This window comes from Scatolibacter rhodanostii (genome assembly GCF_900197595.1).
Taxonomy (GTDB): domain Bacteria; phylum Bacillota; class Clostridia; order Oscillospirales; family Acutalibacteraceae; genus Scatolibacter; species Scatolibacter rhodanostii.
Genome location: NZ_FZLO01000006.1, coordinates 1 through 57671, shown reverse-complemented (window position 1 = coordinate 57671; position 57671 = coordinate 1). Strand labels below are relative to the sequence as shown.

Here is a 57671-nt window from a genome sequence, read left to right as displayed (position 1 = left end):
ATTGTTTTATGATACAACCAAATTTTAGTTGCAGAGAGGGAGAATATGCTTGATAAAACCATTCCTTATAAGAATATAATTATGGAAGCAAATCAAAAGCAAGCGTTAGCTAATTTCTTTCCAGAGGGATATCGAATTAAAGGATTTGAGCCGGGAGACGAAAAGCACTGGGCTGAGATTGTGACGGCAGTGGGTGAATTTGAAACAGAAAAGGAAGCCTACGACTACTTTATTTCTCATTATTCATCACAGATGAAACTGTTGGCGGAGCGGTGTCTATTTATACTCAATGAGGAAGAGCAATATGCAGGAACGTGCATGGCGTGGTTTGACAACAAAGATGAGAATAGGGTAGGCTCTCTGCATTGGCTGGCGGTTCACCCTGATTTTCAAAGAAAAGGTTTAGCCAAAGTGTTGATAGAGAAAGTCATGACTATATTCGAAAAAGAAAATTTATTTCCTGTTTATCTGCATACCCAAACGTGGAGCTATAAAGCAGTTTTACTGTATTCCCGTTTTGGCTTTCATATGCTGAAAACGCAGACCTTTTCTCATTATAAGAATGAATATCAAGACGCTATACCAATTTTGGAGGATGTTCTCTCTGTCAATGACCTTGAAATGTTGAAAAGAATGGCACGTTGAAGAGTTTAGTTGTGAGAGATAGGAAATTTTACCACTATAGATTATTGCTTTTTAAAGGCAGTAAAGCACGTAATAAGATATTTTAATTGCAAAACCCCACCAGAATTTGGTGGGGTTTTGTGTATTTATAGCATTATTTTCTTGACGCTGTTTTTGAACAATCTCAATCAAATATCAAAACAGAGGTTTTTACTCAGAAGTATCCAATGTATAAATATGATGGAGATAGTCGTCCCCTCTAAAGTTCTCTATTTCAGTAGCACCTTGAAAAGTAAAGCCAAGTTTTTTGGCAATGGCAAGAGAAGCTTCATTTTTCACATAGATATGGGCGTGGATGTGTTGAATTTTCATCTTTTGGACAGCAAAGTCAATGATAGCACGCAGCGCTTCTGTCATAAAACCCTGATTCCAATAGGCTTTTTGCAGGTCATAGCCGATATCAACAGAATGGGTTTCTTTATCCCAACAATGAAAACCACAAGTACCGATTTTTTCACCAGTTTCTTTTAAGATAAGAATCCATCTGTGTTGGATTCTTGGTTCTGGCTGCAAATAGAAATTGATGATTTCATTTGTCTGCTCTAATGTACTCAAGGGCTCTGCATCATACAAAAAGCGGTTCACGTCATCATTGGAAAATTGTTCAAGCATGAAGGTGTTGTCATCTTCGCTTATGTTTTTTAAGATAAGTCGGTCGGTTGTCAGTGGTGTGTAAAACATACTTTCCTCACATTTCTGAGGACTAAAGACAAGAAGTCCTCCATTTAGTTTTTTTCATTTTGGTATAATCTCCTTTCCTCAGAATTAAGTTACAATTTAAGTGTGATCAATGAACATGAATTGGCCTAGCGGATAATAGAAAGCATAAAATACGGTTGCAATCCACTATTTTGATAAAACTGAAATATCTAAGCAATCCGAATAATCTTTGAGGAAATCAGCTAGATGAGAAAGAATGAGAGAGGTACCTCCCACTTGATTGCTTTCAATATTCAGCGGCATAATGGGGTCATGCACGCTCAAGCGAAGCAAAAACCAGCCGTCACCATTTTCTTTATCAAATGAAATGCGAATCCCCTCTCGGCTGTCAGGGGCAATAAACCAGGACTGCTGTTTTGCATAGTTCTCCAAATCCGCAATAACTTTTTCACCAATTGACTTGAAATCTTCAGTCAAAATAGAGAGACGAATCTCTTTTTCTTCGACAGCTTCTTCTAAATGGGTTAACAGGTTATCAATTGTTTTTCCCTCTTTTTTCAACTGTGCCATTTTAATAATAATTTTAGTGACAAGATAAGCACCGTCATCTAAGAAATAATTTTCACGCATAGCCGCATGACCGCTGGTTTCAATGGCCAGAGGACATTCTTGCCCAGCTTTATTTAAGCGGAGAGCTTCATTGATAACATTTTTATAGCCCCGTTTAAAACGATGATGAATACCACCTAGCTCTTGTTCAATAAAGATTTTTAAACCATCAGAGGTAATCGAATCTGTTACAATTGTGCCGCCCGGTACATTTTCAAGAGCAATAGCGGCGGCTAGAGCCACCAGCCGGTTGCGGCTAATTTCAGTTCCGTTTGCGTCAACAGCTGCACCACGGTCTACGTCGGTGTCAAAGATAACCCCTAAATCTGCTTTTGATTTTAAAACAGCAGAAGAAATTGCTTTCATCGCTTCAGCGTTTTCCGGATTTGGCACATGATTGGGAAACATGCCGTCTGGCTCTAGAAAACAACTACCGTCAATGTTTGCACCAAGCGGTTCTAGAACATCAGAAGCGTAAAATCCGCCGGCACCGTTCCCTGCATCAACAACAATATGAAAACCATCTAGTGGCTTTTCGTAATTATCAGAGGATACTTCGTGCTTAATTTTTGTCCGTAGAATTTCGGCATATCGCTTCATAAAAGAGCAGGGTTCTACTTTACCGCTATTTGACAACACAGGAGCTTTTGTCTCTTGTACATAGCTCAAGATTTCGCTGATATCTGTGCTTTCAAGGCCACCATTTTTCCCAGAGAAAAACTTTAGTCCATTACGGTTAAAAGGGTGGTGACTAGCTGTAATTTCAACCGAACAGTCACAGGGAATCTCCAAAATAGCCATAAACATAGAGGGGGTAGAGGCAAGGCCACAGTTCAGTACATGACAGCCATGACGCAAAAAAACACGCTCTAAGGCAGCGTAGATACGGTCGGCAGAAATACGGGAATCATGACCGACAGCGATCTTTAATTCAGAGGCCGGTTTTTCAAGATGATTTTCGCACCAAAGTAGAAATCCTGCGGCAATGTTCTCGATTACATCGTCCGTAAGATTAATTTCTTGTCCGTTCACACCTTCACTAGCAACACCGCGAATATCGGTTCCGCTTTTAAGAGATAGATAATTCATAGAGAACTCCTTTATTCAGTTAATCTGATTTGTAGTCAATAGTTGGCGGGTTCGTAGTATTCAATAAATCATGCAAGCTCTGCCGCCGTTATTTTTTGTTTTAAAAAATCCAAAGCATCCTGTTCTAAAAGCTGGGTGCCTTTTGATGGAGTATTCTTCACAAGTTCTTCTAGTTTGGGAAGATTGTCTCTGGCTTTTTCTTTCTCGCCTAATACAAAATAGTCATAAGCCAGTTGGGTGCGAAAAATACTGGGAAGGGGCATTTTGAGAAACTTAGAAAACTTTTTGGTTTGATAAAGTTCTTTTGCTTTTTCATAATCAGGGTTGTGAATAATGTAATAGTACAGATAATCAGCCCGCACGGCGTTGGCATAAAAGGCAGGTAGCTTTTTTAAATCAAGACGATCATAAATTTTAATCATTTTATCATGTTCGCCTAAATCTTCGAATCGCCCGGCAGCATAAACAGCCAAGCTGTAAACAAAATCGTTTGTAAAGTCATCATCATCGCATAGAGTAAAATCAGTTTCATTATAATCTCTTAAACGCTTGCCTTCTGCCATTTCTGCGTTTACTTTTAAAAGTATGTACATACCGTGCTTGGCTCGTTTAGACTGCAAAGCTTTTAAAATATTGCGTCCATCATTGATGGTAAACGGAATGATATTCATTAGTCCAACCACCAAATTCATGACAAGTAAAGAAAGAAAAGGCATGTTCCAGATATCCTTAGGTCGAACCATTAAAACAAAAAGGGAGATGGCAGACAAAAGAAAATTTATTAAAACACCACCAAGATTGTAGAGGACAAACTTAAACTCTTTTTCATTTTCAGGAGGCACCATCAAGCATTGACCGCCGATAAAAGAAGCGGTAGGGGATTTTTGAAAATGGATTTTTCCGTCTTGATACGTCCAAACCCAGCTAAAAATACGAAAGGAACTAAAACGATAACCAGTAAGCAAACCGCAAAGTAAATGTCCGGCTTCATGAAAAGGAACAGTCAATACATAAGCAACCACGCAACAAATGACGTAGAAAATCATTTCTCCAGTATCCAAAAAAATCACTCCGATTTATCCATAATTAATAAATAGGATAACAGAAAAAGGAGAAATTTTCAATGGGACAAAAAAGTATACTTCAATGTATAGCAGAGCCAATAACACAAAGGCGTATATGCAGCGACGGTAAAAAACACAGGAGAATAGGTAGTTTTGTGGTTCTAAAAATAAATATGAAAGATATCTATATGAAAAAAAGAGATAAAACATAAGCCGTTTTATCTCTTTGGTAAAAAAATTAAATTTTATTTTGCATTCAGTGCAGCCATGGTAATGTAGTTATAAGGCTGATTAAAGTGGGGAAGGAAGAAGATATCTAAAAGTGCTAACTTGTCAATGGTGAGCTGCTGTTCAATGGCAAGCGAGAACATGTGGATTCCCATGGAAATATCTTGGTAAGATTCCATTTGAGCGCCTAAAACGCGGCGTGTTTCTTTGTCATAGACAATACGAATTTTTACCTTGTAGTTGTTGTTCTCAATAAAACCAGGTTTTTGTAGATCTTCATATTCTGTATATAGCGGGTCAAACCCAGCTTTTTTAGCAGCGGCCAGATTTAGCCCGGTTGAAACCATGTTCAAACCATAAATACTGATACCGTTTGAGCCTTGTACGCCAGAGGATTCCAAAGCTGTGCCACAAGCGTTGTGGGCAGCAACAATGCCGCTTCTAACAGCATTGGTAGCAAGAGCGATGTAATCCTGTTTGCCGGTTGCATTGTTCCATACGGTGGCAGAGTCGCCGATGGCATACACATCAGGGTCACTCGTCTGCTGATGTTTGTCAACCAAAATAGCACCATTTCTGAATTTCTCCAGTGAATCTCCAATAAGAGAGGTGTTAGGAACAAAACCGATTGCCAAAAGAACTAAATCAGCCGGATATTCACCCTTTGTTGTTTTAACAGATTCAACCTTGCCATCACCGCAAATTTCTGTAATGGTTTCTCCAAAACGAAGTTTTACACCATGATCTTGCAAGTTTTCGTCCATATCTTTGGTGAACCAAGGGTCATAATAGCTAGAAAGGCTTGTGTCAGCGGATTCAAATAAAAATGTATTTTTACCGCGGCGTTGGGCAGCCTCAGCAATTTCAACACCGATATAGCCGGCACCCACGACAATAACATTTTTCACGTCGTCTGATTCCAAAGCTTCGTTAATGGCCTGACCGTCTTGAAAGAGTTTTACATGGCGAACATTTTCAAGGTCGATTCCTGGAATTCTAGGGTGAATGGGAACAGAACCACTGGCAATAATAAGTTTATCATAGCTCTCTGTAATTTCTTCTCCGCTTTTGGTTAGAGCTTTAACTGTTTTGCCTGCAAAGTCGATATTCTTAACTTCCGTTTCGGCCAAGATATCAGCTCCTTTTGCCCTCAAGGCTTCAGGAGAAGAATAAAAAAGTCCCTCTGTGCTGTGAATTTGCTTGCCAATCCAAAGAGCAGTTCCGCAGCCAAGATAGCTGATATTGGAGTTGCGGTCAAATATTTTTAGTTTATAGTCGGGATATTGGTCTAGAATCGTATTAGCAGCCGCAGTACCGGCATGGTTTGCTCCAATTAAAACAATTTTTTTCATAAGAATAGCCTCACTTTTTGGTTATTTTTAGTTGGTTTTTATTTTATAGTATCGCTTCATTAGCCTATTGTCAACGAGATTCATGGAGAAAGTAGGAAGAAAAATAAAAGTTTATGCAAGGCTATAAAGCGGGAACTGTACCTACTCGGTATTATACAACAAAGTTAAAAAAATAACAATCATTATTTTTTTATAAAAAGAAACTTTTTTCAGGATTGTATTTGTGGTAAAATAGAATTCAACAAGTTGATTCATTGGGAAGTTGCTCTTGCACTTTGTGCTTGCTGCTGCAAGCGGCAACTCGAATTGCAGAGCTGATTTTGTTTTAAAATAATTTTAATTTAGTTTAAAAATAAATATAGAATTGGATAAGTGAAAATTCTGAAATAGAGAGGAAATCAAGATTACATGAAAATTTCTGTCATTGGCTGCGGACGTTGGGGCAGTTTCATTGCGTGGTATTTGAATAGAACAGGTCATGAAGTAATGCTTTATGGCAGGCAAGACTCGAGCCGTATGAAGCAATTTCAGCAGACCAGAGAGAATGGGATTATCCGCTTAGATAACGAAATTGAGCTGGTGACTGATATGAAACAGGCTCTTTTATCAGAAGTCATTGTGATTTCCATTCCCTCACAAGGGCTTCGTGCTTTGGCGGCTGAAATTAATCAATTAGCCCCAGAAAACAAGACTTTTGTGCTTTGTATGAAAGGTTTGGAAGCGGAAACGGGAAAACGTCTAACTGAAATTGTGGAAGAAACTTTGTTAATTCCTCATGAAACAGCGGTTTGGCTTGGTCCCGGTCATGTGCAGGAGTTTTATGCAGGCACGCCAAACTGCATGGTCATAGACAGCAAAAGTGAAGCCGTAAAAGCCAAACTGGTCGATAGTTTTTCTAGTGATTTAATTCGTTTCTATTATGGGCAAGATTTAATTGGGAATGAAATCGGTGCAGCAGCAAAGAATGTAATTGGCATTGCAGCCGGTATGTTAGACGGCTTAGGGCTTTCCTCTCTCAAAGGAGCGCTCATGTCTCGAGGAACTCGTGAAATTGCTCGGTTAATTAAAGCAATGGGCGGCAATGAGCTTTCGGCCTACGGCCTTTGTCATTTGGGAGACTATGAAGCCACTGTATTCTCAAAGTTCAGTCATAACCGAATGTTTGGCGAAAAGTTTGTAAAAGGCGAACCTTACACGCAATTGGCAGAGGGTGCTTTTGCCGTGAAAGGAATTCTTCTATTGGCGGAGAAAAGCTATTGTGCGCTACCAATTTGTTCAGCGGTGTATGACGTGGTCTATGAAAAGCAAGAGGCGAAGACAATTATCAATAAATTGTTTTCTCGCAGCATTAAAAATGAATTCTGAATGCCAACAACTTCTATGGGGGACACTATGCAGGGATATTCTTTTGAGGGAAAAAACAGTGAAGCTGTTTTAGCAGAACTGCTGTCTTATGTGATAGGAGAAACAAAAACGTCTCGTGTTGCCAAGAGCTTATTAAATCGGCTGGGTTCATTTTCGAATGTGCTTGAGGCACCTGCCCAAGAAATTGCTGCCATAAAAGGCATGACACCAGAAGCCGCCGAATTTTTGAAAAAATTAAAATACACAACAGAGTACTATTTGGAAGATAAAGTATCGGGCATGCAGCGTGTTTACGATACAGAATCTGCTGTTGAGATATTACGACCAAAATTTATTGATAAAAACAGAGAAATTGTTGCACTTTTGCTATTGGATGGGCGGGGTAGAATCCTGTATAATGGAATCGTGAACGAAGGTTCGGTTTCAGAAGTGCCGATTTATATTCGTCGTTTAGTTGAGTTGTGCTTGCGGTATGATACCTATACGGCTATCATTGCACATAACCATCCCAGTGGCAATCCACTTCCATCACGCAATGATATTAATGCTACCCGTGATTTAGAATTTGCTCTCAACGGAATTGATGTGGAGTTGACAGATCATCTTATCTTTGCAGGTATGGATTATACCTCCATGAAATCGAGTGAATGGTTGGATCAAATTAAAGAAGAAGTGGAACAATATAAAAATGCACTGAAAAAAGAAACCATGGAGCAAGAGGAAGCATTGTTTGCCAATCGCAAACGCGTGAAAAAAGAAAGGCAATAGAATGGATTTTAAACTGGTTTCAAAATTTAAGCCAACGGGAGATCAGCCTCAGGCAATTGAAAAGCTTGTCGAGGGGATTGAAAGAGGAGAGCGTGAACAAACTTTGCTGGGTGTCACGGGTTCGGGTAAAACCTTTACCATGGCAAACATCATCGAAAAAATGAATCGTCCTACGTTGGTGTTGGCCCACAATAAAACGTTGGCAGCACAGCTTTGCTCTGAGTTTCGTGAGTTTTTTCCTGAAAATTCAGTAGAATATTTTGTTTCTTATTATGATTATTATCAGCCGGAGGCCTATATTGCCACGACCGATACCTATATAGAAAAAGATTCTGCAATCAATGATGAAATCGACAAGCTGCGCCACAGTGCCACTTCAGCGCTTTCTGAACGGCGGGATGTTATTATCGTGGCAAGTGTTTCGTGTATCTATAGCTTGGGTAACCCGATTGATTATCGGACCATGGTTATTTCTTTGCGCCCCGGCATGGAGAAAAATCGAGACGAACTGCTGAACAAATTGGTTGAGCTGCAATATGAGAGAAATGATATCAATTTTATTCGTAATAAGTTTCGTGTGCGGGGCGATGTGGTAGAAATTTTCCCTGCACAATCAGGTGAAAACGCAATACGCGTTGAATTTTTTGGCGATGAAATTGACAGAATCAGCGAATTTGTTCCCTTGACAGGTACCGTTATATCAGACTTAAAACATGTGGCTATTTATCCGGCTTCGCACTATATTGTGCCAAGAGAAAAAATGGAAAAAGCCCTGAATGAAATTGGTTCTGAAATGGTTGATCGTGTAGAATGGTTTAAATCACAGAATAAATTGATTGAAGCGCAACGAATTGAACAGCGAACTAAATATGATATGGAAATGCTTAGAGAGATAGGTTTTTGCAAAGGAATTGAGAACTACTCTCGTGTTATGGCAGACCGTGAACCTGGCAGTGCTCCGTTTACATTGATTGACTATTTTCCTGATGATTTTCTGCTGTTTGTTGACGAGTCTCATGTTATGTTGCCACAGGTTAGAGCGATGTATGCAGGCGACCGAGCAAGAAAAGAACAGCTGATTGAATTTGGATTTCGTTTGCCGTCTGCCTACGATAACCGTCCGATGAACTTTGATGAGTTTTATGAAAAAGTGAACCAGGCAATTTTTGTCAGCGCAACACCGGGTGATTTTGAGTTGCAGCGTTCATCTGATGTGGTGGAGCAGGTGATTCGCCCAACAGGGCTTTTAGACCCCAAAATTGTTGTGAAACCCACAGATGGGCAGATTGATGACTTGATTTCTGAAATCAACCTACGTGTTGATAAAAAGGAGAGAGTACTTGTTACTACCCTAACCAAGAAAATGGCAGAAGATTTAACCGATTATTTTGAGGGATATGGGATAAAAGTTCGGTATATGCACTATGACATTGACACCGTAGAGCGTATGGAAATTCTACGCGATTTGCGTTTGGGTGAGTTCGACGTTTTGGTCGGCATAAACTTGCTGCGTGAAGGTCTTGATATCCCTGAAGTGTCGCTTGTCGCTATTTTAGATGCCGATAAAGAAGGTTTTCTGCGTAGCGAGCGCAGCTTAATTCAGACCATTGGGCGTGCCGCAAGAAATGCAGAGGGTACGGTTATCATGTATGCCGACAGCGTAACACCCTCAATGGAGAGGGCAATCGGTGAAACCGAACGTCGTCGTGCGATACAGGAAAAATATAACGAAGAGCATGGCATTATTCCCACAACAATTATTAAGGATGTAGCGGATATCCTTGAAATCTCAAGTCATAAGGACGAGAAAAAGCCCAAACGAAAACTATCTGCCCTTGAAAAACGAATGGAAATTGAGAAGCTTTCAAAAGAGATGAAAGCGGCTGCTAAATTACTTGAGTTTGAACATGCTGCTTTTTTGCGTGATAAAATTAAGCAGCTCCAAAAATAAAAATAGGCAAGAAAATTTTTATGATGGATAGGAAAAGAGTAGAAAAGACATAGGCAGTTGTGATAGAATGGTTTCTGCTAAAATGAAAATGACAGCTTATTTGCAGATTATGAGGGATAGCAAGAAACAGAAGAGTCTTGCTATCCACTAATTTTGCTATTATTCATTATGGCAGTTGTCATTGAAAACAGACATTGGCAAATATTAGAGGAGTAGACAAACAGATGAAAGTAAATATTAGACGGGCAAATGAGTGGGATGCTCCTGCTGTTTTGAAGATATATGCTCCTTTTGCGGGTAAGCTTTCTGCTCCTGATGCAGAATGCCCCCTTTTGCTTGAAATGATAGAGAGAATTGACCGCTATACATATGGATATGGGTGGCTGGTTTGCGAGATTGATGGTGTTCCGGCCGGTTTTTGTTATGTAACAGAACATAAAAATGAGCCTAAAAATCCGTTTAAATTAGATTTATACATTTTTGTTAAAGAGGAGTTTCAGCACCGATGTGTTGGAAAAGGTCTGTTTTGCTTGCTGTCTCGTATTTTAGAATATGGAAATCGACGCCAAATTTTTGTACACCTTGCGCAAGAAGATAAACAAGCGTTTACTTTTTTTCACCGCCTAGGATTTGAGGAAATAGAAACAACAGCTGAAGTGATTTTAATGAAATATGAACTGTGCCCCGATAATGCCATGGCAGATTGTATCACCAAGCCCTACTTAATTGATAATAAGGCTTATGAAGATAATAGAGAGCATGCACAAAATTTAGTAAAATCTTGAATTGGAGATTTACAAAGAAAATAGATTGTGATAAAATAAAAATATTGAGATATTCGTTTTTGTAGAATTCCGTAGTTTCTATTTGCATGAAACCGCGAGATTTTTTGAAACAATTCTTGATATTTGGGCCCGTAGCTCAGCTGGGAGAGCGCCGCGTTCGCAATGCGGAGGTCAAGAGTTCGATCCTCTCCGGGTCCACCAAAATAAAGTCATGTATGAGGATTTGGTATCATACATGACTTTATTGCTTTTTCGTGATAGGATAGAGAATAATTATTTTGCATTTAACAGTAAAATAACTATTAAATAGATGAAGAATGGAGGCTTGCTATGTTTCGAAAGATGAGGAGAATAAAACAGCAAATATCAGAACAGGAATGTGTAGAGGTTTTGACAAATGCACCCAGAGGCGTATTGGCTGTGCACGGAGAAGACGGCTATCCCTACGCTATTCCGATGAATCATATTTATCGAGAGGGAAAGATATATTTTCACGGTGCCAAGGTGGGGCATAAGTTAGATGCGTTAGCGGTTGACGACAAGGTTTCGTTTTGTGTGATGGATGAAGGTTTTCGTAAAGACGGAGAGTGGGCATTGAACATAAAAAGTGTTGTGATTTTTGGCCGCATAAAGAAAGTAGAAGTCGGTCCGGAAGCAACCGAAATTCTGCGCCAAATTGGTCTGAAGCATTATCCTACTGCGGAGAGTGTAGAGGAAGAAATCCGTAAAGCAGGCGCACATGTGCAAATCTTAGAACTATCGATTGATCATATGACAGGAAAATTGGTAAACGAGTCATGAACTGCATAAGTGGGATTATATAACCAATATTTCAATTTCATCGCAGAGAAAGATAACAAGTTGTTTTTATTAAAAGGCCCCTTTAAAACATATAGTTTTAAAGGGGCCTTTTTTTCTAATTAATCATATCAAAGCGAAAAAAAAGTATGTGTCAATAAATTTTAATAGATTTCATGACAACTTCATCTCTTGCAGAGGTTATATGAACAATTAATTTTTTTGCAGCATTTTCTATGCTTTTTGTGAGAGGATTTTGTCCTTCAAAAGGATCGCGCAACTTGCAAATTTGACGGTTTCCGATTGTAGTTCCTTGATAGAAGGGGTAACGGCTGCCATCTTCAGTTTCAGCTTCAATTTGAAAGCTCTCAACACGTTGTCCTTGTGAGATGTCTTCTTCCAAAACAATGTATTTAAAATCAGCTCGCGTATTTTCAAACACAATCGAATACTTAGGCTGTGTCGGATATTGGGAATCAACTTTTTCAATTGAGGAAGGAATTTCGTTACCGAATTCTTGTTCAAGAAGTTTGCCGAGTTCTTGCAAACGACTGACGTCACGCTCATCAATTTTACCTGACGTTGTAGGGGGTAGATTCAAATGAAAACACGAGTTTGCGCCTACAGAAGTCAGATAAGTGTGAAAAAGTTTTTCTAAGGAGTGGGGTTCTTCTTCAGGGTGCCAAAACCAACCCGGACGAATAGACATATTAATTTCAGCAGGAGTAAATGTCAATCCCTTTGAATAAAGAATATTTTCCATAGTGCCTAAGTTTTGATTGGTATTATAAAGGTATGATAAATCTCCCTGTTTGGCAAGAGGTCCTTCACCTGTTTGCACGTCACTGTAAAAGCAAAGTTCACGGGGAATGACAGCCCATTCAGAATGTCTTGAGATACCTGCTTCATTGCCGCACCAGCGCACGTCAGGGCCAAAGTCATTGAAAATCACGGCATTCGGTTGATATTTTCGAATCAATTCAATATATCTGGGGAAATCATATTCTTGTTTTTTGCCGTTTGGACCTTCTCCGCAAGCATTGTCAAACCACACATAAAAAACATCACCGTATTCCGTCAGCAGTTCTGTTAGTTGATTACAAAAATAGTCATTATATTCCGGTGTTCCATAGAGCTTTGAATTTCTGTCCCACGGTGAAAGATAAAAACCAAACTGAATGCCCCCTTTGCGACAAGCTTCAGCAGCGGCCTTAACAACGTCTATCTGGCAAGGCGAGTTTTTGACGCTGTGTTCTGTATACTTTGAAGGCCAAAGGCAGAATCCATCATGGTGCTTTGCTGTCAGTACCATGCCCTTCATGCCGGCGCTTTTAATCGCTTCGATCCATTGGTCGCAATCCAATTCGGTAGGATTAAAAATGTCCTCCGATTCCGTTCCGTCGCCCCATTCACGATTTGTGAAGGTGTTTGGCCCAAAATGGATAAATGCATAAGATTTTAGGGCAAACCAATCTAGCTGTCTTTTGCTCGGCTTAACTTTTGCCGCTTCTTTTAAAAATGATATCATTTTTTCCTCCCAAAATAACATTCCATTCTTTTCTAAAATAAAGAATTCAAAGACATTATGGCACATTATTTTTCGAGTGTCAAAGTAATTTAGTTATATTTTTAGGGTTAGAGTATGAAAATTTGAATTTATACTCCATTTTTCCATATAAAAAGGCAAAATAAAACAAGCCTTTAGATGAGTTAGACTAGGCCTTTCTCGGATAAGGCTTGTTTTTAAAGAATATATCGTGTGAAGTCTATTTTAGAGTGAGTTATTCCAATTCAAAAGCGCCTGTATACAGTTGATAGTATTTCCCTTTTTCTGCAACAAGCTGATCATGACTGCCGCGTTCAATAATTCTTCCATGCTCCAAAACCATAATAACATCTGAGTTTTGTACAGTAGAAAGTCTGTGAGCGATGACAAAAACGGTGCGGCCTTTCATCAGAGCATCCATACCTTTTTGCACAATGGCCTCTGTTCGGGTATCGATAGAAGAAGTAGCTTCATCCAAAATCATAACGGGTGGGTCAGCAACCGCTGCACGGGCGATCGAGATAAGCTGACGCTGCCCTTGTGAAAGTCCGCTTCCGTCACCTTCTAGCACAGTTTGATATCCATCAGGCAGCATGCGGATAAACCCATCTGCATTGGCAAGCTTAGCAGCAGCAATACATTCTTCATCAGTTGCATCTAATTTACCATAGCGAATGTTATCGAGGACAGTTCCGGTAAAGAGGTTAACATCTTGTAAAACAATTCCCAATGAACGGCGCAAATCATTCTTACGGATTTTATTGATATTGATATCGTCATAGCGGATTTTACCGTCTGCAATATCATAGAAACGATTGATTAGGTTGGTAATGGTTGTTTTTCCGGCGCCCGTGGCACCAACAAAAGCTACTTTTTCACCTGGATGGGCATAAAGCGTAATGTTTTTCAGGACAGGTTTGTCTTCTTTATAACCAAAATCAACATCATAGAAACGAATTTCTCCGCGTAGAGGAGTATAGGTAATACTGCCGTCACTGTGCGGATGTTTCCATGCCCATAAGTGAGTTCTTTTTTCGCATTCAATCAGCTTGCCGTTTTCTTCTTTCACATTCACAAGAGTGACATAGCCTTCATCTTCTTCGCTTTTTTCATCCATCAATTCAAAGATACGAGAAGCTCCTGCCAGAGCCATAATGACCATGTTGAACTGCATGGAAATTTGTCCAATTGGATTGATAAAGCTGCGAGATAAGGTTAAGAAGGAGATGATAGTACCAATTGTTAAGGTGTTCATACCAGCTAGGCTTAAGTTTGGCATTTCTGCAATACCGGCGGCACCGCCCACAATGGCCAAAAGAACATAAAGCAAATAGCCTAGATTGCCAATGACAGGCATAGTGATATTTCCGTATTTGCCGGCTGCGGTAGCACTTTGACAGAGAGCTTCGTTTTTCTCGTCAAAGTCTTTCTTTGCCTCTTCTTCATGGCAAAATACTTTTACGACCTTTTGTCCATGGCTAATTTCTTCTACAAAAGCATTGACCGTACCTAAATCGACCTGTTGTTTAATAAAGAATCGGCTGCTGTGAGTAACGATATATTTGACAACTACCATAAGGAGAAAGGCAAAAAAGGCGACAAATAAAGTCAAATTGACACTGAGATAAAGCATAGAAACAAAAGCAGATACCACCGTAACAATAGAAGAAAGCATCTGAGGGAAGCTTTGTGAAATTGCCTGACGAAGAGCATCTGTGTCATTGGTATAATGACTCATGACATCTCCGTGAGCGTGGGTATCAAAGTATTTAATAGGCAAGCTTTGCATATGTCGGAACATATCGTCTCTGACTTTTTTTAGCGTACCTTGCTCAATGTCAACCATAATGCGATTATAGGCGTAGTTTGATAAAAGTCCAACTAAATAGACGGAGCCAATGGTGAAAATGGCATTTGCCAAATCGCTTAAATCTGGATTTGTTTGGGAGAGCAAAGGCAAGATGTAGCTATCAATTAATTCTCTCATAAAGAGAGCAGAGGCAGCACCAGCGGCAGCACTGAGAATAATAAAAATAATGACCAAAATCAAGCGTACTCTAAATTTTGCCATATAAGACAAAAGTCTTTTGAGAGTGCCGGGTTTAAAATGTTGTACAGGAGGTCTTCCTGATTTACTACCTTTTTTCATCTTATCCATGGAGGACACCTCCGTTGTTCTGAGATTCATAAACTTCACGATAAATAGAGCTGTTTTGCATAAGTTCGTCATGTGTGCCGACAGCATTCACAATACCATCATCCAAGACAATAATCTTGTCAGCGTCTTGTACGGAGGAAACACGCTGTGCAATGATAATCTTAGTTACTTCAGGGATATATTCACGGAAAGACTGACGAATTAAGGTATCGGTTTTCGTGTCGACGGCGCTAGTAGAGTCATCTAAAATCAAGATTTTAGGGTTCTTCAGCAGGGCGCGCGCAATACAAAGGCGCTGCCGTTGACCACCTGAAACATTGGAACCGCCCTGCTCAATATAAGTATCATATTTCTCAGGAAATTCTTCAATAAAGTCAGCCGCTTGAGCCAGTTTGCACACTTGAATAATTTCTTCATCAGTGGCATGCTCATTACCCCAGCGCAGGTTTTCTTTAATTGTGCCAGAGAATAAGATGTTTTTTTGCAAAACCATGGCTACACTGTCGCGTAGTGTTTTTAAATCATATTGTTTTACGTTAATGCCGCCAACAGATAGGGTTCCGTGTTCTACATCATAAAGTCGGGGAATCAGCTGAACCAAACTGGATTTAGAAGAACCTGTGCCGCCGATAATACCGACAGTCTCGCCAGAAGCAATAGAAATCTCGATATCGTTCAGCACCGGCTTGTCAGCTCGCCTGTTATAAGAAAAAGTAACGTGATCAAAGTGAATAGAGCCGTCTGTCAGGGAGAAAATGGGATTTTCTCCATTTTGCAAGTCGCTTTCTTCATCCAAAACTTCTACAATTCTTTCTGCGGAAGCACGAGCAATGATAATCATAACAAAAACCATAGAAAGCATCATTAAGCTCATCAAGATTTGCATCGCATAAGTAATTAAAGTAGCGAGCTCACCAGTAGAAAGACCGATGGCTGCATTGTTCCCACTGAATAAGATTTCTTTGGCACCAAACCACGAAAGCAAGAGCATACTGGCATAGAGACAAAACTGCATGATAGGCATATTCAGTGAATTTATTTTGCCTGCTTTTGTAAAATCGTTAAAAATGGAGGTAGAAATTTCTTCAAATTTGTTTTCTTCAAAGTCTTCACGTGTGTAGGATTTTACAACACGAATACCGTGTAGATTTTCTTGGACAATATTGTTTAGGGTATCATATTTGCGAAATACACGGACAAAAAGGGGATGAACCTTTGTGATGATAAGATAAAGACTTACTCCTAAAATAGGGATAACTCCCAGAAAGATAAGAGATAGTTTTGCATCAATCCGAAAGGAAAAGATTAGCGCAAAAATAATCATTGCCGGCGCACGTACCGCTAAACGCGTAATCATCTGAAAAGCATTTTGTACGTTTGAAACGTCGGTGGTCAAACGTGTAATAATACTTGACGGTGAAAATTTGTCAATATTAGAGAAAGAAAAATTCTGTACATTATAGAACATGTCCTGCCTTAGATTTTTGGCAAATCCGCAGCCAGACACAGCACTGCTTTGTGCGGATAAAACACCAAAAAGCAGAGAAAGACCAGCAAAAATCACTAACAAAACCCCAATTTTCAAGACATAAGACATATCTTTTTTAGCGATTCCATTATCAATTAAAAAGGCCATTAATGTGGGAATAATGATTTCAAGAACCGACTCTAACAATACATATACAGGTGTGAGAATGGTACTCTTTTTATACTCTCTCACACTTCCTAAAAGTTTTTTAATCATAGAAACCTCACTCAATTTATTGCATACTAGAAATATTATTTTTCATTTTGTCTAAAAAGAAAAGAAGTGTTTTGACGTCATCTTCGGAAAAGTCTTTTAAAAGAAGCTCTTCCATTTTACGGGAGTCTTCTCGCATAAGACCACAAATTTCCCATGCCTTGTCAGTAAGCACTATTTTTTTAAGACGAGCGTCTTGCGCAACAGAGTGGCGCTCAATTAACCCTTTTTGTTCCATGAGGGTAAGGACTTTTGAAGCAGTTGAACGAGTAATCGTGAAATAATCTTCAATATCTCTTTGAAAAATATCCTTTTGAGAATTATCAGCGAGATAGCTAATAATCCAACCGTTATTTCCTGTTACTGTGTCAACCTCATTCTTATGAGAAGAAAATTCAAAATAGCGTCGAATCAAGTTGTTTAAAGAGCGTAGCTCGCGTCCTACTTTTTTTGTTGTCATACCCCATTTCCTTCCGTATTGTTGTATATCGAATTGTTGGACATAGAACTATTATAGCAACTATATTTTGACTCGTCAATTTCTTTATTGACTGTATTTTCGAAAAAAATTAAATGGAATTTTTGGTTAATGTGACGGAATAATAGGAGCAACCCCTTGTCTGTTTGTAATATGAAGCAATATTTTTATTCTAAAATCTTGCACCTAATTGTTTTTATCTGTAGAATTGATTATACTGGGGGTAATAGCTTGGTAAAATATAAACTACAATGATAGTTTGACAGATAAGGCATGAACAAGAGATTTGGGCAATAGGAGTGGAAACTGTTATGGGCAGTTATTATGAAAGAGTACAGCCGGATTTTGGTATACCAGCACGCATTCATGCAGAAGAAAAAGCACATATGAGATACCACTATCCTTTGCATTGGCATGAATATATAGAGTTTGATTTAGTAACAGATGGGGTGTTAAAAGGGAAGATAAACGGAGAAGAGGTACTGGTATATCCCGGGGATTTTTTCTTTGCCAACAGCGGTGAACTGCATGAAACCGACCGCCAGGGAGAGGAAAAAATGCGTGCTTTTTCCCTCTTGCTTTCTTATGATTTAGTGAAGCAATATTGTCCCGATGCAGACTCATATCGATTTAGTTTTGAAGGCAAAGCAGAAATTAAGAAAGAAGTGGCGGCGTTAATCGCTGAATGTATTGAAATTCGCCGCAAAAAAGAAGAGCTTTATCAGCTCAAGCTTTCGGTAATCTTGCATCAAATTTGCTATATTTTACTGAAAGAGTGTCGCCAAATCAAAGATGAATCGAATAAAAACAAAAACAGTGACCAAAAGAAAACGGAATATGCAAAAAAAATTATTCGCTATTTAGAAGAACACTATACACAAAATTTGACCTTGCAAAGCGTAGCCGATGAGGTGGGCATGGCACCTACTTATTTTTCGCGGTTTATCCGGAAAACTACAGGGGATAGTTTTTATGGCTACTTAACCCGTATTCGCCTTTATCATGCCTATGCAGAATTAATGGGCACCGAAGATTCTATTACAGAAATTGCACTTAACAATGGTTTTGCCAATGTAAAATCTTTTATTGAAGCTTTTCGAAGAACATATGAGACCACTCCTGCCAAATATCGTGCGCTCAAAAAAGATACAAATTGACAATAAGGAGTTAGCAATTCGCTATATTTTCGATTTTTCACGTGTTAAAATAGCTTCAGCAAGTTAAAGCATTGGAAAATGAACTGTCAGTGTGGAACACCCCCCCTGCTGCAAGCGATACTGTTCATTTTCATAGCAGATAACGGGTTCAAATAACTTTAATAGGTTGAGTGATACGTGTGAGAAATCAAGAAGGGCGGCGGGTAATTTGCATAAAGATTTAGATAGAGCATTTGAACGATTGGTTGACATTCTCAAAAAAGACGAGCGCTGCAAGGGTGGGTGGCATTATGGTTCTATCAGTCGTGCGCAACAAGACATCTATTCTGACTATGACCCAGTTTTTTTAGTGTCAGGAAAAGATTTTGAGGCATTTGCAGCTGATGTACCTCAAATGTTTGTAAAAGCAGCAGATGAACTGCTTATTTTTTGGGGCGAAGATTTTAACGATGAGAATTTCAAAAATTATTGCACGGTTATTCGGGTGGGTGAAAATTTACACCAGTTAGATTTTTTTATCATCAATCAAGATGCACCCGATGCGTGGATGTGCCGCCAACACTGTAAAGGCTGTACAAAAGATCACATTATTTTTGATTGCAGTGGTGAAGTAGAAGCCTTTCTTAGCCAAGGATATCGAACCGATAATACAATACCTGACACTATGCGCGCTATCGACACGTTTTGGTTTCATACAGAAATGCTGATTAAATATTTCAAGCGCAATGACATTTTTAAGCTGATTAAAAATGTAGATATTATTTTTCAGTCACACGTAGATTTGCTGTTAAGCGGTTATGATACACTTGACTGGGGTTCGTGGGAAAGTAAAATTAAACATTGTGTGCCAAAGGAAAAACAAGAACATCTTTTAGTTTACCGAACTTCTCCCATTTTGGCAGAGATAGAAATAGCTGTAAAAAAATCAATGTTACTTTTTGAAGAGGATGCTAAATTGATTTGTCAGCAAAAAGGTTTGATGTATCCAGAGCATGCAGCGACTCAAATTCGAGAATATTTTTATAAGCGATTAGCCTGTGAAAATTGGGAAGTATAAAATTACAAACAGTCATACATAAGATTGGTTTGCTTCTATTAAGGGCAAACCAATTTGTGTTTATATTTTGGAAAGCAAAATAACTAAAAAATAAAATAAATTATCCTTATTGTTTTTAGATAAAAACAATAAAATAAATTGGACAATTGACTTTTTCCTTGGTATAATAATATAAATCAGAAATAAGTAAAAAGACCAATATGGGGAAGTATAGATGAAAAAGCGTAGTATAAAGAAAAAAATTCAAGGATATAGAGCAGTTGATGGTGCAGGAGTAAGCATGGTTCGTGTGCTAAACGATGCTACCATGAAAGAGTTTGATCCGTTTTTAATGCTAGATACATTTGATTCGACTGATCCTCATGATTATCTGGCAGGTTTTCCTACTCATCCTCATAGAGGGATGGAAACCGTGACGTATTTGATTCAAGGAGAAATTGAACACAAAGACAGCCTTGGTAATAAAGGAACCATTCATTCTGGTGAGAGCCAATGGATGACCGCCGGAAGCGGTATTATGCATCAAGAAATGCCTCAAGCAGCGGATAGAATGCTAGGTTTCCAGCTATGGCTCAACATGCCTAAAAAAGATAAAATGGCAGAGCCGGCCTATCTTGAAATCACACAAAAAATGATGCCTGTGGCAGAAAAAGAAAAGGCAAAAGTACGGATTTTGTCAGGGGATTTTGATGGTCTGACTGGCGTGAAACCTCGGCATATTCCGGCTAATATCTATGACATTTCAATTTTGGCTGGTGGACAAATCGATATTCCTACAAAGCCAAATGAAAATGTCTTTGTCTTCTTAATAGAAGGTGATGCTGTCATTGATGGACAAGATATTGCTTGTAAAACAGCTGTTTTGTTTGGTGAAGGCGATTTTATTACCATAGCATCTAAACCCGATGCAGAGGTAAGAGTTATTTTCTTTTCAGCAGAACCGCTGCACGAGTCGATTGCATGGGGAGGACCCATTGTTATGAATACGAATGACGAGCTCCGAAAAGCCTTTCTTGAATTAAATCAAGGCACGTTTATCAAACATCGCCCTATCTAACAAATTCTGATGGAATAGTTCTTATGTAATGAAAGTAATGGGAAAATGAATTGCCGGTTTAAGGCGCATTTTCAATGAAATCATGAAGTTCACGTTTAAACAGATTTATACAATCATATATAAAGGAGTTATGTAAAATGAAAAAAATAGTAGCAGTTGTAGGTTCTTTTAGAGAGAATTCTTTTAATAAGCAGTTGGCTTTAAAGGTGAAAGAAATGATGAAGGGTGAGGCAGAGCTTGAAGTTTTAGAGTATAGCGATGTTCCTTTGTTCAATGAAGATATTGAATTTCCCGCACCAAAAGAAGTTAGCCGCGTTAGAGAGAAAATTAAGGCAGCAGATGGCGTATGGTTCTTTACACCGGAGTACAATCACTCTTATCCGGGTGTGTTAAAGAATTTGTTGGACTGGCTTTCTCGCCCTGTTAGCCAAGAAGAGCCCCAAGTGCTGTTTGGCAAAGCGGCTGCAATGAGTGGTGCAGCATATGGCATGCCCGGCACAGCAACAGCGCAAGAATATTTAATTCCTCTTCTTTTCTTTTTCAACATGAGACTAATGAATTCTCCCCGCGTTACGGTTGGCAATATCGGTGAACAATTGGATCAGAATGGAAAAGTTCAATTGTCCCCCAATAGCGCAAAGTTTTTAGAAGATCAGGTAAAAGCATTTTTAGCTTTCACAGACTAAGGCTTTTAAGAAATTAAAAACAGCAGAACGACTTCCTTTTTAAGAAGTTGTTCTGCTGTTTTATTTTTATTACTATGCTTATCAAGCGAAGTTTCTTGTTTTATAGAGTACAAATAACCAAGAAAATGTTATTGCATAACAAAGCCGCCGTTAGGAGAAAGAACTTGTCCAGTTACATAAGAAGCTTTCAAGATATATTCCATAGCGCCTGCAATATCTTCAACATCTCCAATTTTCCCCAAAGGAATGGTAGAAGCCAAAGCGTTTAGTTCGTCTTGGTTTACGCCGCGGAGCATGTCTGTCATAATCATGCCTGGAGCAATAACGTTGACTCTTACTTTACGAGAAGAGAATTCTACAGCTAAAGCACGGCTAAGACCGATTACGCCGCTTTTTGTAGCGCAATAGTCAGCTTGATTAGTAACACCGACAAGTCCGCCGACAGAAGAAATATTGATAATATTAGCTTCATTATCTAGCATATGAGGTAGAGCCAAGTGGCACATATGCAGAAGGCTGATTAAGTTTACGTTAATGACATTTTCATATTGCTCTCTTGTAATGTCGATGAAGTTAGAGTTATTGGTGATACCAGCGTTGTTAATCAAAACATCAATTTTACCGCCAAATTTTTCTACAGCTGCTTTAACAAGAGTTTCACAATCTTCATATTTGCCCACATCAGCGCGAACAACCAATGTTTCTGCACCATATTTTTCTGTAATTTCTTTAGCCAAATCATCAGATAGTGCTTTAGAACTGTCGCTTCTATAGTTGATAACGACATTATAGCCCATTTCGCCTAGTTTTAGTGCCATGCCACGTCCGATGCCACGTGATCCGCCGGTGATAATTGCTGTTTTTGCCATAATAAATTCCTCCCAAAATGTTGTAAGCAGAGACAATACTCTTTGCTGATTTAGATAGCTATATAGATAATAGCATATCGGTATAATCGTGTCAATCAGACACTTTTTTTAAATTGTCCCATTTTTAAGAAAATAAAATAGGGTAACCTCCTTGTCATTTTCAAAAAAACAGATAGACAAATATGGTGTTTTTATCTCCGTTGTTACAATGGATTAATAGGAATTTTAAAATTTCTTTGATGACTATAGAGCCAGTGAGACAGGCTTATAAAAAATAAAAACAACAAAAATACTTTATACAGAGCTGTGCGATAAAAGTGAACCACCGTGCATATCTTTAAAAATAAACAATAAAATAATAGTTTGGAGGATTGCACATGAATGACTACTCAAATTTGTGGACTAAACTGAAGATCGATTTACCATATCCGTCAGTGACGCTGACAAAAAGTGATTGTCAGTATGTGGCGATGTTATCAGATGCCTATGCCGGAAAAGGTTCAGAGAGCACTTCGTCCAATCAATATTTAGTACACAGATTTTATTTGCAAGCGTTCCCTGAAATTGAGGAGGCCTACCAAATTCTTGCTTCTACAGAGAGAACTCATCAAAAACTATTGGGAAATCTTATTTTTGAGTTAGGCTCGCCACCAAACCTGTTTTCTCAAACAACAAATTGTTATTGGAGTGGAGGCTTTGTACATAAGCGAAACCGCCTGATTCCTATTTTTGAATCGGATGCACAGGAGGAGAGAGCCGCAATTGCTCACTATAAAGTAATGATTCAAACAGTTACCAATAAAAGTATGCAAGATTTATTCAAGCGGATTATTATGGACGAGGAGCTGCACCTCGCTTACCTCGAATCATTGATAGCCGAATTCAAAAAAGCTTCTCCCTCAACATAATTTTTCTAAATTGTAATGGCAGAGAAATTTAAGTGCAATGATTATGTTGAAGTTTATTCGTTATTTTGCTATACTAAACAAATATATGTACTTAGATTTTACTAGACTAGAAAATAAAAGTTGATTTGTAAATAAGACATATGTAAAAAGATAAATGAGGTGTAAAATGGGTGCTGAAAAGGAATTTCTTTCGGGATTGTCTACGCAGGCAATTAAAAGATTGCCTTATTATTTGCAATATTTGCGAACACTATCAGATGATGGTGTAAAAAATGTGTCAGCGCCCATGATTGCAGCGCATTTTCAATATACAGAGATTCAAGTGCGCAAAGATTTTGCTGCCGTTAGTTCTGTAAAAGGAAAGCCAAAATCGGGCTTTCCCATTCAAGATTTAATAGGCAGTATGGAGCGTATTTTAGGCTATCATAATGTTGACCAAGCCGTTTTGGTTGGTACAGGTTTATTGGGAAAAGCGTTGCTTTCTTATCGGCAATTTGAAGAATATGGTTTGCAAATCGTGATGGCCTTTGATCGCAACAAAAATAACATCGGCAAAACAATCAATGGCAAAAAGATAGTTTCGCAAGAAAAAATAGCAGATTTGTGTAGCCGAATGAAAGTGTCTATTGGGATTATCACAGTTCCCGAGGATCAAGCACAAATTGTGTGTGACCAGCTGATTGCAGGCGGAGTGAAGGCCATTTGGAACTTTGCCCCCGTACATTTAATGGTTGATTCTCACATTTTGGTGCAGAATGAAAATATGGCTGCATCGCTGGCTCTTCTGTCAAAACACTTGCAAGAGCAAATGGAGCATGATGCCCGGGAGGAATAAATGAATACGATTTTTTTTAAATATGTTATCGAAGTAGAACGCACACGTTCGATTACACAGGCGGCAGAAAATCTTTTCATGGCACAACCTAACTTGAGCAAAGCAATTAAAGAAATAGAAGAATCACTGGGTTTTGCCATTTTTAAGAGAACCTCCAAAGGGGTTATCCCCACACCCAAAGGGAACGAGTTCTTAGACTATGCGAGAAACATTGCGTCCCAGCTTGACAAGATTGATTCATTGTCAAAACCGAAAGAGGCGGGCAGTCAGTCTTTCAATATTTCAATTCCCCGAGGCAGTTATATCTCCCATGCATTTATTCATTTTGTTGAAGAATTGAACCGCGAAGAAGAGATTAACCTTAACTTGCAAGAAACAAATGCGATGACTACCATTGACAATGTAGCTACGGGACGTTTTGATCTGGGCGTTATTCGCTATCAAACAGCGTATGAACGATATTTTTTGGATTTTTTAAAGGACAAGCAGCTTTGCCATGAATCAATTTGGGAATTTGAATATCTTGTGCTGATGTCTAAAGATAGTTTGTTGGCAAAAGAACCGCAGGTAGAGCATCCGTACTTAGATAAATTAACAGAAATCATTCATGGAGACAATGTGATTCCCTATCTATCAGCCAATGGAGAAAGTTTGCCGCAACATTCTGGCGCTGGCAAGAAAAAGATTTATCTCTATGAACGCTGCAATCAGTTTGAATTGCTCTCCGCTATTCCTGACACGTATATGTGGGTTTCGCCAATTCCCAAAGACTATTTGATGCGCTATAGATTGATTCAACGTCCGTGCAGTGTACAGGGCAACCAATATCGAGATATACTGGTTTATGCAAAGGGATATCAATTTACAGATTTAGACCGCAAATTTATTGATAAACTTTATCAAACAAAAGATGAAGTGGCAAAAATGCAAGAGTAATAATGATAGTGATAATCTAAGAATACGATATCTGCATATCGATATATATATATCGATATGCAGATATCGTATTTCATTTTTAAAGAAAAGATTGATAAAATATAAACAACCACTAGAGTTACGTATGTGAATAGGAGGCAATATAGTTATGGCAAGATTTACATTACCGAGAGATTTATATCACGGAAAAGGTTCAATTGACGCATTAAAAGGATTGACAGGCAAGCGTGCTATCGTTGTGGTTGGCGGCGGCAGCATGAAACGCTTTGGTTTCCTAGATAAAATTGTGAACAACTTAAAAGAAGCTGGTATGGAAGTAGAGCTTTTTGAAAACGTTGAGCCAGACCCATCAGTAGAAACAGTTATGAAGGGTGCCGCTGCCATGACAGCGTTCCAACCTGACTGGATTGTATCTGTTGGCGGCGGTTCTCCCATTGATGCTGCAAAAGCAATGTGGGCTTTCTATGAATATCCTGATGTTACTTTTGATTCTCTTTGCATTCCGTTTAACTTCCCAACTTTGCGCACAAAAGCTAAATTCTGTGCCATTCCATCTACTTCAGGAACAGCAACAGAAGTAACCGCTTTCTCAGTTATTACTGATTATCAAAAAGGCATTAAGTACCCATTGGCTGACTTCAATATCACACCTGATGTTGCTATTGTTGACCCTGATTTGGCAGAAACCATGCCTAAGAAACTCACAGCTCATACGGGTATGGATGCAATGACTCATGCTATTGAAGCTTATGTTTCTACCTTGAACTCTGATTATACTGACCCGCTTGCTTTGCATGCGATTAAAATGGTTAGCGAAAACTTGATTGCTTCTTACAATGGCGACATGGAAGCTCGTGCTAAAATGCACAATGCACAGTGCCTTGCTGGCATGGCTTTCTCTAACGCATTGTTGGGTATTGTTCACTCCATGGCTCATAAAACCGGTGCGGCTTATTCCGGCGGACATATCGTACATGGCTGTGCAAACGCTATGTATCTGCCCAAGGTTATCAAATTTAATGCAAAAGAACCTGCCGCAGCAAAACGCTATGAAGAAATTGCTGTGTCACTAGGTCTTGAAGCTTCTGTTGATGCTTTGATTCAGCACATTCAGAAGATGAACAAAGAACTCGATATCCCAACCTGCATTAAGGACTATGAAGGCGGAATCATCGACGAAAAAGAATTCTTGGAGAAACTGCCTCAGGTTGCAGAACTGGCTGTTGGCGATGCTTGCACAGGTTCAAACCCAAGAACCATTACACCAGCTGAGATGGAAAAACTTCTTAAATGCTGCTATTTTGATGAAGAAGTCGACTTCTAATTCTTGCGCAAAGGCATTTTGAGAAAATTAAATCATGAAAAAATGGTTGTTACTTTAGTAGAGCAGCAACCATTTTTTTAGATAAAAATGACTTGAGGACTTTAAAATGGAGAATCGATATACGCTAAACAAAGGAGAATGAATTTTGGATAACGTAAGGCCCATTTCAAAACAAACGCTGAAGCGCCTGCCCGTTTATCTAAACTATCTTAAATCTTTAACCCAAGAGAAAACGGCTACTACATCAGCAACACAAATAGCACAGGCTTTGGGATTTCATGATGTACAGGTACGTAAAGATTTAGCGGCAGTGAGCAGCGGCGGCAAGCCGAGAGTGGGATATGTTATCAGGGATTTGGTGTATGAACTGGAAGATTATTTAGGATATAACAATACAGATTGTGCTGTGTTGGTAGGAACGGGTAAACTGGGGAAAGTTCTGATGGAATATCAGGGCTTCAGTCAATATAATATCGAAATTGTAGCAGGGTTTGATGTGGACTGCCGCGTTGTCGGTACCAGTGTTGGCGGCAAGAAGATTCTGTCTGCAGAAAAGCTCAAAAGCTTATGCAATCGGTTAAATATTAAGCTTGGTATTATAGCAGTACCTGAAGAAGAAGCACAGCAGGTCTGTGAGCAAATGATTGAAAGTGGAATTATTGCCATTTGGAATTTTGCTCAGTTGAATTTGTGTGTGCCGGATGGTGTACTTGTGCAAAACGAAAATATAGGAAGCTCACTGGCCGTTCTAACGAAATATCTTTCAGAAAAAGTAAGCTGGTAAGCAAAGAAAGCGGAGGATACCTGTGAAAATTACAGTTTGTATTGGCAGCTCCTGCTATTTGAAAGGCTCTAAATCAGTCATCAAAGAACTGCAAAGATTATTGGAGGAGAACAATCTTCAAAATCAAGTGGAGCTTTGCGGTGCTTTTTGTATGGGAAGATGCACAGAAGGCGTTTGTGTTACAGTGGGAGAAAATCTGTTTTCGCTTAGACCGGATAACACACAAGATTTTTTTGAAAGTGAAATTCAGAAAAATTTCCTGTAAAGAAAACAAAAATAAGAAGAGGAGTGAGAATCAGTGCCAGAACATTTGCAATTTAAAAAATCAAACTGCAAAAATTGCTATCGTTGTATTCGGGTTTGCCCTGTCAAATCGATTCGTTTTTCTGACGACCAAGCTAATATTATTGCTGAAAGCTGCATTTTGTGTGGAAACTGCTTTCGAAACTGTCCTCAAAATGCAAAAGAAATCCGCAATGATGTCGAAAAAGCAAAAGCTTTTATTCGAAGCGGGGCACCGGTTTATGTTAGCTTAGCACCTTCTTTTGTTGCAAACTATAGCGGTGTAACACGCCCTGCCATGGAAAAGGCACTCAAGCAACTGGGCTTTGCAGGCGCAGAAGAAACAGCCATTGGGGCGACCATTGTCAAAAGGCAGTATGAGACATTGACAAAGTCTGGAGAAAATAAAGTGATTATTTCTTCTTGCTGCCATACTGTGAACCTATTGATTGAAAAATACTATCCTGATGCGTTGCCGTATCTCGCCAAAGTAATCACGCCGATGGATGCTCATGCTATGGACATCAAGAGGAGAATACCAGAGGCAAAGACCGTATTTATCGGACCGTGTCTGTCTAAAAAGGCAGAGGCAGAAATAGAGGGTCATCATACCGATTGCGTTTTGACTTTTGAAGAACTGACTACTTGGCTGGCAGAAGAAAATATTGTTTTTGAATCGCTTTCAGATTTATCTGAAAAGGGAAGAGCCAGATTTTTCCCTACAGCGGGTGGGATTTTAAAAACAATGAATGAAAAAAGCCCCGAATATGATTACATTGCTATTGATGGCTTAGAGAACTGCATGCAAGCAATTGACGATATTCTTCATGAACGGCTTGAAAACTGTTTTATCGAGATGTCAGCCTGTTCAGGAAGTTGTATCGGAGGGCCTGCCATGGACAAAGGCCATCACTCTCCGGTAAAAGACTTTATAGAAGTTAGTCGATATGCCAGAGAAGATGATTTTGAAATATCTGATTACAATGAAACCGTTCTCACCAGAGAATATAAGGACTTGGCAGTTCGGCAGATGATGCCCGGAGAAGCTGCGATTGAAGAAATTCTTCGTAAAATTGGAAAAACCAAACCCGAAGATGAGCTCAACTGCGGCAGCTGTGGCTATAATACCTGTCGAGATAAGGCAAGAGCTGTCTTACAAGGCAAGGCCAACATCAACATGTGTTTGCCCTTTTTGAAAGAAAAGGCCGAATCGTTTTCAGACAATATCATTCAAAATACACCGAATGCCATTTTAGTGTTGAGTGAAGAGCTTGAAATACAGCAAATTAATGATGCAGCTTGCTTGTTTTTGAAAGTAGGGGATAGAGCAAATGTGCTGGGTGAACACGTAGTACGCCTTTTAGATCCCACACCATTTATCAATGCCTATGAGCAGCAAGAAAATGTCTATGACAAGCAAGTTTATTTGGCAGATTATCAAAAATATGCCGAGCAAACAGTTATCTATGACAGGAATTTCCGTATTTTGATTTGTATTATGCGTGATGTGACAGAAGAAACGATTGAACGAGAGAAGAAAGAAAAAATACGCAAAAAGACGATGGAAATTACCGACAATGTTATCGTCAAGCAGATGTTGGCCGTGCAAGAGATTGCTTCTTTGTTGGGTGAAACAACAGCTGAAACCAAGGTGGCTCTGACCAAGCTAAAGGAGTCTTTGCGTGATGAATAACCTTTGCGCCGATGTCGGCTATGTCAGCCTAAACAAGTTTGGTGAACAGCTTTGCGGAGATCATATTGAAACCGTCCTCAAAGACGACATGACAGTGATTGTACTGGCAGATGGCTTGGGCAGCGGTGTCAAGGCAAATATCTTATCCACACTCACGGCTAAAATTATTTCGACGATGATGGCAAATGATTTGAGCGTAGAAGAATGTGTGTCTGCTATTGCGGCTACGCTGCCAATCTGCAAAGTGCGTGAAATTGCCTATTCAACCTTCACCATCTTACGGGTCGTGGAGAATGAAGAGATTGAAATCATTCAGTATGACAATCCGCACGTTATTTTGCTGAGAGAAGGCAAAAACTACGATTACAGCAAAACATCCGAAGAAATTGACGGAAAGACCATCTATAAATCAAAAATTAGGCTGCAAGAGGACGATACCTTTCTCATGATTAGCGACGGCGCTGTACATGCCGGTGTGGGACGTGACCTAAACTTTGGGTGGCTGAGAAAAGATATCATTCAATTTATGGAGGCTGTCTATCGAGAAGAATATACGGCCAAAACACTTAGTTCGATTTTGATTGAACAGTGCCGTGTTCTCTATGCAGAGGAACCTGGCGATGATACAACAGTGTGCGCATTAAAGATTAGAGAACGCAAACCGATGAATTTGCTGATTGGTCCTCCGGCAGACCCGCAGGATGTCAGTAAGATGATGTCCCTGTTTTTTGCTAGACAAGGGCAACATATTGTTTGCGGTGGAACCACTTCGGCGCTGGCGGCTGAATATCTGCAAAAACCACTTTTAGTGGGAGATCTAACGGGTCTCGAGTCTGATATTCCGCCCATGGCCGCGATAGAAGGTGCTGATTTAGTGACAGAGGGCATCATTACAGTCAATCGCGTGCTGGAATACGCCAAAGACTATTTGCAGGAAAACAAACGTTATCATGAATGGGGTCGTAACCAAGACGGAGCTTCACGCATTGCAAGGATGCTATTTGAAGAAGCCACCGACATCAATTTTTTTGTAGGAAAAGCCGTTAATCCAGCGCATCAGAATCCCAATTTACCCATTGGGTTCAATATAAAGATGAAGCTTATCGATGAGCTTGCCGAATGCCTAAAGCAGATGGGCAAGAAAATCAGGGTAAGTTATTTCTAAGGCTTGCCTGATAAGCTTAGAAGGTGGATGGGAGATAGAATCAAAATCAGCAAAAGATTTACTGACGACCATGTAACGGAAAGAAGTAAGTCTTCCCCCAATTGTTTTAATTTGACAGACCAAACTTTAACCATGGAGGAAATGAAAATATGAGCCAAGCATCTCTTTACGCAGTAGTTGACAGTATTTTAGAAGAGATTGGGAACAGGGAAAGAAATTTGATTGCCGTATTGCAAAGCATTCAAGAGCATTTTCGCTATTTGCCAAAAGAAATCTTTCCGTACCTTTCCAAAAAGATAGGAATTAGTGAAGCTAAAATTTATAGTGTGGCAACTTTTTATGAAAACTTTTCTTTAGAGCCAAAGGGCAAATTTGTTATTAAAGTTTGTGACGGAACGGCTTGCCACGTTAGAAAATCTATTCCGATTTTGGAAAGACTTCGCAAAGATTTAACTCTTTCTGCCAGCAAATCTACGACCGATGATCTCAATTTTACGGTAGAAACCGTATCTTGTCTGGGTGCCTGCGGGCTTGCTCCGGTTATTACGGTCAACGACAAGGTTTATCCTGCTATGACGCCTGATAAAGCGACAGAACTGGTAAACCAATTGAAAGGAGAACTGTAATATGCCGCTGACAACCAGAGAAGAACTGAGAGAACTGCGTGGTAAATATGAGCAATCTCTCACAGCTGAAAAGAAAAAAATTCTTGTTTGTGCCGGAACAGGCTGTATCTCAAGTGGTTCCCTTGAAATTTACGACCGATTGATTGCCTTAATGAAAGAACAAAACATTGATTGTGCGGTTGAATTGGAAGAAGAACCACATGAGCAAACTGTCGGCATGAAAAAGAGCGGCTGTCATGGTTTTTGTGAAATGGGCCCCCTTTTGCGTGTAGAACCGCAAGGCTGGCTCTATACTAAAGTGAAACTGGAAGATTGCGAAGATATCATTGAAAAGACCATTGCCAAAGGCGAGCACATCGAACGCCTTGCTTACCAAAAGGGCGGCACTGTGAGCAAAAAACAAGATGAAATTCCTTTTTATCAGAAGCAAACTCGCTTGGTACTGGAGCATTGCGGTCACATTGATGCGACTTCAATTAAAGAATATTTTGGAATCGGTGGTTATCAAGCGTTTGAAAAAGCATTGTTTGATATGTCAGCTGATGATATTATTGCTGAAATTTCGGACTCTAACCTTCGTGGACGAGGCGGCGGTGGTTTCCCTGCTGGCCGCAAATGGAAACAGGTTAAAAGTCAGCAAACAGAAGAAAAATACATTGTCTGCAATGGTGACGAGGGTGATCCCGGTGCTTTCATGGACAGAAGTATCATGGAAGGCGACCCGCATAGATTGCTTGAGGGCATGATGATTGCTGCTCTGGCTTGCGGTTCAAAAGAGGGGTATATCTACGTTCGTGCTGAATATCCGATGGCCGTCAGCCGATTGAAAACCGCTATTGCGCAAGCAATGGAATACGGTCTTTTGGGCGACAATATTTTAGGCAGCAATTTTAGCTTTCATCTGCATATCAATCGTGGAGCAGGTGCTTTTGTCTGTGGTGAAGGTAGCGCTTTAACAGCTTCTATTGAGGGTAAAAGGGGTATGCCCCGTGTAAAACCGCCTAGAACGGTGGAACAGGGCTTATTTGACAAGCCTACTGTACTCAATAACGTAGAAACCTTTGCAAACGTGCCACTCATCATTACGAACGGGCAAAAGTGGTATAAGAGTATTGGACCCGAAAATAGCCCTGGTACAAAAGCATTTGCACTGACAGGTAACATTGAAAATACGGGCCTGATTGAAGTGCCTATGGGTACAACACTCAGAGAAATTATCTTTGACATCGGCGGCGGTATGCGTGACGGCGGTGAGTTTAAAGCTGTGCAAATCGGTGGGCCGTCCGGCGGCTGTTTGACACAAAAGCACCTTGATTTGCCCCTTGATTTCGACTCGCTCAAAAAAGCGGGAGCCATGATTGGTTCAGGCGGACTTGTGGTCATGGACGATAAAACCTGTATGGTAGAAGTCGCCAGATTTTTCATGAGTTTTACACAGAATGAATCCTGCGGGAAATGTGTGCCTTGCCGTGAGGGTACCAAAAGAATGCTTGAAATTCTGGAGAGAATTGTTGAGGGGAATGGTCAAGACGGCGACATTGAACTCTTGTTAGAGCTTGCCGACACCATTTCTGCTACAGCACTCTGCGGACTCGGTAAAACAGCAGCTTTCCCTGTTGTCAGCACCATTGAAAATTTCCGTGATGAATATGAAGCTCATATCTATGCCAAACGCTGCCCGTCGGGTACTTGCCAAAAATTAAAATCCATTGTGATTATTGCTGACCAGTGCAAGGGCTGTTCCAAATGCTCAAGAGCTTGTCCGGTTAGCGCAATCAGCGGGAAAATTAAAGAACCGTTTGTCATTGATCAAGAAAAATGCATTAAGTGCGGCGCATGTATTTCGACTTGCCCGTTCCACGCGATACAGGAGGGTTAATGGGTTATGAATACAAAACAATTTATGACAATTGATGGCACACCGGTGGAAATAGGTGAAGAGAAGAACCTATTGGAACTGATTCGTAAAGTGGGCATCAAGATGCCGACATTCTGCTATCATACCGAACTTTCTGTTTATGGCGCTTGCCGTATGTGTATGGTCGAAAATGAATGGGGCGGTTTAGATGCTGCTTGTTCCACGCCCCCTAAAGCGGGTGCAGTAATTCAAACCAATACAGCTAAGCTTCGCAAATACCGTAAAAACATCTTGGAACTTCTGCTAGCCAATCATTGCCGTGACTGCACGACCTGCAGCAATAACGGAAAGTGTAAACTGCAAGATTTAGCGATGCGTTTTAATATTCAGGGAGTTCGTTTCCCAAATGGCAAAACCGAACCTAAGCTAGACGATTCTTCTCTTTGCATTACACGTGATACCAATAAGTGCATTCTTTGTGGTGACTGTGTGCGTGTTTGCAATGAGATTCAAGATGTCGGTGCCATTGATTTTGCCCGCCGTGGTTCAAAGATGACCATCAGCACCGCTTTTGATAGACCGATTGCCAATTCTCCTTGTGTTGGCTGCGGACAATGTGCGGCAGTTTGCCCCACGGGTGCGATTGTAGTCAAAGATGATTCCAAAAAAGTTTGGAAAGCGCTTGACGATAAAAACACACGAGTATCCGTTCAAATTGCTCCTGCTGTGCGTGTTGCGCTTGGAAAAGAACTGGGTGTGGATGACGGCGAAAATGCAATGGGCAAAATTGTAGCGGTTTTGCGCCATATGGGCTTTGATGATATTTATGATACTTCAACCGGAGCGGATATGACGGTTTTGGAGGAATCTGCAGAATTTTTGAGACGATTGGATACGGAACAGGAATTTCCTCTTTTCACTTCATGCTGTCCGGCATGGGTGCAATTTTGTGAAAAACATCACCCCGAATTGCTTCCTCATGTTTCTACCTGCCGTTCTCCGATGGAAATGTTTGCTGCTGTTATCAAAGAGCATGCGAAAGATTCTGATAAAAAAATGTTTCACGTGGCTGTTATGCCTTGCACGGCTAAAAAATATGAGGCTGCCCGTGAAGAATTTAAAATAGAAGATATGCCTAATGTAGATGCTGTTATCACGACACAAGAAATGATTCGTATGGTGAAAGAATCAGGAATCATTTTCTCTGACTTTGAGCCAGAAGCCGTGGATATGCCTTTTGGCATGATGTCAGGAGCCGGTGTGATTTTTGGTGTCAGCGGTGGTGTAACCGAAGCGGTTCTACGCCGATTGGCCGCCGATAAATCGAAAACAGGTTTGATATCCATTGCCTATCAAGGTGTTCGTGGTATGGAGGGCGTAAAAGAAACGCAAATCCCTTATGGTGACAAAGTTCTGAAAATAGCCATTGTCAGCGGACTGAAAAATGCGAATAACTTAATTGAAAGTATAAAAAATGGTGAGCACTATGACTTTGTAGAAGTTATGGCTTGCCCCGGTGGCTGCGTTAGTGGTGCCGGTCAACCATATGTGGATTCTGCACTCAGAGCAAGTCGAGGAAAAGGTCTTTATCGTGCCGACAAACAGTGCAATATCAACCGCTCAGAAGAAAACCCGCTGATGACCTCACTTTATGACGGTCTGCTCAAAGGAAAAGTTCATGAACTCTTGCATGTGGACTATCTCAAAAGCGGCAAACACTAATCTGCGCAAAGCAGAACATGAAACAGCTTACAACTTATAATTTGCCATGCTATATATAGCGACAATCCCCTTTCGGTTCTCAACCAAACCGATAGGGGATTGTCGCATTTAGAAAGTATTATTAGAGTAGGAAAAGACAAAACTGACTACTAAAAAAAGAAAAGAGGACAAGTGAATGCCCTGCTTTCTAATTATTTTTACTGGCAGACTAGAAGAAAAATTACGTAAACTAGTTGTTAAAATGCGATTTTAAGCAATGGCAAAGTAGAGCAAGACAATAATGCCAAGCACAATACGGTACCAGCCAAAGGCTTTAAAATCATGTTTCTTAATAAAATTCATTAGGAATTTTATTACCAGAATCGATACAACAAAGGCAACTGCCATGCCGATGACTAATATTAACAGTTCTGTACTTGTAAAAGCAAGACCAAATTTTAAGATTTTAATAGCACTTAGGCCAAACATAACGGGGACAGCCAAGAAAAACGTAAATTCTGCGGCAGCTACACGAGACACGCCAATGAGAAGAGCGCCAATAATGGTTGCGCCCGAACGAGAAGTGCCAGGGATGATGGAAAGCACTTGAAATAGACCAATTAGTAAAGCTGTTTGATAAGTAATATCAGAGAGCTTATTAATACGAGGTGTCCGTTTCTTGTTCCAAGTTTCAACCAGTATAAAGGCTATACCATAAACAATGAGTGCGGCGGCGATTACCACAGGAGTGCGTAGGTGAGCATCAATAAAATCGTCAAATAAAATGGTTACAATGGCTCCGGGGATACAGGCAATAACCACTTTGAGCCAGATAGAAAGAGTTTCTTTTTTAAGCAGAGGTTTGTTAACAGTGACATTAACCCACACAGAATCTGTTTCTTTTTTGACTATCTGCTTGTGCCGATTTTCAAGCTGAAGAGGAAGCATTTTGCGCCAGAATATAACGACGACCGCTAAAATTGCACCCAGCTGAATCACAACAAAAAACATTTCTTTGAAGGCATCACTGGTATTCAGTTGTAAAAACTGATCGACAAGTAGCATATGACCAGTACTGCTGATGGGTAACCACTCGGTAATTCCTTCAACGATTCCCAAAAAAATTACTTTTAAAATCTCTATCAAATTTAGTTCCATTTTCCAAGGTCTCCTTTTTGAAAAGCAAACATTACAAAATTTGCATGTTTTTAAATCATACCACTTCCATACTAATCTGCCAAGATGAACGAGTAAGTCTTTATATAAATGTAAGGTTTTGGTTGTATATAGGTAGATTTGAAACAAAGCGACCGTTGATTTGAGGGTACTATTTTGCAGAGAACTAATTTTTTAGTGGTGTAAAGACGTATTCAAGTTTAAAAACTTTCAGCACCGCTCCAGCAAGATGACAAACTAGAATAGCTAGTAGAAATAAATTCTGGTTATTCTTTGGCGTTCACAGATTGCACAAGTTGATTCAGATGATCATATAAAACCCAATCTTTGTTTTTAGGGGAAGTAAAGGGGGGAATACCGCCCAAAGAATCGAGATAGAGAGTGTTGTTAAGCAACTGTTCTGGCATGTTTTTTTCAATGATTTTTTGGAATGTATTCGGATAAGAGTTGCAGAAGAAAAAGACAGTTTTTTTGGTGAGAAGTGTATCCATATTTTGTTCAATAAAGTTTTTTAAAGGTTTATATATTTTTCCCATTCTCACACCTGAACCTAAAATGACAATATCATAGTTTTTTATAGCCGGTATCTGTTTTGCTATATCACATAGAGTGCAATCTTTAATTTTAGTGGAAATTAATTCTGCACATTCTCGGGTTGCACCCGATTTTGTGGCATATACAATTAATGTTTTCATAAAAGATTATCCTTTCTTTTTTGTTTGAGAAAGAGTGACAAGGCCTAAGCATAAGGTAAGGATAGAAAATAAAACGGCAGATATCCCTGTGTACATATGGAAGTCTAAAGAACTAAGGTCACTTATTTGGTTTGCTCTTATCCATAGACCACAAACCATAGTAGATAGCAGAAGTAGTACGGTGATAATAGCGCTAATGATAGTTGCTGTTTTCATTGTTAAAACCTCCTCTTATGAGTTATCTATTAAATTGTTGATAAGCGTGTCTATAAAAATGGTTCGCTGGTTTTTGTCAGCGAGGTCAATACCGCTATAGCTATAAAAAGAATCGTGGTTAAGACCTGTGACTTGAATGGGATAAAGGATTTGCAAAGCAATTACTTTCAATTCGGTATCATTTTTTTTGTCTCCAAAAATCTGTTTTAGTAGCGGAAGTAAATAAGAGGGAGTTCGCATATTGCCATTCATGATATCGCGGGATAGAATGAAATGCATGATCTTTTCTTTTTTATCGGAAAGGGAATAGAGTTCTTTTAACATGGCCTTAAGAGTCTCTATAGGATTGAAGCTTCCTTCTTTTGTTAGTTGAGAAAAATTTGAAATGATGTCAGACATGGTATCGCCAATAGCAAGACTTAATAAATTATCCTTACTTTTAAAATGATAATTGATTAAACCAATGCCAACATTCGCTTGTTTTGCGATTTGGCGTACAGTTATTTTTTCTATGTCGTCTGTTTCAGTAATCAAAGTTTTAGTTACGCCTATAATTAGCAGTTGTGTAGATTGTTCTTTAGGGGTCATAAATAACGTCTCCAGTTGAATCATTATTGAACATGTTCAATTTAGCAAATAAATCAATTCATGTCAAATGATTTCGTAAAATAAAAATATTTAAAGGGAGAGAATAAGGAAATAAATATGCGATTATTTTCATTTAAATTATCAGCATTAGGGATAATGAATAAATCATGTATAGACAAAATAAAAACCGCTTAAACGAAATGTTTAAGCGGCTAGTCAAAGGAATCTTAAAAAAAGATTATCAATATTTTGCTATAATTTATATCTCTCAAATGCTTTTTCTGCATCAAGGTGAATCTCTTTGAAAACCAAGAACAGCCAAATTAAAAATGAGCCGGCAGCAGCGTATGGAGATACGAAGTAACTCAGAATAGCACCTGCAATAAATAGTATAAACCAAACTAAAAAAGAATTTCTCATGTTATTACTCATTTTTAAACGGTCATACTGTTTTTGTTCTTGTAGAGACAAAGAATTAAATCCACTGATTAATGTAGCTGCTCGTTCTTTCAATAATGCAAAAATAGCAGCCAACATCAAAAATGCTCCAGCCATTAGAAGACAAATAATTAGACCAATGTTCATTAAAATAAACCTCCTACGCTATAATTGAGTTTCTCTCTATAGGGTATCACAAAAACAGAATAAAGTCATGTATAAGTGTAAATTCTAAACATGGTTTTATGCGGGAAAAGAGATTGCGAGGAAAAAGAGAGATTAGAGTTTGAAATATATAGAAGAAAATGTGTACAAAGAAAAAATAAAACTCCACAGACCGCATAAAAGCTAGGCTGTGGAGTTATTTGGTGGAGATGGCGAGAACGGAAACCTCCTTTTATTGCTATTTATTGAAACTTAAAATCATAGAAAAAACGGCTTAAACACTGGATTCTTCTGCATGTAATTTTAATTCTATTTACTAATAAAATAGACGATTTTACATTTATCGTGGGTGAATCGTGGATGGTTTCGGGCGATTTCCATAAACCAAAAAATCCCTGTCACCAATCAAGGCGGCAGGGATTACTCTATGTTTGATTAAATTTTAAGCACCTGACCGGGATAAATCAAATTAGGATTGCTGATACCATTTTTAGCGGCAACGGCTTGATAGGTTGTACCATACTTGCTGGCAATGCCACTGAGCGTATCGCCTGATTTCACCACATAGGTTTGTGCGGTGGGTGCAGAAGCAACACTTCCTGAGACTTTCAAAACCTGACCGGGATAAATAAGATTCGGATTTGCTATGCCGTTGAGATTGGCAAGGTTTTGATACGTTGTGCCGTACCGTGAAGCAATTCCGCTGAGTGTATCACCCGATTGGACGGTGTAAGTATTGCTAGCTGGTTGTGGTGCGGGTGCTGGCGGTGTAACCACGGGTGCGGACGGTGTTGGTGCAATAGGTGTTTTAGTAGCAAACTCCTTGTAGGAATAGTTGCCGTCAAAGCCCTTGCCTCCGATTTGATAGGCATCTGTAAACTGCCAAATGTCACAGTCTTTGCCGTAAGTTAGCGTATTGTTCCATTGGGCTACCCATTTCGGATATTTGTCCAAGCGATTGCTGGATAATTGATTTTTGAACCAAGCCAAGAATGAGTAAATACCAACATAGTACCCTGCCTCTTTGACCGTATCACAGAATGTTTCGCAGATAGAAACCAAATCTGAATTGGCTTGGGTTTTATCCTCAACATCATACCATACACCATAAACAGGATTACTGTTCTTTAAAAGCCGCAAAGCGTGAGCCGCTTCACTTTTAGCCATGTCCGTATTTGTAGCGTAGGAATACAAATAAACACCGTATGGCATTCTGTGTTCTTCACACTTTTTTAAATTAGCGAAATACTGGGCATCATCTTGATGCGCCATATCATTGCCAAAGCCACACCGTAGAATGACAAATTCCACTCCTGCAGATTTCAAAGCATTGAAATCCACATTCCCATTTGCATAAGAAATATCAACACCGAATTTTTTACTCATATTATTTTTCCTCGCTTTCTTTAATTTCCGGCAGTCCTGCTACCGATGTCAACACCGACAATACTCCTGCCAATGCTGATGCACTTGCTACTAGCGGCCAATTAACCTCGCCCATAGCAATAGCGGTGCCAATTGTGGCTACTGCTGTCTGCGCTACTGTTTTTACGGCTCTGATTCCTGCTGCTTTTAACCATTTTTTATTCATGTTAATTCTCCTTTTCTAAGTCACCAATTCGGTGATTTGCCACTTTCATCTGTTCGGCCATTACAGCTTGATTTTGCTCAAGCCTAAAAGTGCGTTCAATTACCGTATTGTGTTTATCTACCTTTTTTTCTAACTGCTCGATACGATAGTTAGTTAGTCTCGCTCCTGCTATTACGCCAATCGCAGAGCCTAACACTGTACCCAAGCATGATACAACCGCTACTATAATATTGCTGTCCAAATTATCCCTCCTAAGCCGTCTTACGCCATCTATAGGCTGTAATGTAAGGTGGCATGTTGTTGTGCGGTGAGTTGTTGCCGACACTCGTTGTCTTTATGTTCCCGTAATAACCTTTTTTTCCGTTTTGATTGACTACGTAATTGTCAGCTATTTCAGCGGCACTGTCGTTAAAATTCGGTACACTGTGATTATGCGATGGCATTTCGGTGGACGTTAGCAAGTGGTTTTTTTCGCCGCCTGTTTTTCCAGCTGCATTAAAATCGGTATCATTAGGATTAACACCAACAACGGTCTGACCTGCGCCAAATGTGACCCATGTACCACCCCAAAATATACCGGGGTTTTCAGTCGTATAAAACTCGGTGATATACCCCACCGGGAGGATATTAGTCATTAATTGTTGTACAGTAATATCCTGCGTACCGTCAAAATCCACTCCTGCAATTTTAACAGGCTTTTTAAGCCCGTCCGCACGTGTAACTGGCACAAAGCTAACCTGTATATCACCCTCGCCGCTGATGGAGATATCTCCAGCAGGGTTGGAGATGTCAATCGGCTCGCCTAAATATTCTGTCGGGGCTGCTAGGTCATAGACCAGAGTAACCGGATTGGCGGCAAGATGGGCTTTCCAGAGATTAATGTCATTTGTGTTATAATTAGCATCATAGATAACCAAATGACCAAATATATTCGTGGATATCCCTTGCGCGCAAGTATAGGTATCATCACGTTTTTTAGCTGCGTATTTGTCACATACAATATTAGCGACCTGCCCACTAGCTAAGGGTTTTATCCCAGTATTACTTAACGATACACATCTGCGGCTATCAAAAGTATCCGCTGTCACCCAGTTTTCAGACCCGTTCAGCACCAATTTTTTCCGCACGTGTTTTTCTCTGCTTTTTGGTACACCGCCGACTAGCACGTTGGTTTCAAGCGTATCTCCCTCGCACAGTGAAGATTGTAAGGTAGGCTGTGTAACCACACCGTTTACCGTGATTTTGCCGCTGTTAGTCTCAATCGGTCTCACGTTATCAGGTGACGGCTCTCCCGTGCCTAGCTGCTTTTCGTATCCAAAAGCCGTGACGGATTGGATGCGGTTTGCGCCGGTTGTCCAATTGATAGTCTGCGCTTTGTCCGATACGGCTGGGATTCCTGCGCCGTCGGCTAGGTCTCTGGTTAATTGAGTAACCTCACCTATCTTTTGCAGTAGTACCGCAAACTCATTGCTGCTCTCTATGCTACTCTCAACATTGTTGCAAAGCACTCTAAATTGTAATCCTGTAAAATAGAGAGTTGCCTCGGTGTCAATGTTATCAGCAACTACTTGTACAGTCGCTCTCACAATGCCGTTAGCTGCTGTGCATTGAGAGGTGAGGGTAACGCTGATTGCGCCCGATGTAGCATTAATAATAACTGCATCAATATAGACGATTGTTTTGTCGGGTTTGGCAAAATGTACTCTCACGGTTTTGCCTGTTAGATTGACAGGCTGGCTATTGTTGTCTACTAGTGTTATATCGACCGTGCGTGACATGACGTCGTTTTGGTTGATGACAATAGGAGCGACATCGTTATTGTCACTCCACGCTTGTAGTTTGATTTGTTTTAAGACCATATGAGCCTCCTTCAGTTAACTAGGCATAATGCCCATGTTGTGCCACCAGCAGCTAAATTTACTTGTTTCCATTGGACTTCACCGCCGCCGCCATTGCCGTATTTCAAATAGATATTTTTTATTGCGTGGAAATCCATTCCGTTCGTGCCTCCTGACACAGATTTTACCTTGGCTAAATCAGCCCCGATATCTGTGCCAATAAAAGACTGGATTTTTGATATATTAATTCCATTGTCAACGCCGACTATTGATTTTGTATTCCAAATAGCCGCCCCTTCGTCCTCGGTTAAAACAAATGGATATGTTGTTCCGTTTGTCCTCGGAATCCATATACTTCTAACGTCGAGAGAGGTTGCATCGATTCTCTGTGTTTTCAGCCATGTAATATATCCGTCTGTTGGATGATTTGTTCCAGCTAGCCACCCCACATTTTGACCGTCTTTTTTTATCCATATGCCGCCACCGGAAGTATCTGCAGTGTAAACTCCATTACTACTGGCTGTCGTCAATATACCGTAGATTTTCGCAAGACCTGTGTCCAGATTGATTTCGGATTTGCCATTAACGGCTTTCAGTATGCCTGTGCGCACCACTTGAGCATCCAGTCCCACAACAGATAGCATTCTCGCCACCATATCACCGTTCATGGTAAATCCGGTTGGATAAGTCTTGCCTCCATCTGTACTAACCGCCCATGCTTCAGTCGTAAATTTCCATATGATCTGTGATTCAGACAACAACTGTTTATTGTGGGCATATCGTATTACCGACCCATTGGGCTGAACAACGTCCGTGCTGTAAAGTCCCGAACCGTTGATAACAATATCGGTAAGGTTTGCGATAGCTTGTTCTCGGCTGTAGGACTCCTGCTTAATTTCGTCCTGTACAACAGACAACGCACTGTCAAGCTGCTTTTTAATATCTTTAACCACGCTGGCTAGTGTCAGCACATTTTTCTGCGGTTCATCGGGGTATTCTTTGTACTCTAGTATTTTGTGATTCATTCTTGTATGACGTGTCCTGTCAATCAACGTCACGACCTTATACATGGAAAAAGCAAAATCACTGTATCGACTGTCCAGCTTGGCAAGATCAATAACATCACAATCATAAGAACGTTCGGGCGCAGATAACTGATTCAGCATAATTTCGGCATCAGTTTTCAGACTCAAAGTATCCGTGTATCGCTCATCCTTCCAAACTCCACAAATAATGTCACCAGTATACTGATGATTGTCGATATACTCCTTGCCACCATTTACGGCAGCAATGCTAAGTCCGTCCTTGCCGTAAGGATATAGCCGTGTGATTAGATCAGTAGACTTTCCCTTAAAAGCAATCTTGCGTAAATTAAGTTCATCAGTGAGATATTCACCGGAAGGCTCGGTCACATTTGGATTAATAACCGTGAGCATTTTAGATTTTGTATGCCATTCATAAACTACGCTGAAGGTTGATTTGGCTCGATTTAAAATATCATAGGGAGTTGCATTTTCCATTTGGATAGTACGCCTAATGGCGGGCAGATAGCCTTGTACCGTCCAACCAGAGGGGAGCAGCGAAGTAAGCAGCTCTACTATGGTAAGGCTGCCTGAATCATAGGCTTTATGGAGAGTAGATTTCAGAAAATCAAGATCAATTAAACATTCTATATTTGCATAACTACTTGGTGCATCAATGGACTTAATGCGGTATTGATTGTCGCCATATTCCACGATGTTTTCTTCGGATAAGTGTGCGTAAATTTCACCGTCAACGGGGGCGGTAAAACTTAAAGTATCTTCGCCGCCGTCAAGGTGGGTAATAAAAAAGTCAGAGTACCCGACAATCGGATATTTCTGACCGGAATCAAAAACAGATAACATATTTCACCTCATATATAGATAGGGTAGTAACTAATTTTTAACGGCACGAATGGACTAACTGTTATTGGGATAGAGTCTTCGGACGATTCAAAAACAGGGAAATCAATTAGATTGGATTCTAAAAACTTGTTTTCGCCGTTTTGGGTGATTTTCTTTTCAATCCCGTCAAGTACAATTTTCGCCCCCGCCGGAATGGATGTGAGTTGGATTCCCTGAACAGTAACACTCTGCAGGGCGGTTGGGGCAGTAAATTCAATCTTGTAGGGTGCAGGAGCAGTACCGTCATAATAAATAGGCTGTTCATTCTGCTTGATATCGATTTCTTGATATTGCCCACACTGTACACATTTAAATTCAAGCGTGAATTCAGTAATCCACTTAGCAGGATATTTTACAGATGAAACAGAAGATAATGCCGAACGGTAAATGAACCCGTCCGGCATCTGCAAATTCACTGTTTTATTCAGCTGTCCGATTAGCTTAGTGGGGGAGGGAAACCACTTTCTATCTGCTGTCTGATAATTGAGCGTAACAGATAGTTTTTTCTGCCCAGCTTCAGATTTTAGTAGAGCTGGGAAGAGGTTCTTCCCACTCGATATGACGTTTGCCAGGTCGGGGGCCACCTCCCAGTCCAGCAGTTTTGCTCTGAACTCGTGCAAAGGTTTTCCGTCTATATACATAACTTCTCTCATCATGCCCACCCCATTTGCTTTTTAATTGCTGGCGTTGTTACCACTGCAAATTCTCTGCTGTCTATATTGATATGTGTTTCCACTGTCGGTGCGCTTTCCTGCGTTTCTTGCTGTTTTCCAGCCATAACTGTGGCATAATATGCTCTAGCTGCAAAATTCGCATTGGTTAGGCTTTGTTCTGCTTCTACCGCTGCTCGTGCTTTCGCCATCAATTCAGATACATTAAACTCAGGAATCATACGGTTGGATACATTGTCAGCGATATTATCAACCGCACTGTACAAATCTTTTTCTTTGTCATGCATTCCGACCTCGCCACCAGCCATAAAGAAACGGAATATTTCTTGCATAACACGAGAGGGAGAGTGAATTTTTAAAGCACTGCGCATGGTGGCGGCCACGTTATTGGCAATTGTTCTTGCGGTGCTGTAAAGTGTGCCGGACATATCCCACATGGCATCGTTTACACCGTACATCATGTTATAGCCGATGTTGGACATTTGCCCGGTTGCCGATTGTAATCCTCTAACAATACCACTTGCCATATTTTGTGCAGCATTGGAAGCCGCAGATACAGCATCATTAAAAGAACCGGTTAATACAGATTTAAAACGACTTCCAAAATCTTTTACTGCAGTAAGTGTTTGGTTAAGTTGTCGCTCAACTTTTCCAAATGATGTATTTACCGACTGCTGTAAACTTTCCATGGCGCGAGATACGTCACTACTCATTTTCTGATAATCAGATACACTTAGATTAGCCACTTTATTGCTTGATGAAGTTACCGAGGAGGTAAGTTTATCAGAAGAAGTCTGTCCAGCATATGCCAAATTGTTCAGTGCGTCTGCACCGTGAGCGGCATATGTATCAATATTTTTTGTACTAACATTTGCCATGCTTTGTGTAGCATTAACCACGCCGCTTGACATATCTCCGGCGGCACAAATTCCGTGAGTTGACATATCTCCTAGCGTATGAGTGACATTATCACTCATTGTCGTACTTGTTGATTGTACATTGCTGCTCATAGCACCAAAATTAGAAGTGACGTTACTGCTCATTGTATTGGTGCTAGTCGAAACGTTGTTTGACATAGTTTCTAATTTGCTGGTTACATCATTACTTGTATCACCAGCACTGCCAGTAAGCCAACCCCACAAATTACTGAATAGGTTTTTAATGCCGTCGATAATGCCAAATAAAATATTTGGAATAGCTTGTAAAATACCTTGTGCTAAGGCTTTGATAATCTCCCAACCGGAAGATAGTATTTGTGGTAGCGCAGAGAGCAGACCACCTACTAGTTGAAAAATCAATTGAATACCCATTGAAACAATGGCAGGCAAATTCTGTACGATACCGGTAAGTAAGGCTTGTACTGCTTGAACGGCTCCTTGCAACAGCAAAGGCAAACCGTTGATGATACCCTGTACCAAAGCCATAACGAGTTGTAAGGCTCCTTGTATTAAGGTACCATAGTTAGAATACAATCCTGTGACAAAAGTCATAATGGCTTGGATTGCTGCAGGAATTAATGCCGGTAAGGCAGATGAAATACCTTGCACCAGCCCCATGATGATATCAACTGCCGTGTTCATAATGGTAGGCATATTAGAGGATAACCCATTTATCAGTGTGGTGATTATGTTTAAAGCTTGGGCAGACATTTCAGGGAGTTGCCCTGCGATGCCTTGTGCAAACTCTAAAATTAGTGTTCCGCCCACCGCTAAAATTTGTGGCACAATAGAGATGATACCGTTTAAAAGAGTAGTCACAATATCAACTGCTGAACTGGCAAGCGTAGACGAATTTTGCTGAATGCCTGTTACAAGGCTTTGAATAATATCTACACCAATCGTAACAATTTTAGGGAGTAATTCAGATGCTAGTTGTGGAATAATCTCAGCAATTTTAGGAGCTAATCCGCCGACTAACTTTACAATACCGCCTAAAGCAATCTCAATTCTAGGGATAAGATTTTCAGCAAATGTTCCGACACTGTCAATCAGGTTGGTAAGTAATAAATCAAAATCCTGTGTATCATCTGCCATGCCGACAAGCAGATTTGCCCATGAGGCTTTCATGCTGGCAGCGCTGCCTTGAATTGTAGTACTGGCCTCTTTTGCAGTAGTACCGGTAATGTCAAGTTTTCCCTGAATGACATGGATAGCTTGATAGACATCATTCAAGTTATTAATATCATATTTTACCCCGGAAAACTTCTGTGCATCAGCAAGTAAGCGCTCCATTTCGCCTTTTGTGCCGCCATAACCAAGCTTTAGGTTATCAAGCATAGTATAGTTTTGTTTGGCGAATCCTTTATAGGCATCTTGGATAGACCCCATACTACTGCCCATTTTGTTAGCATTATCTGCCATGTCGGTAATCGCCATATCAGTAGTTTTTGCTACTTTTTCAGTATCGCCCCCTAAGCTTTGGAGCAAACTTGCAGAAAAAGACGTGGCGGTTTCCATGTACTCGTTTGCCGATAAACCTGCTGTCTTGTAAGCATTATCTGCATTATCAAGTACAGCGGTCTGGCCTTTAATTAGTTTATCGTATTCACCACGTGCTTCATCAACAGTTTTTCCGACAGAGTTGGCGTATTCTTCTAGCGATTTTCCACCAGTACCAAATAGGGTTTCTATACCACCTACAAGCTGTTCATAGTCGGCATAGGCTGTTACAGCTTGTGATGCAATAGCGATTGCACCAGCACCAGCGGCTGCAATGCCTGCGCCGACTACTTTTGTGATGCCGCCAATTGCGCCTTTCGCCAAACCGCCCAGTTTGTCCAGCCCAGCCGAAAAACCTTTGCCGTCTATAGCACTATCAATTTTAATTGAGCCATCAGCAGCCAATAAACCCACCTCCTTGGGAAGTCATCGGCTCATAATGGCACTACTTGACTTGATTTCCTTTTTTTATAATCACTTCAAATTCTTGTTTGCAATTTTTCCCTTTGCAGCGTATAAAAACACCGAAGCAGTCAGCACTTTGGCTGTATTGCTCCGGCATTTTATATCCGCAATAAGGGCATTCGATTTTTATTTTTTCAATGTATAATCACTCCTAAAAGAAAAATCACACCTCTAAAAAGAAGTGTGATAAAATTTATAGATTCCATTGCTTACCGCATTGCTGACAAACGCATACTTTTCTTTCCTTGTTTTTAGTTCTCTGCTTTTTGGGGATAAAAATCTTAGCGAATAATGCCGGGACAGTAAACACTAGCCATTTGATAGGCACCCACCACCAGCCGACTATGCACCACCACAGACACCCTTTGTGTTTGTCGACTAAGTGTACAGATGATACCACTTGAATGTTAACATTTTGGCTACCACACTTGGGACATACCATTGAAAAACCCTCCAATAATTTACAAATTACCATAATTATACATTTGTAGTAATTTTTCGTCAAGATAAATCACTCTTTCCCACCCATCAAAAAATCAGCCACAACATCAAGTTTCTCTTGTTCTGATTTCGATATAGGCAAAGCAAACTGTCGTTGCATACGTTGGTAGAATTTCTTTTCTTCGCCTTTCAGTTTGGATAAATCCGCCGCCCGGTATTCCATGATTTTGCATATCATGTTGTCAGGCTTCAAACCTTTGAATAACGCGCGAAATTTCCACCAGTGCAGGTATTCTGTTTCTTGCAAATCGATACCATAATCAGCTAAAAACGCAGCATAGATATAATCAGAATCATGCTCAAAAGAATAGATTCTTTTTTGCTTGCCTGTACCTGTCTTTTTATTGTCTGTTTCGGCTTCGGGGGAATACAAACTCAAAATGCAGTCGAAGGCACTGGCAATATCAGTCGGAATATCTTCAAAGAATAGATTCAGAGCAAGAAAGCCTTTTGTCTGTTCATCGATAGTAGAATCTTCCATCAGCATTTCAAACTTGATAACGTTCCGAAAGTCTGCATCAAAAAAATAGTCTTGCCCCTCAATCCTTACCGACTGGGGGGCAATTTCTGTTAATAGATTCATTTTTTGCCAGCTCTGCGTTGCTGACGATTCGGCATATATTTTTGTACGATTGATTCTACCTCAATACCAGCATTTGCAGTTTTAATTTGGTTTGTCAGCTGTCCAAAAGCGTCAAGCGCCTTGCCCATATCGCAGGATTCGCCGAAAACTTTTTTATCTGTTCCCTCACCAAATAAGGCATTGAAACATTCAAAAACAGTTCCACATATCGCTCGAATAGCTTGCGATAATTTCAAAGATTTATCGGCTTTAATTTCCGATGCCTCTGCTATAACCTTATCCATAGCGGTTTCCGTTTTCTCCACTGCTGCTGCATCCAAAGCATTATATTCAAACTCAACCTCATTGATTTTAATAATAGCCATAATTATTCAGTCCCCTCTTCGCTTGCCGCTGTAAACGTTTTGGTTTTGATGTTAAACTCGCCAATCACAACGTCACCGATAGCATTCATGTTGCCCTCAACCGTGGCAATTTCACCGCCCGCTCCGCCTAGTGTGTCGATAGCGAAACCTACAACAAATTTTCTTGCATAGTAGGTATCTGCTTTAGCAGCAATCGGTTGGAACAGATTGACACGGAAATAATCGCATTGCACGCCGAGTCTTTGTTCCTCACCGATTTTTGCAATGAAATCTGTTACTTTATTATCCTTATATCTGTCACCTGTGATAGGGAACTGCGATTGATAGCCAGTGGTGATGGTAGTAGCAGACTTGTCAGATGTATAATGTTTCTCCACCGTCTGAGCTTGTGGAGATTCGTCAATTGTTTCAAACACGCTCATGACGTGAATGTCAGGTGTCGTTTCCGTGCCAATATCCAAATAATCAGCGATGAGATTTCTAAAAATAGGTGTACCTTTTTCGTTAGCCATGTTAAGCCTCCTGTAAATAAATTAGTCTGCACTGAATCTGGTACCTTCCAGATTTAGGTGTCGTTGTGAATAAGTATCCAGTAGAAAGCGTTTCGATTTTAATCGGCGTTTTTTCACTGGGCAATATAGGGAAATTCTGAATGCGGTTCTGTTGTTCAAGCCAGTCTGATAGTTCCTCATAAAATCCGCTGTTTGCAATGCTCTGTAATTCGTTGGAGCTGTACGGATTCACAGAAGATATATCGAATTCATATTGTCTCATCGTGCTGCCGTCTGTGTATGTCTTAATAATCGCTGTTGCCGGACTAGTATTGATAGAATACTGAATGCCGTCCTCTGGTAAATAATCTACATTGATTTTGTTATCCCCCATGAGGGGACAGGAGAGAAAGAACTCCTGCAATCCTTGAATGATTGTCATTTTCCACCGCCAATCTTTTTTACTCCTGCAATCCACTGTTCCTTGTTGTCGATTTTAGAGCGTTCAAACCATTTGCCACCACGCTGTGAGCCATAAGCCCTAGTTTGCGCCGTGCCATAATACTGTTGTGCTGCATAAGGAGCAATATAATTGACTTCGCCACTGCCGATTGTCGTGCCTAGTTGTCCTGATTTTGATAACATGCTGGTGTCAAGTGGCACATACGGCGATGTAGTCCGTAAAACCTCCGAATCGAGGAATTTTTGTGCTTTAGAAAACAACTCTGTTTTCTGTGCGCCGAATTCTTTGTTCCACTCGAATTTAGCCTTAACAGAACCGCCTTTGCCAGTGACGTTTACTATCTGTCCTCTAGGGGTCTTGATTATGATTGATTTAATCGCCATATCATTTACCTCCCTCCACTTTCCAGTGCTGTAAACCGCCACGCCTGTTATCGCTCCAGCCAGTCACAACAAATCGCCCACAGGATAAAGCTTCCTTTGTGAGAGGAATGTCTTCTGTTCGTTCTCCTTGACAGATAACATCTCCATTTTGGAGCGTCCAATGGCTGTTTAAGCCTGTTTCATCAAGCTTGGCAAATTCATCGGATAACACAAAAGACTTGCCCTGTGGGGCAGATTCAAGGGGTATGCGCACCGTATAGCTGTCAGCGGATAAAAGCCCTTTGTCTGCGACAGTGACTTTCTGACCGCCGTACCAGCTCACGCCATGAATATGCGTTTTCAGCCAAATATCTTTTCTTGTGGTGCGGTCATAATATTTGTTGTAAATCGTAATGTCTGCGTTGGTAATCATCGGCAGCACCTACCAATTCCTCTGTCCATTAATCCGGTGTAAATCAGATACGGATAAGCAGCATCGGTCATAGCCGATTGCATAGCTGATTTGATATCAGCACTATCTTGATAAGAAACGCTGTAGCCATCGTTATTCTCGCTTTTGATTCCCACAGCGGTGATTGCCTGTGCATGTACAGCCTCATATTTCTTTACAACCTCAGCCACAGCGCAAACAGCGGTTTTTACATCATCTGTCACGTTCCAACCGTTTTTTAATCGGTTAAAAGTGAGTAAATCGACATGAAGCGAAGCTTGCCGCTCCAATGCCATAAACTCTTCCTGTGAAATCAAAGAGCTCCCGTAGGAGCTCTGATAGAATTCAAAATCTGCATACATTTAGCACCTCTTATTGAACAATCGGCAAAGTGATGTCCTGCGATACAGCAGCACTTGCAACTGTTACCGTGACACTCTGCGTTACATGCCCAGACTTTTTGATTGTTGCAGGATAGGTACCCGGGCGCAAGTTAAATACTGCTGTGCCGTCTGCCTTTGTGGTTTTGCGTGCGCCGTTAACGTCGATTCTAGCACCTGCGATTGCTTCCGGTTCTGCTGCGTTGTCTTCCACTGTGAAAGTTACAGTATAATCCGTTACAGGTGTACCGGCTTCAATGTAAGCAAACGGAATATTGGTGCGGTCGCCGTTAATTCTGCTTGCAGGATTTGGCAAAGCCCAACCCAAACGCATGACGACACGAATCGCAATCATATCCTGCTGCGCAAGGTTATAGACAATTTCCTTGGTTGTGGGGTCCTGAATAACACCCTGATCAAGAATCTTGACTGTGATATCCTGACGGATAGAATAGACAGCCTGATTCCAAGCACCTGCAATCATCTGTGCAGTAGACTGGTCAAAGCTTCCGTTCTGTGGGAAAGTAAGGGGAGAGCCGTCCAATGCGTAGGGGGTAGAGCCTTTCATATCTGATACGAACAAGGGATGTCCGGCAGTATCTTTAATTCCTCTCAGAGCAGCACGAGAACGCATAGAAGCCAAAATGCCGTTTACCATGTAACCGGATTCTTCAACTTTGGCAATCAAGCCGTCAGTTCCCATAATGCTGTCATAGGTAATGCCGCCTGAAACGTTGTTACCTGCTTGTCTGGCCAGTGTAATAATGTCAGACTGCCATTCGTTCGGACGGTTAATGCCAAATGCAATTGCCTGATCAACCCTTAGTCCCATAGCCTCATTGATTCGAGGAGTGGTTTCACCGATGATATCAAATGATGAATCATCCAGTACAGCTTCGGGAATAGGCACGATGACGGCTAGTTCAGCGGCTGTCAAATAGACATTATCCCAAGCTTGCTGAGAGGTCTGTTTCATGCCTGTATCACCGTTTACCCAGTATGCCATAGGCAGCATATCCAAGACGGGAATTTTGGTTTGCTTGCTGGTCATATTGGGAAGTTTCCTCATCATTGACAGCACAGAGGATTGCTTCGGTACGTCCTGAAAAATTGTGTTGACAAGCTGCTCTCTGATAAGAGCCTCCGCTTTATCTCTGCTAATAATACTCATAGTTTAATCTCCATTTCTTCCGAATAATTGTCGGAGGGCGTTGTTGGCAGCCTCCTTGCCTTTTTCTGTATCTGTTTGAACACCGGGAGTACCTGTAGAAAATTTCGGCGGTTTTTCCTCGGTTTCAAAAAGAAAGTCTTTCTCGGTTTTCAGTGTCTCAAGCTGTTCTTTTAAGCCTAAAACGCTGTCACCGTCTAGCTTTAAAGCATCCTTTTTCAAATGTGCTTTAACCGATACGGTGTCACGCACTTTAGCAGCTTTCAGAGCATCGTTCAAAGCGTAATCGAATTTGAGGGCTTCAAGCTGTTTTTGGGCATCTTGCTGTGCTGTGTCAGCTTTGGTTTTCCACTCGGGATCATACCCCGTTAGCTTTGTGTTTGCAGTGTCCAGCTGGGTTTTATATCCGTCACGCTCTGTCGTGAGAGTGGTAACATTGTTTTGCAGTTTGGTGAGTTCCTTACCATGCATAGCAAAAACTTGGGTGGCTTGTTCTTCGGTAAGTCCTAATGCGGTTAATTCCTCTGTTTTCATAATACCTCCGTCATCTAAGCGTTTTAGGTGGTTGCTTGCACCCGATGCCATACAGATTAGGCTTGCATGGTCAGCCAATTTGGGTATAAAAATAGCACCGATGAAAATTCATAGGCACTAGGATTATTAAGATATAGTTTTATTATTCCTGTGTAAATCCTGATATTTCTGTTTTAATGCCAAGTCCATTTTGATAAGTTTTCAACGATAGTTTGGCACCAATTTCTTCGCTATTGTGTTTGAAAACTATGCTTTCAATATTGTCTACAGATTCACCGTTAACGAATACCTTCGTGTAAGCACCATCACTTATAATTTTGATTTTTTCTTTCATAAATCTCACTCCTTTTCTAAAAATGAGCACAAGAAAACCACCATACTTTTCAGTAGGTGGTTTAAATTAATTCGATTGATTTGATTTCGGGTGCATATAATTCAGTTTGCCCAACGGTAATACTTTCAGGTTCAGGCTCATTATCTAAGGCTGAGGTATAGTCATATGCCAAGCCACTGTATATCTGCCCATCTTTCAAAATAATTTTCACTTGTTTTCCGTGCGCTTCTTTTAATGTCAATCTAATCAACCTCCTTTGCCGGCACCATATGCCAACCTTTTTTACTATAGTGAATGGAAAAGCGTTTCGTTGGAGTTTTAGTACCTGTTTCAAGGTCTACTACAAAACCAATTTGTTTATCTAAGGTAACAAATTCTTTATGGGTCCATTTGCCTTTGTTGTCTTTTTTAAGCAGACCTTTAGTTGAAAACTCGGTCATAAGTTTTTGCGCTTCATCCTCTGAAATCGTCAAATAGCTTCGACCATCTTTATAGTTGTTATGCCCCAAAATATGTTTGCCTTGTTTGCCAATATCCAATATTTTAGGGTACTCATTGGATGCAATTTTATCCCGAATCGGTTTATCTTTTAAATACTCTGAAACATTCGCTTTGCTACTTCCTAAATTATACAGCTTGTTGGCAGCAGATTCAACCCTTTTATTAGCTTGAACAGCTTTTGAAGAAACAGACCTGTCAAACCCTAGAGCCTGCTCTCTATTGCGCTGCCTGTCAATTCCTGTCTGCCCGTTAAAATCTTTTAATTCCGATTCTTGCTGCTTCTGTGAAACTGAAGCAGCGTTGAAATCCTCTTGGAAAGCGTTCTTCATCTTTTCGTCAACAGATTCTTTTATACCGGTATCATATGCGGATAGTTCCCTTTTTGTCTGCCTGATTTCACGCTCAATTTTACGCTGCATTTGCGTGGCTTCATAATAAGGGACTTCCTCACCGTCAAAAGAAACTTTTCTGTTCTCGTATTCTTCTAGTTTCTCACGGGGATAAACAGAGGAAGAAAGTCCCTCAAAAAACGGAAACCAGTCATGCCGGCAGTTCCAGCCTTTGAATCCTGCCCCAGTGCCATAGCCGATATCAGATAGCGATAAATATCCTCGCCTACCTGAACGGCTGACAATCTTACCCTGCCAAACTGCATGATCAGGTCTTGCTCCAGCGTGAGCTGTTATCTCCATGAGGTCACAGCCTAAATCTTCGGCATACTGTTCAGATATTTTCCCGACTGTCTGCCCGACACCTGTAAGCATTGCTCGGCGTGCAGCGACATCAATCTTATCGATATGTCCTGACGGGTATAACACCGTTGAGCCTGTTTGTGCTAAGATTCTCACAGTATTTCGCAACACTGATATGTAATCAAATGCGCCGCTGCTTACCTGCATCTCTGCCATTGTCATAGCATTAATAAAAGCTGTTTGCGATGTTGTGGCTGTGGTCATCGTGAGATTTTGCAGATGCCCATATGTCTTTTGCAGTTCTGCATTAAGTATGCGAACCGCAGAGGGAGATTGCCGCAAAGCAGGAGGAGATAAGCCAGCCGCCTCATAAATCTCGTTGTCCCAAGAGATGGATTCAACGGCGGCGTCTTCGAACAAATACCGAATATGGGGGATACTGGCATTCGTCTTTTCAGCAACCAGCCGAATGATATCTTCATGCAAAAGCCCTGCTTGCTGCAACATTTGAATCTGCCAGTCAGCCGTTGCCGATACATTCCCTGTCTTGATAATTCGCCGAACAATGTCATTGATAATCGCTTCGTCCAGTTGATTGTAAAGCTCGAAAACATCAGAGGCGGCATAGTCGATGAAATTAGGAGGGAGCATAGGCTATTCCTCCTCGGGGAACATTTTTAAACTGCTTTGCTGTTCTGCAGCAATCGCTTTGGCATCCTTTTCACTGTACCCCTCAAATTCTACAAGGTATTTCCAAAATGGGAACTTGCCAGCCGTCACATATTGCCAAAACATTTGCTTTCGCAGTGCCGGGTCATTTACGATGCTATCATCCCAATCATAGGCGATTTTATAGTTACCCGCCGGGGCTAATTGATAGATTTCGGCCAGTTTATCAACCGCATAAGCTAAATCGTCAATGGCCGTCTCCAAAGCTTTTTGGATGTCTTTTACTGTAACGTAACTGCGTTGCTTGGAAGAAATAACCTCCGTCGCTGTTTTATCAACCGTCTGTGGGTCTGAAATCGTACCATAAGCAAGCCCGCATTGAAACTCAATCAGCTTTAATATTCGGTCAAGCCCTCTGGATAAAGATTCATCACGCAAAGTTGGAGAAAAGACTTCATAAAAGTTCTGGTCTTTTGTTGGCACAGTCCTTTTTCGATACAGTCGTTCTTGCGCTTTTGGCACTTTGACAGAGCCGTCGGGCTGATGTTCCAATAAATCCTCTGCGACATCAACCGCCAATTCGCCACCCTCAAATTCCCAAAGAAAACGGCCATACTGTTCATCGGCGTTTTTAATTGTGTTGATAGATTTGGAATAGACTGACACGCCCAAAGGTGAATGACGGTCTGTTTTATTGGCAGAAGGTATTTTAAAATACCCAAACAAAGGTCTATCGCAATAATTAATAGTCAGTTCAGGAGCAATCTGTTCCCATTCAGGCACATCAGTAAGTGCAATTTCTTCGCCCAAAGAAAAAGATGATTTACTTTTGAATGCTCTATTTTTAATTTGGTGTGTGCCGTTTTGATAGTTGTGATATTCTGTTCTCGTGTAGATAAAACCTTTGCGGTGTATTTGCTCAATGAAAATAGCCCCTGTCATGCGGTTGGAGGAATCAAATTGAGTAGGGTAGAAGCAATCGCCCTGAACAGTATCAATAATGATTTTATCGTCGGACACATAGGGTTTAAATACAATTCCGCCCAAAGCACAACCTAACTCAACATAATTTCTAAGCTTATCAAAAAAAGGCTCCAATGTCAGATTGATGAAATCGGCTCTCGGTGAACCCGATATATCAATCTCACTTTCGATTGTCACCAACCGGGCGAATTCTTCTGCAATCACACCCGGCAGCTGCATACTATGTAAGCATTCTGATACCCAAGGTCCACCAGTTTCGTACATACTCGCCCAAAGATTAATAGCAGTGGACATTCTGTCAGATAAAGCAATATCAGAAGTGCCGGATTCATCAAACATTCGGTCAAGTAAGTTCTTGAGCCATTTTAACATCTTTTCAAACAATTTATCGCCTCCATTCTGCCCATCTGAATTCTCGGGCTAAAACTGTATAGCAGAAATAACGCATAGCATCCATAGCGTGGTCATTCTCTTTCAGTACAGTGTCGCTCTTTTTCTTTTCGTCCCACCGATACAGCCCAAATTCACGAATCGTATCTTTGCAGGATTCATGGATTTTAATTACCCCACCTGTCAGCAGTGAGGCTGTCACCCTGATACCGTCTAAAACGCTGTTCTCTGCTTCCCATACGCTATATTTGCGGTGTCTGCGGATTGTTTCAATGAACGATGCCGCAGATGGGTCAACAATAATTTTTCGGATATAATAACCGGCTGTAAATTCTTCTAAGTCACTGTAATATTCTTCATCAGTCTTCTGATGTCCCTCTTTACGGCTGTTAAAGTAATACTCTTTCAGCATTATGGCTTCCTTGCCTCTTACAAGCCACAGCTGCATAGCAGTCGGGTTAACCGTGCCGTAGTCAATAGATACATAAAATTGACCGTCCATACCCTGCGTAGTGCCACGCAAAATATAACGGTCGGAATTGTCTGTGAACATCGGGTATACTCTGCCTTCGGCTACTACCCACAGTCCCCGAATATAGCGGTCGTAGAAAACACCAGTGTATTGATTACGATAGCGTTCTTTTATCTGTTCTGATAACGAAAGATTGTCTTCCATTGTAAAATGCAGATATAAAATACGGCGTTCCTTGCGCTTAAGTATCCATCCAGTGTAAAACCAGTGTTGAGGGCCTTCGGGATTGCAGTTAAACCAGAACTTTGAACCAGTCACAGAGCAACGGGCTGTCGCTTGGTTTACGAACGATTCTGGCATAAGGGCAACTTCATCGAAAAAAGCGCCCGCTAGGGTGATACCTTGGATTAAGTCTTGGGAGCGTTCGTCTTTGCCACCGAACAAATAAAAATAGTTAATTTTACCGTTTCGGCGAACTACCATCAAATTATCTGAACGTTTGTCTTGTACGGTGTAGCCCCTAGAGCGAAGCATAAGTCGTAGCCAAAACATTACATTTCTTCGTAGGGAGCCTATTGTTTTGCCACATACAGCAAAGTTGTTACCGTCAAAACTATCCATTGCCCACACAACAAACGATAGCGACATACACAGGGTTTTCCCTGAACGAATAGCCCCATCAGCTATAATGCCTTCTGCGCTGCTTACACCACTGCTTGGCAACCACCAAGAGAAAACTTGTATTTGTCGTTTTGAAAAAGGTTGGAATTTAAAAAAACCTTCTCGAACTTGTTTGCGAAGTTTCACAGCATTATTGGAGATATTTTCACGGAACTTTTGTATTTGGAAATCTATCTTATCCCACATTGTCATCGCCTTTTTTCCATACTTCTGCTGCTTTTACTCCAAGTGCGGCCGTGAAGCCATCATCCAGTGTTTCTTCTTCTGCCAATTCTTTGACGTCAGATTGCATTCTTAGCAACTCCATTTCCAGTTTGCGCTTGTCATATTCACGGCGGTGTCGGTCGGACGGATTCATCTCAAAATAGTCCGATAACCAAGATAAAGCAGCGGTTCTATCTTCGAGCTTAATCGCAATGCCGTTCTGTGTTTGTTTAATCTCTTTGATTACACCGCCGTTTACCATTTGAGCATCATAAAGTCGGAAAAATTCATTCTCTCTTGATCCAGTGATATTACCTTTTTCATCGTAGACAGGGGAGGCGGTAGACCCAAAATCAACGAAATCAGTAATGTCCGAAAAAGCAATATGCATATATCGCTCTACAATATCAATTGGCTGCAAGTTAATAGCCTCCCTTTGACACTCTCTGAGATAATTAAGATAGGCTTTAATCTTCGGTTTTCTTAGCATGTTGCAAGATGTTGTCATGGCTGAATTATAGGAACAACCGTAAACTTTCAAATAAGCTTGAGTAGCATTCTTGTTTCGCATATATACTTCACAAAACAAGCGTTCATTCTCTGTTAGAGGCTCTGTTAATTCGGCTGGAGGCTGTTGCGGTTTAGGCGGTTCTGTTGTGTTGCAACGCTTTTCTGCAACGCTGCGTTCTGTTGCAACGCTATCCCACTTGTATCGGCTCTTCCAACTGCGTACTGTACTGGCAGATATATTTAGCTGATTAGCTATGTCAGCTAAAGAAACACCCTTGTCATAAAGGTCTTTTGCTTTTTGTTTTAAGTCTGTTTTCGCCACATCGTCACCCACCTCCTGTGATTGATTTTCGGGTATAAGAAAAGCGCACCGCCGAAACGATACGCTGCTTAACTATTCTGCTGCCTCTGCATCCGCTTTTGTTCTTTGAATGGTGCCCCACGGATGATGAGGGGGCGCATAAATAGTATAAATTTTTAGCGGGATATTTCCAGTATTAATCACATTGTGCCATG

The 57671-nt window shown here is 40.6% G+C and carries 57 protein-coding genes, 1 tRNA gene and 1 pseudogene; 22 read left to right on the top strand and 37 right to left on the bottom strand.

The genetic code is table 11. From position 1 onward, the window contains the following. Positions 1 to 45: 45 nt before the first annotated feature. A complete protein-coding gene (locus tag CS931_RS11190; protein ID WP_099205965.1) occupies positions 46 to 645 on the top strand; it encodes a GNAT family N-acetyltransferase in 600 nt (199 codons plus the stop codon). Positions 646 to 834: 189 nt separating this feature from the next. Here the strand turns inward: CS931_RS11190 and CS931_RS11185 are convergent, their stop codons facing one another. The 4 genes from CS931_RS11185 to nox all read right to left on the bottom strand — a co-directional run bounded on the left by CS931_RS11185 (position 835) and on the right by nox (position 5686). Then, complete coding sequence (locus tag CS931_RS11185; RefSeq protein ID WP_099205964.1) at positions 835 to 1365, bottom strand: GNAT family N-acetyltransferase; 531 nt, start codon at positions 1363 to 1365, stop codon at positions 835 to 837. Positions 1366 to 1530: 165 nt separating this feature from the next. Further along, positions 1531 to 3042 carry a phosphohexomutase domain-containing protein gene (locus CS931_RS11180; protein WP_099205962.1) on the bottom strand — a complete coding sequence of 504 codons (1512 nt, stop codon included), beginning with the start codon at positions 3040 to 3042 and terminating at the stop codon, positions 1531 to 1533. Between the two features lie 68 nt (positions 3043 to 3110). Next, entirely contained in the window at positions 3111 to 4103 is a 993-nt protein-coding gene (locus CS931_RS11175) for a M50 family metallopeptidase (RefSeq protein ID WP_099205961.1), read from the bottom strand. A gap of 248 nt (positions 4104 to 4351) precedes the next feature. Next, positions 4352 to 5686, bottom strand: a complete 1335-nt coding sequence (nox, locus tag CS931_RS11170) for a H2O-forming NADH oxidase (RefSeq protein WP_099205959.1) — start codon at positions 5684 to 5686, stop codon at positions 4352 to 4354. Positions 5687 to 6094: 408 nt separating this feature from the next. Between nox and CS931_RS11165 the strand changes: the two genes are divergently transcribed. The 6 genes from CS931_RS11165 to CS931_RS11140 all read left to right on the top strand — a co-directional run bounded on the left by CS931_RS11165 (position 6095) and on the right by CS931_RS11140 (position 11356). Further along, on the top strand, positions 6095 to 7051 hold the full coding sequence (locus tag CS931_RS11165; protein ID WP_099205957.1) for an NAD(P)H-dependent glycerol-3-phosphate dehydrogenase: 957 nt from the start codon (positions 6095 to 6097) through the stop codon (positions 7049 to 7051). A 27-nt stretch (positions 7052 to 7078) separates the two neighbouring features. Beyond that, complete coding sequence (locus CS931_RS11160; protein WP_159459820.1) at positions 7079 to 7819, top strand: JAB domain-containing protein; 741 nt, start codon at positions 7079 to 7081, stop codon at positions 7817 to 7819. A gap of 1 nt (position 7820) precedes the next feature. Beyond that, on the top strand, positions 7821 to 9770 hold the full coding sequence (gene uvrB / locus CS931_RS11155) for an excinuclease ABC subunit UvrB (protein ID WP_099205953.1): 1950 nt from the start codon (positions 7821 to 7823) through the stop codon (positions 9768 to 9770). Between the two features lie 224 nt (positions 9771 to 9994). After that, positions 9995 to 10555 (top strand): GNAT family N-acetyltransferase, encoded by a 561-nt coding sequence (locus tag CS931_RS11150; protein ID WP_099205951.1) that lies wholly within the window; start codon positions 9995 to 9997, stop codon positions 10553 to 10555. Positions 10556 to 10680: 125 nt separating this feature from the next. After that, positions 10681 to 10756: transfer RNA gene (locus CS931_RS11145), tRNA-Ala, on the top strand. A 129-nt stretch (positions 10757 to 10885) separates the two neighbouring features. Next, on the top strand, positions 10886 to 11356 hold the full coding sequence (locus tag CS931_RS11140) for a pyridoxamine 5'-phosphate oxidase family protein (RefSeq protein WP_099205949.1): 471 nt from the start codon (positions 10886 to 10888) through the stop codon (positions 11354 to 11356). 151 nt (positions 11357 to 11507) lie between these two features. Here CS931_RS11140 and CS931_RS11135 read toward each other — a convergent pair whose 3' ends face one another. The 4 genes from CS931_RS11135 to CS931_RS11120 form a co-directional block, all read right to left on the bottom strand. Further along, the gene (locus CS931_RS11135) at positions 11508 to 12881 is read right to left on the bottom strand and encodes an alpha-L-fucosidase (RefSeq protein ID WP_159459819.1); all 1374 of its coding nucleotides are present in this window, start codon (positions 12879 to 12881) and stop codon (positions 11508 to 11510) included. A 253-nt stretch (positions 12882 to 13134) separates the two neighbouring features. Continuing rightward, positions 13135 to 15048 carry an ABC transporter ATP-binding protein gene (locus CS931_RS11130; protein WP_242964984.1) on the bottom strand — a complete coding sequence of 638 codons (1914 nt, stop codon included), beginning with the start codon at positions 15046 to 15048 and terminating at the stop codon, positions 13135 to 13137. A gap of 1 nt (position 15049) precedes the next feature. Further along, positions 15050 to 16801, bottom strand: a complete 1752-nt coding sequence (locus tag CS931_RS11125) for an ABC transporter ATP-binding protein (RefSeq protein ID WP_099205944.1) — start codon at positions 16799 to 16801, stop codon at positions 15050 to 15052. A 16-nt stretch (positions 16802 to 16817) separates the two neighbouring features. Continuing rightward, positions 16818 to 17258, bottom strand: a complete 441-nt coding sequence (locus tag CS931_RS11120) for a MarR family winged helix-turn-helix transcriptional regulator (RefSeq protein ID WP_099205942.1) — start codon at positions 17256 to 17258, stop codon at positions 16818 to 16820. Between the two features lie 329 nt (positions 17259 to 17587). Here CS931_RS11120 and CS931_RS11115 point away from each other — a divergent pair, with 329 nt between their 5' ends. The 4 genes from CS931_RS11115 (at position 17588) to CS931_RS11100 (ending at position 21233) form a co-directional block, all read left to right on the top strand. Then, entirely contained in the window at positions 17588 to 18433 is an 846-nt protein-coding gene (locus CS931_RS11115; RefSeq protein ID WP_099205941.1) for a helix-turn-helix transcriptional regulator, read from the top strand. Between the two features lie 208 nt (positions 18434 to 18641). Then, positions 18642 to 19490, top strand: a complete 849-nt coding sequence (locus CS931_RS11110; RefSeq protein ID WP_099205939.1) for an aminoglycoside 6-adenylyltransferase — start codon at positions 18642 to 18644, stop codon at positions 19488 to 19490. A 214-nt stretch (positions 19491 to 19704) separates the two neighbouring features. After that, positions 19705 to 20547 carry a pirin family protein gene (locus tag CS931_RS11105; RefSeq protein WP_099205937.1) on the top strand — a complete coding sequence of 281 codons (843 nt, stop codon included), beginning with the start codon at positions 19705 to 19707 and terminating at the stop codon, positions 20545 to 20547. Positions 20548 to 20684: 137 nt separating this feature from the next. Beyond that, entirely contained in the window at positions 20685 to 21233 is a 549-nt protein-coding gene (locus CS931_RS11100; RefSeq protein ID WP_099205936.1) for an NADPH-dependent FMN reductase, read from the top strand. 128 nt (positions 21234 to 21361) lie between these two features. On the opposite strand, the gene CS931_RS11095 is transcribed toward CS931_RS11100, so the two are convergent. After that, positions 21362 to 22102 carry an SDR family NAD(P)-dependent oxidoreductase gene (locus CS931_RS11095; protein WP_099205934.1) on the bottom strand — a complete coding sequence of 247 codons (741 nt, stop codon included), beginning with the start codon at positions 22100 to 22102 and terminating at the stop codon, positions 21362 to 21364. A gap of 377 nt (positions 22103 to 22479) precedes the next feature. Here CS931_RS11095 and CS931_RS11090 point away from each other — a divergent pair, with 377 nt between their 5' ends. From CS931_RS11090 to CS931_RS11040, 11 genes are all read left to right on the top strand, one after another. Next, positions 22480 to 23010 (top strand): ferritin family protein, encoded by a 531-nt coding sequence (locus CS931_RS11090; protein ID WP_099205932.1) that lies wholly within the window; start codon positions 22480 to 22482, stop codon positions 23008 to 23010. Positions 23011 to 23176: 166 nt separating this feature from the next. Then, the gene (locus CS931_RS11085) at positions 23177 to 23845 is read left to right on the top strand and encodes a redox-sensing transcriptional repressor Rex (protein ID WP_099205930.1); all 669 of its coding nucleotides are present in this window, start codon (positions 23177 to 23179) and stop codon (positions 23843 to 23845) included. Beyond that, a complete protein-coding gene (locus CS931_RS11080) occupies positions 23846 to 24781 on the top strand; it encodes a LysR family transcriptional regulator (protein ID WP_099205928.1) in 936 nt (311 codons plus the stop codon). Positions 24782 to 24929: 148 nt separating this feature from the next. Beyond that, positions 24930 to 26105 (top strand): iron-containing alcohol dehydrogenase, encoded by a 1176-nt coding sequence (locus CS931_RS11075; protein ID WP_099205926.1) that lies wholly within the window; start codon positions 24930 to 24932, stop codon positions 26103 to 26105. 145 nt (positions 26106 to 26250) lie between these two features. After that, positions 26251 to 26889 carry a redox-sensing transcriptional repressor Rex gene (locus CS931_RS11070; RefSeq protein ID WP_099205924.1) on the top strand — a complete coding sequence of 213 codons (639 nt, stop codon included), beginning with the start codon at positions 26251 to 26253 and terminating at the stop codon, positions 26887 to 26889. A gap of 22 nt (positions 26890 to 26911) precedes the next feature. Continuing rightward, entirely contained in the window at positions 26912 to 27154 is a 243-nt protein-coding gene (locus CS931_RS11065) for a (2Fe-2S) ferredoxin domain-containing protein (protein ID WP_099205922.1), read from the top strand. Positions 27155 to 27187: 33 nt separating this feature from the next. Then, complete coding sequence (locus CS931_RS11060) at positions 27188 to 28864, top strand: [Fe-Fe] hydrogenase large subunit C-terminal domain-containing protein (protein WP_099205920.1); 1677 nt, start codon at positions 27188 to 27190, stop codon at positions 28862 to 28864. Then, complete coding sequence (locus CS931_RS11055) at positions 28857 to 30029, top strand: SpoIIE family protein phosphatase (protein ID WP_099205918.1); 1173 nt, start codon at positions 28857 to 28859, stop codon at positions 30027 to 30029. Before CS931_RS11060 ends, CS931_RS11055 begins: the two co-directional genes overlap by 8 nt. Positions 30030 to 30178: 149 nt before the next feature. Continuing rightward, positions 30179 to 30655, top strand: coding sequence for an NADH-quinone oxidoreductase subunit NuoE family protein (locus CS931_RS11050; RefSeq protein WP_099205916.1), 477 nt, complete (start codon positions 30179 to 30181; stop codon positions 30653 to 30655). Position 30656: 1 nt separating this feature from the next. Then, positions 30657 to 32534, top strand: a complete 1878-nt coding sequence (locus tag CS931_RS11045) for an NADH-quinone oxidoreductase subunit NuoF (RefSeq protein WP_099205915.1) — start codon at positions 30657 to 30659, stop codon at positions 32532 to 32534. 6 nt (positions 32535 to 32540) lie between these two features. After that, positions 32541 to 34235, top strand: a complete 1695-nt coding sequence (locus CS931_RS11040) for a [FeFe] hydrogenase, group A (RefSeq protein ID WP_099205913.1) — start codon at positions 32541 to 32543, stop codon at positions 34233 to 34235. A 249-nt stretch (positions 34236 to 34484) separates the two neighbouring features. Here CS931_RS11040 and CS931_RS11035 read toward each other — a convergent pair whose 3' ends face one another. From CS931_RS11035 to CS931_RS12985, 28 genes and pseudogenes are all read right to left on the bottom strand, one after another. Further along, complete coding sequence (locus CS931_RS11035; protein WP_099205911.1) at positions 34485 to 35372, bottom strand: undecaprenyl-diphosphate phosphatase; 888 nt, start codon at positions 35370 to 35372, stop codon at positions 34485 to 34487. Positions 35373 to 35656: 284 nt separating this feature from the next. Further along, a complete protein-coding gene (locus CS931_RS11030) occupies positions 35657 to 36085 on the bottom strand; it encodes a flavodoxin domain-containing protein (protein ID WP_099205909.1) in 429 nt (142 codons plus the stop codon). Positions 36086 to 36091: 6 nt separating this feature from the next. Then, complete coding sequence (locus CS931_RS11025) at positions 36092 to 36301, bottom strand: hypothetical protein (protein WP_099205907.1); 210 nt, start codon at positions 36299 to 36301, stop codon at positions 36092 to 36094. Positions 36302 to 36316: 15 nt separating this feature from the next. Beyond that, positions 36317 to 36889, bottom strand: coding sequence for a TetR/AcrR family transcriptional regulator (locus CS931_RS11020; RefSeq protein WP_099205905.1), 573 nt, complete (start codon positions 36887 to 36889; stop codon positions 36317 to 36319). Positions 36890 to 37141: 252 nt separating this feature from the next. Then, positions 37142 to 37474 (bottom strand): DUF3784 domain-containing protein, encoded by a 333-nt coding sequence (locus CS931_RS11015; protein ID WP_099205903.1) that lies wholly within the window; start codon positions 37472 to 37474, stop codon positions 37142 to 37144. Positions 37475 to 37927: 453 nt separating this feature from the next. Beyond that, a complete protein-coding gene (locus CS931_RS13090; RefSeq protein ID WP_099205901.1) occupies positions 37928 to 38878 on the bottom strand; it encodes a LysM peptidoglycan-binding domain-containing protein in 951 nt (316 codons plus the stop codon). A 1-nt stretch (position 38879) separates the two neighbouring features. After that, the gene (locus tag CS931_RS11005; protein ID WP_099205899.1) at positions 38880 to 39083 is read right to left on the bottom strand and encodes a holin; all 204 of its coding nucleotides are present in this window, start codon (positions 39081 to 39083) and stop codon (positions 38880 to 38882) included. 1 nt (position 39084) lies between these two features. Beyond that, entirely contained in the window at positions 39085 to 39324 is a 240-nt protein-coding gene (locus CS931_RS11000; RefSeq protein ID WP_099205897.1) for a hypothetical protein, read from the bottom strand. Between the two features lie 10 nt (positions 39325 to 39334). Further along, positions 39335 to 40942, bottom strand: a complete 1608-nt coding sequence (locus CS931_RS10995; RefSeq protein WP_099205895.1) for a phage baseplate protein — start codon at positions 40940 to 40942, stop codon at positions 39335 to 39337. Positions 40943 to 40953: 11 nt separating this feature from the next. Beyond that, positions 40954 to 42807, bottom strand: coding sequence for a phage tail protein (locus CS931_RS10990; RefSeq protein WP_099205893.1), 1854 nt, complete (start codon positions 42805 to 42807; stop codon positions 40954 to 40956). 8 nt (positions 42808 to 42815) lie between these two features. Further along, entirely contained in the window at positions 42816 to 43502 is a 687-nt protein-coding gene (locus CS931_RS10985) for a phage tail family protein (protein WP_143826250.1), read from the bottom strand. Next, complete coding sequence (locus CS931_RS10980; protein ID WP_099205890.1) at positions 43499 to 46360, bottom strand: phage tail protein; 2862 nt, start codon at positions 46358 to 46360, stop codon at positions 43499 to 43501. The genes CS931_RS10985 and CS931_RS10980 overlap by 4 nt, the downstream gene beginning before the upstream one ends. Positions 46361 to 46931: 571 nt before the next feature. Then, the gene (locus CS931_RS10970; RefSeq protein ID WP_099205886.1) at positions 46932 to 47504 is read right to left on the bottom strand and encodes a bacteriophage Gp15 family protein; all 573 of its coding nucleotides are present in this window, start codon (positions 47502 to 47504) and stop codon (positions 46932 to 46934) included. Further along, positions 47501 to 47869: a DUF6673 family protein gene (locus tag CS931_RS10965; RefSeq protein ID WP_099205884.1), complete on the bottom strand. Its 369-nt coding sequence runs from the start codon at positions 47867 to 47869 to the stop codon at positions 47501 to 47503. The genes CS931_RS10970 and CS931_RS10965 overlap by 4 nt, the downstream gene beginning before the upstream one ends. A 2-nt stretch (positions 47870 to 47871) precedes the next feature. Further along, positions 47872 to 48381: a hypothetical protein gene (locus tag CS931_RS10960; RefSeq protein ID WP_099205883.1), complete on the bottom strand. Its 510-nt coding sequence runs from the start codon at positions 48379 to 48381 to the stop codon at positions 47872 to 47874. Position 48382: 1 nt separating this feature from the next. Beyond that, positions 48383 to 48802: a hypothetical protein gene (locus tag CS931_RS10955; protein WP_099205881.1), complete on the bottom strand. Its 420-nt coding sequence runs from the start codon at positions 48800 to 48802 to the stop codon at positions 48383 to 48385. Next, a complete protein-coding gene (locus CS931_RS10950; protein WP_099205879.1) occupies positions 48799 to 49206 on the bottom strand; it encodes a minor capsid protein in 408 nt (135 codons plus the stop codon). The genes CS931_RS10955 and CS931_RS10950 overlap by 4 nt, the downstream gene beginning before the upstream one ends. A gap of 1 nt (position 49207) precedes the next feature. Next, the gene (locus tag CS931_RS10945; protein WP_099205877.1) at positions 49208 to 49618 is read right to left on the bottom strand and encodes a DUF6751 family protein; all 411 of its coding nucleotides are present in this window, start codon (positions 49616 to 49618) and stop codon (positions 49208 to 49210) included. Continuing rightward, the gene (locus tag CS931_RS10940) at positions 49615 to 49998 is read right to left on the bottom strand and encodes a head-tail connector protein (RefSeq protein WP_099205875.1); all 384 of its coding nucleotides are present in this window, start codon (positions 49996 to 49998) and stop codon (positions 49615 to 49617) included. The genes CS931_RS10945 and CS931_RS10940 overlap by 4 nt, the downstream gene beginning before the upstream one ends. Positions 49999 to 50008: 10 nt before the next feature. Beyond that, on the bottom strand, positions 50009 to 51187 hold the full coding sequence (locus CS931_RS10935) for a phage major capsid protein (protein WP_099205873.1): 1179 nt from the start codon (positions 51185 to 51187) through the stop codon (positions 50009 to 50011). 3 nt (positions 51188 to 51190) lie between these two features. Then, complete coding sequence (locus CS931_RS10930; protein WP_159459818.1) at positions 51191 to 51718, bottom strand: phage scaffolding protein; 528 nt, start codon at positions 51716 to 51718, stop codon at positions 51191 to 51193. A gap of 142 nt (positions 51719 to 51860) precedes the next feature. Beyond that, complete coding sequence (locus CS931_RS10925) at positions 51861 to 52052, bottom strand: hypothetical protein (protein ID WP_099205870.1); 192 nt, start codon at positions 52050 to 52052, stop codon at positions 51861 to 51863. 61 nt (positions 52053 to 52113) lie between these two features. Further along, on the bottom strand, positions 52114 to 52293 hold the full coding sequence (locus CS931_RS10920; protein WP_099205868.1) for a hypothetical protein: 180 nt from the start codon (positions 52291 to 52293) through the stop codon (positions 52114 to 52116). 1 nt (position 52294) lies between these two features. Continuing rightward, positions 52295 to 53896, bottom strand: coding sequence for a phage minor capsid protein (locus CS931_RS10915; protein WP_099205866.1), 1602 nt, complete (start codon positions 53894 to 53896; stop codon positions 52295 to 52297). A gap of 3 nt (positions 53897 to 53899) precedes the next feature. Then, positions 53900 to 55282: a phage portal protein gene (locus CS931_RS10910; RefSeq protein WP_099205865.1), complete on the bottom strand. Its 1383-nt coding sequence runs from the start codon at positions 55280 to 55282 to the stop codon at positions 53900 to 53902. Position 55283: 1 nt separating this feature from the next. Next, the gene (locus CS931_RS10905; protein ID WP_099205863.1) at positions 55284 to 56627 is read right to left on the bottom strand and encodes a PBSX family phage terminase large subunit; all 1344 of its coding nucleotides are present in this window, start codon (positions 56625 to 56627) and stop codon (positions 55284 to 55286) included. After that, the gene (locus CS931_RS10900) at positions 56617 to 57477 is read right to left on the bottom strand and encodes a terminase small subunit (RefSeq protein WP_143826248.1); all 861 of its coding nucleotides are present in this window, start codon (positions 57475 to 57477) and stop codon (positions 56617 to 56619) included. The genes CS931_RS10905 and CS931_RS10900 overlap by 11 nt, the downstream gene beginning before the upstream one ends. Before the next feature lie 72 nt (positions 57478 to 57549). Next, positions 57550 to 57671: pseudogene (locus CS931_RS12985) on the bottom strand (cupin domain-containing protein); the annotation flags it as partial.

Bases quoted from the DNA above. Each gene is read 5' to 3' on its own strand.
- CS931_RS11190 (WP_099205965.1), top strand. From the start codon at position 46: ATGCTTGATAAAACCATTCCTTATAAGAATATAATTATGGAAGCAAAT.
- CS931_RS11185 (WP_099205964.1), bottom strand. From the start codon at position 1,365: ATGTTTTACACACCACTGACAACCGACCGACTTATCTTAAAAAACATA.
- CS931_RS11180 (WP_099205962.1), bottom strand. From the start codon at position 3,042: ATGAATTATCTATCTCTTAAAAGCGGAACCGATATTCGCGGTGTTGCT.
- nox (WP_099205959.1), bottom strand. From the start codon at position 5,686: ATGAAAAAAATTGTTTTAATTGGAGCAAACCATGCCGGTACTGCGGCT.
- CS931_RS11165 (WP_099205957.1), top strand. From the start codon at position 6,095: ATGAAAATTTCTGTCATTGGCTGCGGACGTTGGGGCAGTTTCATTGCG.
- CS931_RS11160 (WP_159459820.1), top strand. From the start codon at position 7,079: ATGCAGGGATATTCTTTTGAGGGAAAAAACAGTGAAGCTGTTTTAGCA.
- uvrB (WP_099205953.1), top strand. From the start codon at position 7,821: ATGGATTTTAAACTGGTTTCAAAATTTAAGCCAACGGGAGATCAGCCT.
- CS931_RS11150 (WP_099205951.1), top strand. From the start codon at position 9,995: ATGAAAGTAAATATTAGACGGGCAAATGAGTGGGATGCTCCTGCTGTT.
- CS931_RS11140 (WP_099205949.1), top strand. From the start codon at position 10,886: ATGTTTCGAAAGATGAGGAGAATAAAACAGCAAATATCAGAACAGGAA.
- CS931_RS11135 (WP_159459819.1), bottom strand. From the start codon at position 12,881: ATGATATCATTTTTAAAAGAAGCGGCAAAAGTTAAGCCGAGCAAAAGA.
- CS931_RS11130 (WP_242964984.1), bottom strand. From the start codon at position 15,048: ATGAAAAAAGGTAGTAAATCAGGAAGACCTCCTGTACAACATTTTAAA.
- CS931_RS11125 (WP_099205944.1), bottom strand. From the start codon at position 16,801: ATGATTAAAAAACTTTTAGGAAGTGTGAGAGAGTATAAAAAGAGTACC.
- CS931_RS11120 (WP_099205942.1), bottom strand. From the start codon at position 17,258: ATGACAACAAAAAAAGTAGGACGCGAGCTACGCTCTTTAAACAACTTG.
- CS931_RS11115 (WP_099205941.1), top strand. From the start codon at position 17,588: ATGGGCAGTTATTATGAAAGAGTACAGCCGGATTTTGGTATACCAGCA.
- CS931_RS11105 (WP_099205937.1), top strand. From the start codon at position 19,705: ATGAAAAAGCGTAGTATAAAGAAAAAAATTCAAGGATATAGAGCAGTT.
- CS931_RS11100 (WP_099205936.1), top strand. From the start codon at position 20,685: ATGAAAAAAATAGTAGCAGTTGTAGGTTCTTTTAGAGAGAATTCTTTT.
- CS931_RS11095 (WP_099205934.1), bottom strand. From the start codon at position 22,102: ATGGCAAAAACAGCAATTATCACCGGCGGATCACGTGGCATCGGACGT.
- CS931_RS11090 (WP_099205932.1), top strand. From the start codon at position 22,480: ATGAATGACTACTCAAATTTGTGGACTAAACTGAAGATCGATTTACCA.
- CS931_RS11085 (WP_099205930.1), top strand. From the start codon at position 23,177: ATGGGTGCTGAAAAGGAATTTCTTTCGGGATTGTCTACGCAGGCAATT.
- CS931_RS11080 (WP_099205928.1), top strand. From the start codon at position 23,846: ATGAATACGATTTTTTTTAAATATGTTATCGAAGTAGAACGCACACGT.
- CS931_RS11075 (WP_099205926.1), top strand. From the start codon at position 24,930: ATGGCAAGATTTACATTACCGAGAGATTTATATCACGGAAAAGGTTCA.
- CS931_RS11055 (WP_099205918.1), top strand. From the start codon at position 28,857: ATGAATAACCTTTGCGCCGATGTCGGCTATGTCAGCCTAAACAAGTTT.
- CS931_RS11050 (WP_099205916.1), top strand. From the start codon at position 30,179: ATGAGCCAAGCATCTCTTTACGCAGTAGTTGACAGTATTTTAGAAGAG.
- CS931_RS11045 (WP_099205915.1), top strand. From the start codon at position 30,657: ATGCCGCTGACAACCAGAGAAGAACTGAGAGAACTGCGTGGTAAATAT.
- CS931_RS11040 (WP_099205913.1), top strand. From the start codon at position 32,541: ATGAATACAAAACAATTTATGACAATTGATGGCACACCGGTGGAAATA.
- CS931_RS11035 (WP_099205911.1), bottom strand. From the start codon at position 35,372: ATGGAACTAAATTTGATAGAGATTTTAAAAGTAATTTTTTTGGGAATC.
- CS931_RS11030 (WP_099205909.1), bottom strand. From the start codon at position 36,085: ATGAAAACATTAATTGTATATGCCACAAAATCGGGTGCAACCCGAGAA.
- CS931_RS11025 (WP_099205907.1), bottom strand. From the start codon at position 36,301: ATGAAAACAGCAACTATCATTAGCGCTATTATCACCGTACTACTTCTG.
- CS931_RS11020 (WP_099205905.1), bottom strand. From the start codon at position 36,889: ATGACCCCTAAAGAACAATCTACACAACTGCTAATTATAGGCGTAACT.
- CS931_RS11015 (WP_099205903.1), bottom strand. From the start codon at position 37,474: ATGAACATTGGTCTAATTATTTGTCTTCTAATGGCTGGAGCATTTTTG.
- CS931_RS13090 (WP_099205901.1), bottom strand. From the start codon at position 38,878: ATGAGTAAAAAATTCGGTGTTGATATTTCTTATGCAAATGGGAATGTG.
- CS931_RS11005 (WP_099205899.1), bottom strand. From the start codon at position 39,083: ATGAATAAAAAATGGTTAAAAGCAGCAGGAATCAGAGCCGTAAAAACA.
- CS931_RS10995 (WP_099205895.1), bottom strand. From the start codon at position 40,942: ATGGTCTTAAAACAAATCAAACTACAAGCGTGGAGTGACAATAACGAT.
- CS931_RS10990 (WP_099205893.1), bottom strand. From the start codon at position 42,807: ATGTTATCTGTTTTTGATTCCGGTCAGAAATATCCGATTGTCGGGTAC.
- CS931_RS10985 (WP_143826250.1), bottom strand. From the start codon at position 43,502: ATGATGAGAGAAGTTATGTATATAGACGGAAAACCTTTGCACGAGTTC.
- CS931_RS10970 (WP_099205886.1), bottom strand. From the start codon at position 47,504: ATGAATCTATTAACAGAAATTGCCCCCCAGTCGGTAAGGATTGAGGGG.
- CS931_RS10965 (WP_099205884.1), bottom strand. From the start codon at position 47,869: ATGGCTATTATTAAAATCAATGAGGTTGAGTTTGAATATAATGCTTTG.
- CS931_RS10960 (WP_099205883.1), bottom strand. From the start codon at position 48,381: ATGGCTAACGAAAAAGGTACACCTATTTTTAGAAATCTCATCGCTGAT.
- CS931_RS10955 (WP_099205881.1), bottom strand. From the start codon at position 48,802: ATGACAATCATTCAAGGATTGCAGGAGTTCTTTCTCTCCTGTCCCCTC.
- CS931_RS10950 (WP_099205879.1), bottom strand. From the start codon at position 49,206: ATGGCGATTAAATCAATCATAATCAAGACCCCTAGAGGACAGATAGTA.
- CS931_RS10945 (WP_099205877.1), bottom strand. From the start codon at position 49,618: ATGATTACCAACGCAGACATTACGATTTACAACAAATATTATGACCGC.
- CS931_RS10940 (WP_099205875.1), bottom strand. From the start codon at position 49,998: ATGTATGCAGATTTTGAATTCTATCAGAGCTCCTACGGGAGCTCTTTG.
- CS931_RS10935 (WP_099205873.1), bottom strand. From the start codon at position 51,187: ATGAGTATTATTAGCAGAGATAAAGCGGAGGCTCTTATCAGAGAGCAG.
- CS931_RS10930 (WP_159459818.1), bottom strand. From the start codon at position 51,718: ATGAAAACAGAGGAATTAACCGCATTAGGACTTACCGAAGAACAAGCC.
- CS931_RS10925 (WP_099205870.1), bottom strand. From the start codon at position 52,052: ATGAAAGAAAAAATCAAAATTATAAGTGATGGTGCTTACACGAAGGTA.
- CS931_RS10915 (WP_099205866.1), bottom strand. From the start codon at position 53,896: ATGCTCCCTCCTAATTTCATCGACTATGCCGCCTCTGATGTTTTCGAG.
- CS931_RS10905 (WP_099205863.1), bottom strand. From the start codon at position 56,627: ATGTGGGATAAGATAGATTTCCAAATACAAAAGTTCCGTGAAAATATC.